Below are 57,671 nucleotides of genomic sequence, written 5' to 3' on the forward strand. Positions count from 1 at the left end.
CCTAATCAGGAACGTATGTTCTTACTTTAGGATATCACGGAAGGGAGAATATTCAAAGGCATTCGCCTTACGGCGACGGCATTCATCTCCCCCTTACCACCGGTCTTCGACACGGCGCTTGAAGAGGGAGTCTTCTGCCGATGAATGATAAAGGTAGGGAAATTAGCATCCCCCATAAGCAGCCCTTAAAAAAATTCGGTTCTTCCATCTATGCCCCTTCCTTTCAATATGTAACTTTTTGAAAATTTCCGCTGCAAAAACACATCTACGATCCAGGAGCAGCTATGTTATGATCGAATTACTAGCTTCCTATAAGAAGCGATACTTCCATCTATTTATCGTCATCGCTTGTTTTTATCCTACTCGATAGAAAGCTAGAAATCTGTTGAAATATCTGCTATATTTATGAAGTTATCCAATATACCAGTCGATTTTAAAGATAAAGGAGTTTTTTAGTTGAGAGTTGCTGTTCTCCTGCCTTGTTATAATGAAGAACAAACGATTGGCGCTGTGATCGAGGACTTTAGAAAAGAGCTTCCACACGCTGATATTTATGTATACGACAACAATTCCAAAGACCGCACCTCAGAGATCGCCCGTGAGCATGGGGCGATTGTTAAGAAAGAGTACCGGCAAGGAAAAGGTCATGTCGTCCGCTCCATGTTTCGCGATATTGATGCGGACTATTATGTCATGGCCGATGGTGACCGGACCTACCCGGCTCGATTTGTCCATCAGCTGCTGGAACCTTTGAAAAATCAGGAAGCTAATATGGTCATTGGTGACCGCTTATCAAACGGTACTTATGTGGAAGAAAACAAACGTAAGTTTCATAACTTCGGAAACAACATGGTTCGTGGATTAATTAATTTCTTATATAAAAGTGACCTGAAAGACATTATGACTGGGTATCGTGCCTTTGATCGTTTATTTGTCAAATCAATGCCAGTTATGAGCCCTGGCTTTGAAATTGAAACCGAAATGACAATTCATACACTGGATAAGCGATTCATTATTAAAGAAATTCCAATCGAATATAAGGATCGGCCGGAGGGTAGTGAATCCAAGCTTAATACCCTAAGTGACGGTTACAAAGTCGTGAACAAAATTTTCACCCTTTTTAAAGAGTATAAACCTATGCTCTTCTTTTCTTTTTGGTCCGTGCTTCTCCTCGTTTTAGGGCTGATTGCCGGTATTCCAGTTATCGTAGAATTTGTTAACACAGGTTTCATTGATAAAATTCCATCCGCAATTTTAGCCGTGGGACTTGTAATTCTTTCGGTCCTTTCCTTTGCATGCGGCTTGATCCTTGATACAGTCGCTGCGAACTTCAAGAAGCAATTTGAGTGGGAATTAAATAAAATTAAACAGGATATGAAGGAACAAAACTATGAATCGTAAGATGGTTGTAGGTTTGATCAGTTTAATAGGCAGTTTGCTAAGTACAATCGCTCTCGTTTCCCTGTACCAGAAATTCGGGGAAACGCATTGGGTAGTCATTGGGTTCACGTTTGTATTTTTCACCGTGGTCCATGCACTGACACTAACTTCCTATTTGAACCATAAAGAATCGTACGTCCGGTTTTTCAAGCGGCCGACCGTCCTGACCTTCTTACTTTTATTTTCCTTTGTCCTTTTGTGGAGTTTAAAAACCTCTTCCGGGTACTTAGCAGATTCCCCATGGCTGTTCGCAGTCTATGTGTTTTTAATTTCCTACGTCACTCTGTTCACAAGTGTTGGATGGCTTCTATATGTGTTAACCCATGTTTCGGTTCCCATTCGATGGCAGGAGCCTTCAAGATGGAAAATTGTTCTCTATGCCATTTTTCCCATTCTTGTTTGGTCTATGTATCTAGTCGCCTACTATCCTGGAACGATGACCCCAGACTCTCTATCTCATTGGGAACAGATTCACACGCTTGATTTCAGCAACTGGCATCCCGTCGTTTATACGTGGTATATCATGGGGTTAACCACTATTTGGAAAACACCGGCGATCGTAGCCTTTTCACAAATTGTCATTCTTGCTCTCTTTGGTGGATATGCGGCATACAGCCTTGAAAAACGCGGAATAGCTGCTAAGTGGGTTTGGATCGGTGTGCTTTTATTCGGTCTCTATCCATTAAACGGAATCTTTCCGATTGCCATCTGGAAAGACATATTCTTTAGCGGCTTTATCTTCTTGTTTACGATTTTTACTTATAACATCGTGTCCAGTAAAGGCGCCTGGCTTGCCTCAAACTGGCACCAGCTGCTGCTTGGGATCAATGCATTAGCGATCAGCTTAATGCGCAGTAACGGCATGCCTATTTTTGTGGTTATGGCCATTCTCCTGCTGATTGCTTATCGGGCCTATTTTAAGCGTTTACTAGCGACACTTGTTATCGTTGGTCTTGCATACTTCCTTATCTCCGGACCCTTTTTCAACTATATGGATGTCCGAGCAACGAGTCCGAATGAAGCGTTAAGTATTCCTACGCAGCAGTTTGCCCACATCATTAAAGAAAACGGGGAATTAACGGAGGAGCAGAAAAGCTACCTTGATTCTATTCTCCCTCTGGAAACCTGGAAAGCGAATTACAACCCTTATCTGACTGATAAGATCAAATTTGCCGGCGAGTATAATCAGAAGGTCATTTTTGACGACTTTGGCTATTATTTAAGTACATGGGCTTCCGTGGTTTCTAATAATTTTGGTCTCGCTGTTGAAGCTTATTTAGATCAGACATCAATCATCTGGCAGATCAACCAGCCGGAAGATGGCTACACGAGCACCTATGCAAGAAACGTTTACCTTTACAATGACTACGACTTAAAAACGTCTCCTTTGAGCAGTAACGTTTATCAAGTTATCAATGATAATTTAGTCAGGATTGAAATGTACTTGCTTGAAGTGGTCTTAAGACCGGCTGTATATACGGCTATCATCTTAGTTACTGGAGTGGCGCTTGCTCTTAAAACAGGAGTTCGTTCCCTGCTGGTCCTGCTTCCAGTCCTTTTGAATGCGGGGACGATGCTGCTCGCAACACCAGCCCAGGATTTCCGTTATCAATTTGCTAACGTATTAGTAGCGTTCTTAATGGCTGCTGTTGTTTTCCTTACATTCGATCCTAAACAAAAGAAGGTCCAACATGAGTAATTTTACGAAATCTTTAAAAGAAAACCGGATCGGCATCCTGTTCATGGTGCTCGCTTCCTTGCAAACCGCCCTTGGACAGATGTTTTGGAAAATGTCTGATGGTGGAATAAACTTTTTCTTAATCATAGGGTTTTTGCTTTATTTCCTGGGGGCCGTCATGATGATCGTTTCCTTCCGATTTGGAAGCCTCTCCGTGCTCCATCCACTGCTCAGTATTGGGTACGTTTTTGCTTTATTTTTCGGTAGTATCATTCTTCAGGAAACAATTACCGAAAGTAATTTAATCGGTACCTTTCTCATCATTGTAGGGGCCGCCTTGATTGGGGGTGGGGACAATTAGCTGGCTGCTTGTCGTCCTCCTGTTTACGCTGCTTGGGGCAGTAGGCGGGTACTTTTTCAAAAAAGCTACCAGTCATGGATTTGCTTTAAATATTTATTTCTTTAAACACCTAATCGTTGGCTGCAGCTTTTATGGTGCAGGAGCGATCCTGAACATCATTACGTTAAATTATCTGCCTTACACGATTGTGTTCCCGCTTACTTCAATCACTTATGTGTGGACCCTCGTTATTTCTTACTTTCTTCTTAAAGAAGTTATTACCATAAAGAAAGTGGTCGGCGTCACCCTGATTATCGCAGGCTCATTCTTTCTCATTCTTTAAGATAAATATGTTTTAACAAATAATGGATGACCTGAGGTGAAAACCTCAGGTCATCCATTATTTTCCTTATGATTTAATTTTAAGAACAGTCGGTAAAAGGAGGAGAAGGAGAGAAAAGCAATGATCGCCCCCGTAAAGATTGGAATCATCAGCGGAAAGACATACACGCTGATATACAGCATAACTGCTGAGGTAATCGCAACCGTCACAAAAGATATAGGACTAACGATCGTCACAAGAAACGCCTTTTTAAACGCTGCTCTTGCTTTTAGATCAAAATGAACGGTTACAGAGAAAAAGTTAATCGTGAATACATATAAAATAATCCCCAGGATAAAGAAGAGATTCATAATCAGTTCATTGACTGTAGAAAAATAATAGATATCCCCAAGTAAAATGCCCCATAAAATCGTAAAGACGATGCCTGCTTGTAAACTCACTTTATAATTTTCCTTATAATAGCTGAGATAAGAGCGATCTGACCTATCGTCCAGATCTTTTCTCACCCATTCCCTAGCTTTAGCAAACAACGCCGTTGTAGCGGGAAAGAACAAAATCGGCATCAATACGATCAATGTAGGGGCCAGGTAAAAGATATCCTCTACCTTTTCCGCATATATCATGCTGATAACAAGTAAAGCAATCGGCAGGTTGAATACTGCCCATTGTAAATTGTTGAGTGAAAACTTGGCTATCCACTCACTTACTGCATATAGTCCGCCTCTAATTCCTGATGTCCGGCTCATCTGTCTCCCCTTCCTATCTGAAGAAAACCCCTTTTGCTGGAAAAGGGGTTTATAACTATTTATTTAAGACTTAAGCCCACCACATCTCACCTGGTGGTTCTTCGATCAATACAGATCTCAGGTTTTTCACTGCCTGACTGAAACCTTCGTTAATCGACATGATCGGGTCTTCATGCTCGATGCTGATTACATGATCATAGCCGTAGGTTCGTAAAGCACTTACAATATTCGACCATTCCTGTGTCCCGTGACCATACCCAACAGAACGGAAGGTCCAGGCACGAGTTCTCACATTTCCATAAGGTTGCATATCCGTTAGACCGTACATATTTACATTTTCCTGATCAATATACGTATCCTTCGCATGGAAATGGTGAATGGCATCTGCATTTCCAAGAATCTTAATCGCAGCTACTGGATCAATACCCTGCCACCAGAGGTGACTGGGATCAAGGTTCGCACCGATCGCTTCATTGGTAGCTTCGCGTAGTTTAAGCATAGTATAAGGCGTATGAACGAGAAAGCCTGCGTGAAGCTCAAGTCCGACTTTAACTCCGTGCTCTTGCGCGAAATCTCCTTGCTCTTTCCAATAAGGGATCAGTTTTTCGTTCCACTGCCATTCTAACACATCTGAGTACTCTGCAGGCCAAGGAGTAACCGGCCAGTTTGGCGCCGTATCATTTTCATGTCCGCCTGGCGTACCAGAAAAAGTATTCACAACTGGAACATCCATTAAGCTTGCCAGTTTAACCGATTTCACAAAAGCTTCGTGAGATTCTTCGGCAAATGCCTGATCAGGGGAAATTGGATTTCCATGGCAGCTAAAGGCACTAATCGTCAATCCGCGGGAATGTACTTTTTCTAAGTATTCATTACGCTTTTCTTCACTTTCAAGCAGCTCATCTACATTACAGTGAGCGCTTCCCGGGTAGCCGCCCGTGCCAATCTCAACTGCTTTAAGTCCAGAAGCTTTTACGTGATCAAGCATGTCTTCAAAAGATTTATCGGAAAATAATACTGTAAATACACCTAGTTTCATGTCATGACTCCTCCATTCATTCGTTTAGTCGAGCTTTACACTTGTTCCGGTTTCACTGCTTAAATAAATAGCTTCCATTAACTTCGTCACCTGGAGAGCCTGCTCAGGCTTGACGATTAATTCATCCTCACCAAGACAGCTGTCGACAAAGTTTTTTGCCTGATACAGACCTGGTTTCGGCTCTCCTTCACGTATCTTCGCTGAACTGTCCCAGAGAGCTCCATATTTAGCCTTGTACAATTCAAAAGGATATACGCTTAATCCACCATCTACTCCAGAGATGCTTAATTTCGTATCATCATCTTTAATATTTGCGGCCCAGGAACACTCAAATTGTAAGGAAAGTCCGTTATCAAACGTAATATAACTGGTTACATGATCATCTACGTCAAACGTCTCGTGATCGAAAGCTCCCCAATCGTTCACCTGGCCCGGGGTCTTACTCAAACGATCATATGTTTTGCCCATAACCTCCACAGGCTTGGGATCATCAAGGAGCCACAGGGCAAGATCAAGAAGATGGCAGCCAAAGTCAATCAGGCTTCCCCCTCCCTGCAAATCTTTATTGGTAAACACACCCCAGCCAGGAACTTTACGTCTTCTCATCGCCTGCACACGCGTGACTAACGGATCGCCAATCTCCTGGTTATCCATTGCTTTTTTCGCAAGCTGAGCTTCCGGAGTAAAGCGGTAATGATAGCCAATGGATAGAAGACGGTCATTCTTTTTGGCTGCAGCTATCATACGGGTACACTCTTCTGTTGTAATTGCCATTGGCTTTTCACAAAGTACATGAACGCCTGCGTTCAAAGCGGCAATCGCAATTTCCGCATGGAACTTATTTGGTGTGCAGATCGTAACTGCATCTACCTTCTGAAAAAGGTCTTCATAATTTTGAAATACATGAGGGATATCGAACAGGCTGGCAGCTTCTTCAGCCCGGTCCTTATTTAGATCCTGTACAGCCGTCAGTACTACGGAATCCTCTAATTGTTGAAAAGAGGGGATATGCCTCCCCTGGGCAATCCCCCCTGCTCCGATGATCCCCATCTTCAATCGAGTCACTTCTTGACCCTTTCTAAACTGCTGATTTGTCTGGTTTCGCCAGAGCGAAGGGCTCCCAAAATGACGTCCAAGGATTTCATTCCTTCTTCTCCAGTGATCAACGGCTCTGTATCATTTTGAATGCTTTCCACAAAATGATCGACCACATGAGAGTTACTCTGCCCGTCTTCGTCATTGGACTGGATCTTGCCGAGCTGATAGTTTACGATATCTCCATTGGTGTACTGGGCAACTAAGGAGTAAATTGGATCATCCTCCAGACGCAAGGTTCCTTTTTCACCATAAATAACGGTTGAATTATCTTCTCCCGGCTGGTAAGCCCAGCTTGCCGTCATGGTACCTACCACTCCTTGTTCACTGCGCAGAATGCAAACGGCATTATCATCCACTGTAATATTTTCTTTAGCATTGTTCTCGATAAACCCGGCTACATCGATAAACTCTTGTCCAAGGATGTAACGAAGTAAATCTGCCTTATGTACTCCGAGGTCCCCCATCGCACCTATAAAGGCTTGATCTTTCTTGAAGAACCAACTGTCCTTTCCTTCTGCACTCCAGCCTTCTGGGCCGCCGTGTCCAAAGGTCGTACGGAAACTGTACACTTTTCCAAGATCTCCAGACGCGATCAGTTCTTTCGCTTTTACGTGAGAAGGAACAAAGCGCTGATTGTGAGCAATCATAAGTTTTTTGTTAGTTTGCTCGGCAGTTTGAATCATTTCTTCCGCTTCTTCTCTAGAGGTCGCCATCGGTTTTTCACATAACACGTGACAGCCTGCTTTGAGGGCCGCTATCGATACAGGGGCATGAAGGTAGTTGGGAAGACAGACGCTTACCGCATCGACAGTTTCGTTCGCTAGTAAGTCTTCATAGCTTGTATAGGCTTTAGCTTCATACTTCTCAGCTACTTCCTTTACTCGCTCTTCCACGATATCGCAGACAGCCGTGATCTCTACATTTTCATTCGCTTCATATTCTAGTAAGTGCCGGTTTTGAGCAATGCTTCCACACCCAAGCACAGCAATCTTCAGTTTAGACATTGTGAAAACCTCCTATTATTTATTAGAAATTTCTTCTAAAGGCTGGGCGTTCCCATATACATGTTTCGGGGTATTCGTGTTATTTACCCATTTGACGCCGTTTCTGATAACATTTTGTATTTCTTTATTATGATAGGTTGGATAGGTTTCATGGCCGGGACGGAAATAGAAAACTTTTCCTCTGCCGCGTCGGAAAGTAGCTCCGCTTCGAAACACTTCTCCACCCTCAAACCAGCTCAGGAATATTAATTCTTCCGGTGCCGGAATATCAAAATGTTCACCGTACATTTCCTCTTTTTCAAGTTCAATATACTCTCCTACACCTTCTGTAATCGGGTGAGTTGGATCCACCACCCATAAACGCTCTTTCTCGTCAGCTTCTCTCCATTTCAAATCGCAGGTCGTACCCATGAGTTTCTTAAATACTTTAGAAAAGTGGGCGGAATGCAGAACTACAAGTCCCATACCTTCAAGAACGCGCTGCTTCACTTTTTCAGCAATTTCATCTTTTACATCTTCGTGTGCTTTATGTCCCCACCAGACAAGTACGTCAGTTTCCGCTAAAACTTCATCCGTCAGGCCGTGTTCTTCCTCATCCAGAGTGGCCGTTTTTACATTTTCATGGTCTTCTCCAAGAAAACCAGCAATAGCTCCGTGAATTCCTTCAGGATAAATACCACTCACTACCTTATTTTCTTTTTCATGGCGATTTTCGTTCCATACTAATACGTTCATCGTTTACTCTCCCTTTCTTATCTCTTTTTTTAATGAGCAGCCCGATCTTCTTCTGGGTCTGTATTTTCCAGCTTAAGTGGCAGGCAGGAATCTCTTTCAACAATAACAGTCGGAATAATGATGCTTTTTTTGATCATCTCCGGATGGTTCAGTAATTCAATTAAGCTTCTCGCTGACTCGTGACCCAGTTGAAATGACTGTGTATCCACGGTTGTGAGAGGAGGCTTGGATAGCCTGGCGATCATCGTATTGTTAAACCCGACGATGCTCATTTCCTCCGGTAAACGAATTCCCTTGTCCTCAAGCGCTCTCATAACCTTCATAGAGTTGTAATCATCCGTAATCACAAGACCTGTCGGCGGTTCGGTCAACTGCAATATCTCTTCCACCACGGTCTCAGCATCCGCTTTTCCGGATTGAATATTTTTCAAATAGTGCATTGGTAGATCTAGTCCATGCTCGCTTAGGGATAATTTAAACCCGGCCAGCCGGTCACGTGCTACTTCATAATGGGAGTCTCCGCCGATAAAACCGATTTTTTTATGCCCCAGACCGACGAGGTAATCGGTAACCTCTTTACTCGCCTGGACATTATCATTATCCACAAACATTGTTTCACTCGTGTGGGTGACAGGTTTTCCAATCATAACGAATGGAAAATTACACTCCCTTAAGTAAGGAACTACGTTGTCATCTTCTCTTGAGTATAGAACGATCACTCCATCCACCCGTTTACCCTGGACCATTTTGACCACTTCCCGGTAGATCGATTCTTCCGTATTACCGGTTGTTAAGTAAATGCTGTAATCCTTCTCATGGCAGGCATCGCTGATCCCTCTGAGCAATTCTGAGAAGAACGGGTTATCGAAAGAATGGACAGAGGCCACCTTTGTCACAATTCCAATCGTTTGTGTAGACTGGCTGACAAGGACCCGGCCATTGTAATTCAGGTGATAGCCGAGCTCATCCATAACTTTACGAACCCGGCGTTTCGTTTTTTCACTGATCCTTGGGCTGTCAGAGATGACGCGGGACACAGTGGACGGGGCAACATTCGCTTTTTTTGCTACATCTTTAATAGTGACAGACACGTTCATCTACTCCTCTGACTCTATTTCACAGCACCCTCAGAAACTCCATTAATGATTTGTTTCTGTGCGAAGAAATATCCGATAATAACCGGAAGAATTGCAATCGTCAGCCCTGCAAGAGCTAAGTGCCATTGTTTCGTGTACTGTCCGAAGAAATAGAACATTTTTAATGGAATGGTGGCATTCGCTTCACTTAATACTAAAGAAGGCAGCAAGTAGTCATTCCAGATCCAGATGGTGTTCAAAATCCCTACAGTCACGGATATAGGTTTTAACAGTGGGAAAATAATATACCAGAACAACTGGAAGCGGCTCGCCCCATCAATGATCGCTGCCTCATCCATTGACTTAGAAACACCTGTCATTGCCCCGTGATAAAGGAAGATAGACAAGCTGCAGCCGAAACCAAGATACATGAAGATTAATCCGCCTGCATTCAGCATGTCCGCTTGTCCAAATATGGACACAAGCGGGATCATAACAGACTGGAATGGAATAAGCATCGCAGCAACAAAAATGAAGAAAATAAACCCGCTTAATTTACTTTTATTACGAGCAAGAGCATAGCCGGCCATGGATGAAAACAAAATGATGATGGCTATACTGCATCCGGTAACAAGAACCGAATTAAACAAGGACTTAAGAAAAGCTAAGTCGACAAAGGCCTGGGCAAAGTTATCAAAAGCCAGTTCAGAAGGGAAGCCTAACACGCCTCCGAAAATGTCACGTTTTGTTTTAAAAGCATTTACAACCATTAAGTAGAAAGGTGCAATCCACAGTAATCCAAGCAGAAGGCCGAGAATTTCAATGGAAAATAAATTCCGTTTTTCCTGATTTTTTTTCATTACATCTCAACCTCCCGTTTCTTGTTGTAATACACTTGGGTCAGTGCGACTACGGCTACAATTAAGAAGAAAATAACCGCTTTCGCCTGCGCATAGGCCATTTGGTTGTCAGAAAATGCGGTACGTACGATCTCCATGGACACCATTTGTGTGGAGTTAAATGGTCCACCATTGGTAAGCGATAAGTTCTGGTCATAAATCTTAAAGGACATAGAAAGTGTCAAGAACATACTGATCGTGAAAGCTGGAGCAACCAGTGGAAACGTAATGTTTTTGAAGCGCTGGAAACTGCTCGCGCCATCAATTTTAGCCGCTTCTATTAAATCTTTAGGAATGTTCTCAAGATAAGCAATGTAGATAATCATAATGTATCCGGCCATCTGCCAGGCTGTTAAAATGACCAGACCCCAGAAACCGGTGTTCGTCGTAGATAACCAGCCATTCAAGCCTTCAATACCGGTTAAGTTAGCTATATCACCAAACACACTGATGAAGATAAACTGCCAGATAAATCCGAGAATCAATCCGCCAATCAGGTTAGGCATAAAGAATACGGTACGTAATAAGTTATTGGACTTAATGTTACGTGTCACAATCAAAGCCAGTCCCATTCCAAACACATTAAGAAGCAGAACAGTGACAACAGCGAATTTGATCGTAAACCAAATCGATTGCATAAACTCATCTTCCTGGAAAAGGTTAATGTAGTTTTGGAATCCTAAGAATTCCGTAGCTGTAAGTCCATTCCAGTTTGTGAATGAATAAATAAAACCATAGATGAACGGAATAACGACAACAATTCCCAACCCGAGGATCACGGGAGTTAAGAATAACCAAAAGGCAAGACTGCGGTTTTTCATGTAAACCTCCTCCAATACTTTACACGTGCACTTTTTAAATAAAAGTCCGTGGTTTATCGATGTGATATCGATTTCATATTCTGATTAAAATAAACATCTCTCCTATTAGACTACCTATACGTCTAAATATCCTAATAGAGGAGATATTTATATGTACCAGCAGGACCGTTTATAAGCGACCCTGCCGGCTGTTTAGTTAAGAACTACTGACGAGCATCTTCCCAGGCTTTCGTTGCCTGCTGTTCAACTTCTTCCCAGGTAATGTCACCTGCGATATATTCCTGCATAGCTACACCTAGAGCATCCTCTGTCCAAGCTGTTGGAGCCCCAAGGAAGACCCAGCCCAGTGTATTTCCTTCTTTTGCATAGTTATAGATTTCCTGAGAAATTGGATCAGCAATTTCTTGATCTTCATAACCTTCATATGCAGGGATAAACTTGAATTCTTCTGTTACGAACTTCTTACCTGTTTCAGAAGTGTACATCCAGTCTAAGAAATCTTTACTTGCCTGCACGACTTCCTCTTCAGACTCTTTATTTACTACCCAGTAGTTAGGAACGCCAACTGGAATGCTTCCTTCATATCCTTCTACAGGAATCGGAAGAAGTCCAACGTTATTTTGCGCGAACTCTTCATCCATAGAGGCAATAGTGTTATACACCCAGTTCCCCTGTTGAATCATTGCTACATTCCCAAGAGAGAAATGCTCCTCAACCTGTTGGGAATAGTCAAGGCTCAATGTTGGTTGAATTGAGTTATCATTTTGCAGGTCTGTGAATCGCTTCATTTGGTCACCCATAGCAAATTCAACTGTGTCAGCTTCATAAGCTTCCATCACATCATGGTTAAACTCATCCGCAAGATAGGCATTAGCCAAGTGGTTACCCATTACCCATTGCTCTTTGGCAGGGAATGCAAATGGCGCTTCAATACCCAACTCGTCCTTTTTACTATCAAGTGTTTGAACAGCTGATTCTAAATCATCCATAGTTTTAATTTCATCTGGATTGATTCCTGCTTCTTCAAAAACTTTCTTGTTATAGAGAAGTCCATAACCTTCCTGGTTAAATGGAAGTCCTAGCACCTGGTCATCCCGCTTAACGCTGGACAAGGTACCTTCCAGAGCAGCACCTGCAGCATCCGTATCGGATAAATCCGCTAAGTATCTCTCATATTCATCTACATCTGTCGGACCGCCAATGTTAAAGATATCTGGTTCTTCTCCTGAAGAGAAGGAAGTTTTCAGTGAAGCACCATAATCATTTCCTCCGCCAACAGTTTTAACATTAATATTCACCTCAGGATTTTCTTCTTCATACATGGAAACCAGTTCTTCAAACTGATCTTTAAATTCGACTTTAAATTGGAAAACATCTACCGTTACCGCGTCTCCAGATGCTTCCTCTCCTCCTGAATCTCCACCGCTGTCGCCTGAAGAGAAGGAGCAGCCTGTTAATGCGATACTAGAAGCTAGAAGTGCAGTAGCAATACCCGAGTAAAACTTTTTACCTTTCATTTTTCCACCCCTATTTTTTCCGAATTATTGAATCCGCTTTCAATACGCGGCAAAAAAATAATCATCCTTGCCACAACTTATAATAGAGAGCGTGCATACGTTTGCACGATTGTTATGTAAAAAAACTCACTAACTAGATGAAAATCTCCTAATCAAATGAGTCTCCCTACCAACGAGCAACTTTGTGAATACGTTTGCACAAAATTCAATAATTCTTTAAGTTAAGTAAATAGTAACACGCGCTTATTAGAAAAACAACATAGAATATTAAAAAAATTCTCGAATTTGGGAACGATACCAATCATGATTCAGCAATTGCTTGTACCATTTAATAGAAAAAAAGTCGGGGAACTTCGCATTCTGCCGGCAATAATTCGACCATTAAAGAAGGTTAAGGACGCCCTGGAGATTGACTTCGAATTATAATACTCAGCCAGAATTTAGTCGAATATATTCTCTTTTTAAAAGCCCATTCACCAGACTGTTTCTTAGAGTACGAAACGTAAACGAATCAAGCATCATGAATTGAGTTTGGTGTTCATAAACTGGAACAGTGGGGTGAACTTATGAATAATAAGAACGGTAAACTAAACTGGAATGCTTTTTCTGAGAATGTTGAGAAAGTGCTGGGTGAAGACTTTTGGAATGATATGCATCATGTTATTCCAAAAAGAGGGCCTGCTTATGATTATTATGAGACAGAGGAAGAAGGCGTTTTAATTGTAGACCTTCCCGGTTATCATTCAAATGATCCACTTCACTTATCCCAGCAGGGAACTCAATTAATTATTAAAGGACAAATCTCCTATCCCTATCCTGTTCCTGAAGAGAAATTGATGCACAGTGAAAGATTGAAAGGCGAATTTAAGCGTATCATTCCCGTCCCTTTTCATTTCACTTATGAAGATGTGCAAACATCCTACAAAGACGGAATGCTGTTGATCAAAATTGCTAAGCGCTCTTCTGCAAATGAAATAGAAATCCAATTTTAATAAAAAACATGGATTTCTTTTTCATAATCCTCTCTTTTTTTGTGAAGCCGTACTTCAATCATCCCATCACTGTACTGAGCGGAAATGTTTCGCCGGCTGGGCTGCCCGGGTAAAGGGATTATCTTCTTCCCTTCTTCTATGCCTTCCACATATAACTTACAGTTACCAAGAGTAAGACGCAGTGCATCCAAGTCCGCTTCTTTAGGAAGTCGAATTTGAACAATATAATAAAGCATTAATTCAACCACTTCATAATCAAAGCCTGTGTTTTCCTTCTGTTCAGGTCCGGAATGGGGCGAATTAAACATATGCTGGGTTGGTTTGAGGGCATCTTCAATCGATTGTTGCACATATTTATTTATGCCTGCCATATCAAACATTGAACTTGAAAAAGGAAGTCCAGGCTGGCCGTCTTTTTGGTCACGGTTCGATTGATTGAACCACTTCATAAACTCTTTCATGCTTACAAAATCCTTTCATACCTTAGTGACAGGAGGTGGATACTATGACTCGTATATCTTTTCATAACCTCACCGTTGATCAAGTCTCCAACTCTTCAGGGATTTACTCGGGCACGAATGTGCAGTCCAAGTTCTCCGCTTATCATCAAAAAAATGAAGGCAGTGGAATGATTATAGGAAACAAAAATGTGCTGCAGCAGAACAGACACCTAATCATTAAAAAGCCAAATCCTCAGGGAGAGTAGCCGTCATGTTTTTTGGCAGACGGAACAAACCATCTCATGATACCGAACAGCTTTACAGAGAGATCTTAAAACTCCAGAAAGCTATAATGGAAAACCAGGGTAAAACCGTGGAGTATCACTTTCATTTTGACCAAGTTGATATCCACGACCCTAAACTTGAACAATTAAGTTTTCAACTGGATCATTTAGATATTGAAGACTTAAGCGGAGCTCTCAATCTAGGAAACAATTTTGGCGTTCAAGTCAAACCATCTTCTAAAGAAAAACCTAAATTGGAAAAAACAAAAGATGGTTTGAAATTTACATTTAAAGAAAAGGAGGAGTAATGTGAACTTTCTTTCTCCTAATTTTTTCATAAGAAATATTCATATTGGAACCGTAGAGGACGCCTCGTGTGTCAATCTCGGAAATAATGCACCCAGCGGGTTCGAAAGTCACAAAAAACATAACCAGGGATTTGGAAATGTTTATGGTGACGGAAATTCTCTCAAAGGTCTGCGCTCCATCTTAAGCGATTCAGCGATTCTGGATATGATGGTGAACAGTAAAGATCATGAAGTACCGGAATGGATTCAAGCGATGGTAAAGAATGAAATGGAAAAGGATGTTCAAGCTTCACCTTGACCTTTTCCATTTGAACTTTTTGTGGTTTCCTGCTTAATAGGCATATCTACCATGTCTTCATCATGGATCACATTTATATTCTGGTGAACGACATTACCGTTTCCAACGATGGTGCCTAAAGCCGAATTCTCTTTTTGATGAGCTGACCAGTTGTTTTGACTATTAGGTCCCACGAAAATCCCGGAACTCATCTTAATCTGATTGACGTTAATGCAATCGAATTGTATCTCCATCGAACCAGCCCCTTAGTATTGAACGTTAGGCTGAGGGTTGTTTACGGTCGGGTTGTTAAACGGCAGATCCACAAAATCATTATCGAATAAAGTATTTACATTGTTGGTGGCGATAAAAAATCCTACTGGGATGCCGGCAGCATTATTATTCTTTCCTTGCCACGTCCAGTCGGGTTGATTATTCTGCCCTGTTGAAATGGTGGAGTTATCATTAAGTGCATTGACAGCAATCTGGTTAAACACTACGGAAACAGGCATTTATTTCACCTCACCTCATTGTTGAAATATCCTATTCCAGGCTGCAAAGGAACGTGTCAGTCACCCAGTTGTTTGATTATTGTTGTCAGCTTGTTTCTCTCCTCTCCATCTCTCCTCTTCCATTCGGTCATAGCAATCCATACACAACTGGCTGCGAACGGTCCAATCGTCTCCCAGAGTGACCAGGTCATCCTCGCTTACTTCCCTTTGACAATTCCAGCAAATTTTATTTCTTCGATTTATATCGCGGAGGAACTCGTCGAATGTTGCCATGTGTTTCTCTCCTTTTTGTTTTGGGGATGTGTAAATCGTTATGGGTTTCAATAAATGAATTATAATATACTGCTTACTCCTTCACGAATGAGTAAGTTATTATCTTTTAAAGAAATAAAGAATTGATTATTTACTTTTTTATAAAGAAATATTTAATTTTTAAAGGTGTTCTTCTCTCAAATATCTAATGTTGTATAAAGGTAATTATTATTAGAAATGGGGATTTTCAAATGCAAACAATACCAGTTGCCGCACAAATGTACACATTAAGAGAAGAATCTCAAAAAGACTTTGCAGGTACTGTAAGAAAAGTAGCAGATTTAGGATTTGATGCTGTAGAGTTTGCCGGTTTCGGCGGCTTGTCAGCCCGTGAAATTAAAAGTTTACTTGAGGAAACGGGGTTACAAGCAGCTTCCTGCCACGTCCCTCTGGAGGATTTAAAAAACAATCTAGAACAAGTTATTAACGATCAGAAAACGATTGGAAGCTCTTATATCGTCTGCCCTTACATAGACGACCGTGAGGAAGAAGACTATCAAGAATTGATCTCTCTTTTAGATCATGTGGGCGAGCAATGCCGAAAGGAAGGCATCACGTTGTGTTATCACAACCACGATTTTGAGCTGAAGAAGCTGTCTGATGGACGTACAGCTCTTGAAACAATCTTCGATGATACTCAAGCTGAAAACTTAAAAACAGAATTTGATATTTACTGGCTGAAAAAAGCAGGGGAAGAGCCAGATCAATGGTTGAAACGCTACCAGGGGAGAAGCCCCTTATTACACTTAAAGGACATGACAGTGGATGAGGAGTCTTTTTTTGCTGAACTTGGTACAGGCGGTGTAGATCTGGATGCTGTATTCCAAGCTGGCGAAGAAGCAGGAGTGCAGTGGTGGATTATTGAGCAGGATGAGAGCAGGCGTACTCCACTTGAGAGTCTCGCTATCAGCATGGACTATATTAAACAAAAATTTAAATAAAAATAAGGCGCAGACTTTTTAAATAAGTCTGCGCCTTTTCTCCGTATGTAAAAAAGCCTGGGTTCACTTTTTGAACCAGGCCCAATTATTTACTTTGATGGATCTTCCATTTATTAAATTCCAGATATTCGCGAAATTGGTCTTTAGACACTCCTGAATTCATTGCTTCTTGAACGAGTTCCAACCAGTCATCATCAAGCGTTTCATCTTTTGCGTCTGATTCTCCATGAAGAAGAAAATTAATCGAGACATCCAATTCTTTTGATATTTTTTCCAAAAATTGAATCGATGGATTGGTCTGGATATTACGTTCAATGGAGCTTAGGTATGACTTTGCAACCCCTGCCCTCTCAGCTAATTCAGACAGCGACATATGACGGGTTTTGCGAATTTGTTTGATGCGTTCACCGATCATATTTTCACCTACTTTCTTACATAGTATGAGTATAGCATATTTTATGAGTACGTTCTATTTAAAGCACAAAAATCAGTAAGTAGACCTATTCTTGAACATTATAACTCATTCTTTTGTATCTTATAACACAATAGTGATCCGGAACACCTATGTAATCCATTCCTATTATATTCATCGGCTAAGAACTCATTTATTAAAGTTTTTTATAATGAAAGATCAACGATTTTATGTGTGAGACTTTCTTCAATCAGATATAATAAGGATAAATACAAAATAACAGGTGATTGCTATGAACGATCTCGTTGAACGTTTCGAAGTAGCCTTTAATCAGATCCACCAGCATCTTAAAGAATTTAATGGGTACCCGAAAAATGATAACTTCGTTGAATTATTGCAGCGAAGCAAGCTAAAGCACAGTGTGATCCGCGTCCACTTTGACCTTTTAAAACAGTACGCAAAACTTCGAAATGCGCTTGTCCATGAGAGAATACGTGATGATTATTATATTGCCACTCCTCATTTGGAAGTTGTCGAGAGTTTGGAGCATATTAAACAAACGCTTGATCAACCTCCAGAAGCGCTTGAATTTGCTACTCAGCCGGTCATCTTCTTTAAAGACACCAGCTTATTGACTGAAATTATGACTGCCTTTGACAAACAAGAGGTTTCGCAATTTCCTATCTACAGTGGGGACCATGAATTCCTCGGTTTACTAACGAATGACGGAATTGTTCGGTGGATTTCCCGGTCAGTGGAGCACAGTGTAGTGAATCTTGAGAATGTTACTGCCAAAGATGTACTTGCAGACGGGTTAAATCCAAGTGTAGAGTTTCTATCGTCACACGGAACAGTATACGAATTAGAGGAACGATTTGAAAGAAGCCTGGAAGAAGAACGTAAGTTAAAGGCTGTCATTCTCACCGAGTCCGGTCACGCCAATGACTCCCCTTTAGGTATCGTAACCACATGGGATTTAATAAAGGTGGATCGGAGGAATGAGGATGAGTGACCAAAAAACAACTGTTCGGGAGTTTTTCAAGTTTATTAAGGGTGGGTTTCCTTCCAAATGGATTCTCACCCTGGCTATCGTCCTCAGCCTTTTTGAAACAGCCGCAAGCCTGGTGGTGCCATTATTCACCAGGAATTTAGTAGACGGGCTGTCTACAGGTTCTTTAAGCACCGGACTTATTACCTTTCTTATCATAACCTTTGTGATCCAAACGGTTTCCAGCGGCTTTTCATATTACTTGCTTGCTTATATTGGAGAGCACATCGTTTCATACATAAGAAGGCAGTTGTGGGAAAGGGTTCTTCATCTGCCGGTTGCTTATTTCGATGAACATGAATCCGGTGAGACGATGAGCCGGATCACACAAGATACAAACACCGTCAAAAATTTAATCACCAACCATCTGGTCACTTTTATAACAGGGATTATATCCATTATTGGAGCAATAGTAATTCTGTTAACCATTGACTGGAGAATGACTGTCATCATGCTTGCCGCTGTCCCCCTTTCGTTTCTTATCATACTTCCACTAGGACGCATGATGTACCGTATATCTAAAAAAATGCAGGATGAAATGGCTGACTTCAGTGCAAATTTGGGTCGAGTTCTAAGCGAGATCAGACTCGTAAAGTCCTCCAATGCGGAAGGGGCTGAAAAAGATAAGGGCCGCGGAGGAATTGACCGTCTTTTTACTTATGGATTAAAAGAAGCACGAATTCAGTCCGTCATATCTCCATTTATGACGACGATTATTATGGTCGTGCTCGTTGTACTTATTGGCTATGGAGGGGTACGTGTAGCTTCTGGGGAGCTGAGTGCGGGTTCTCTTGTTGCGATTATCATTTATATGTTTCAAATTATTGTTCCTTTCAGTCAAATGGCTACATTCATGACCGCTTTCCAGAAAGCTATGGGGGCTACAGAGCGCATTCAGAGTCTGTTAAAAACACCGGCAGAACACAATATTCAGCCCGGTATGTTTGAGATGAAACCTCTTCAGTTTCATCAAGTGTCCTTCTCCTATGCGGACAGTCAGATGGTTTTACACGATTTGAATTTTACGGTTCAACCAGGAGAAACGGTCGCTCTTGTTGGTCCAAGCGGCGCTGGAAAAACAACTGTATTTTCTTTAATCGAGCGTTTCTACGCCCCAGTTTCGGGTGAAATTCGGATGGGGGACACGCCCATCGAATCGATTAACCTTTCTGTGTGGCGGCAGTCGATTGGCTACGTTTCGCAGGAAAGTCCCATTATGGCAGGATCGATCCGTGACAATGTGTGTTACGGTCTCGACCGGAACGTGACCTATACAGAAATTGAAAAAGCCTTGCATCAGGCCAATGCCTATGAATTTGTACAAGCTTTGCCGGCACAGTTAGAAACTATGGTCGGCGAACGAGGCATCAAGCTTTCTGGAGGTCAGAGACAGCGAATAGCCATTGCTCGTGCATTGCTGAGGAATCCTGCCATTCTGCTCTTAGATGAAGCGACCTCCAACCTTGATTCAGAATCGGAAGCTGCTGTGCAGACAGCCCTAAGGACCCTTATGCATGGCCGTACTACGTTTATCATTGCCCATCGGCTGTCTACTGTAGTGGAAGCTGATCATATGCTTGTTTTTGAAAAAGGACACGTCACTGGACAAGGGACCCACAAAGAGCTCTATGATCAGAATTTAATGTACCGACAGCTAGTGGATCAACAAATCATTTCTTAAAAAACCCAGATTATTAGCGAATTTTCTGTTCTGGGGAGTATTTTTTGTTGTACCAAGCCTTTAGGAAGTATATCATTAGATTAACTACACTTATGTAAAGGGGCATGGTGATGGCAGATGAACGCAGAATCGAACCATTCCGCTACTCATTTAATGAACCGCTGCCAGGGTTTTATAATAAAAAATTAAGCCCGCATATTTCCGGTCCGCTGCAGGTAAAAGATATCAGCTTGAACGGTCTTCGCTTTTCCTGTGATGAAAATCCAGAACTCTGTATGAAAGATGAGGTTCTTCTTTCGTTTATTTATCATAAAGATACGTATTCAGCAGAAGGACGTATCATCTGGATCAGTTCAGAGAATGGGACTATGACTTGTGGGGTTAACATCTTTAATTTTCCCGAGTCTCTTCGCAATGAAATTTACCGCTTAGGTTATTCCCTTAACAAAAATAAGAACTTTATATAATCAAAAGCTTCCCCCTTGGGAGGCTTTTTTTGAATATAAAAATAGCCACCTCAGGTCATCCAATATTTGGATGACCTGAGGTGGCAGGTTTTGGTTTTTGGGTTTTAGGTGATGGGGAGACCTGTTATTTCGAAGTTGGAACCGTTTTGGAAGGTTCTGATTCATTTCCTTCTAAATCGACCGTCGTTACGTAATACTTATATTGTGAAACTTCCGAGTCTGCATACGATTTTCTTTCATGATTCGAGATACTGGCAACTTTCTCAAATTCCTCTCCATTCTTACTACGATAAACTCTGTAACCCGCTACATAATCTTCACGCACAGCGTACCACGTAACCAGAGTTCCGTTGACTTCAACATTCGCAGGTGCTTTAATATCAGACTTTTTCTTTTCAGGTTCTTTCAGAATCGAATACACGACCAGCCGGTCCTGGTGACCTCCCTGATCACGTATAAACTCTCCCGTGCAGGTAATGAGATTCAGCCTTCTTTCATCAGTAGGACCAAAAATCCGGCTGATCGGGGAATCGTTCTCCGGGTAGCTTTCTAATTTCTGCACGACGTATGTTTTCTTCTCGCCGTTTTTATCGGTGACTATAATTTCATCCCCTTTTTCAAGCTTGTCCAAGTCATAGAAAACCGCTGGACCTGTACGACTGTCCACATGGCCGGCAATTACTGAGTTCCCGACATTCCCAGGTTCCGTACCAGGCTCAAACCAGCCTGCTTTGTCCGGGTCTTCAGGTACTCCCATTTGTCCATTATCCAGGACACCGACCGATTCAATTTCAGAGTTCACATCAATAGCAGGAATTTGAATATTTGCTGGAATTATCCCAGTTTCTTCCTGGTCTTCTTCTTTCACCACTTCAGACGAATTCATGTCTTTATCTTTATTGATGACTGTGAACTCCCCGCCAGCCACCTGTTCCTTAAGTTTCTCTTCAAGAGGTGTAATATCTGAGGCTTTGACCTTAGGATTTTCGATTCTCTCTACTTGAGTGTCCGATTTTGAACTGGTCAGATTCGCCCATACATTCGTTTCATATCCAACCATGAGAAGAGCTGCTATACCTACGATTGTAAAGTAAACCTTCCACTTCATTTCCATAACCCATCACCTTTTTTATTTATTGAATATCCATTCTTTAAAACCACTAAGAAGAGAGGAATTTCCTCTCTTCTTTAGTCTAACGAACCAGCTCTTGGGAAGCGAATTTATTAGTTAGATTTCTTTCTGTAAAGCACTCCACCTGAGGCAAGAGCAAGGATTCCAAATGCAGCCCAGGCCCATACAGAGAGTGAGCCTCCTTCACTCATGCCTCCCATACCTGTATCAGGCATTTCTTCAGGCATTTGATCGTTAGCGGACTGGTCAGGCATTTGTTTAGCAATCGCATCTCCAAGAGTTTCACCGATACCAAACATAAATCCATAGCCCTCACGGAAGCTGGTGTAAGCTGCTTCATAATCTTCCGCTACATAGTGATCAAACGTTTCAAGTACATCTTCTTCATGTTTCCATACAGCTTCAGTTGCTGCTTCTTGTGGAAGATTGTCTTCCGTAGCTGAAGCTAAGAAAGCACCGAAATCTTCAGCAAACATTTTCAAGCTTTCTTCCGCGTCCATACGAGCTTCTTCATTGCTTTCTAAAGCTGCTGTTACAATTTCAGATTGAGCCGTGATATGATCCTGCTGCCACACTTTTTCAAACTGGGCTGCTCCTTCTTCTCCGTAAAGGGACTCGATCGTTGCTGTAAAGTCTTTCGTATGCTCATTTTCAGCCCAGGTTACAAAGTCATAATCAGGCGCCTGGTTGAATCCTTTTTGCATTTCAAGAGTGGCTAAAGCAAAGTGCTCAGATGCCAGTGCGTTCAAGTTAGAACGCAGATCTGCTGCCTTAGCACCTGCTTTTGTATAGTCAAATTTCTCTGGCATTTGAGTCGTAATAGCTGTGGAAAGGGCTTTGCTAATATCAAACATGCGATGGAACCCTTCGCGGAACGACTGGTAAGCCTTCTGGTATTCTTCATTTACATAGTGGTCAAAAACATTAATGACATCCTGTTCATGAGCCTCCAGTACTTTCTTTGCTGCTTCTTCTGACAAATTTCCCTCTGTTGCTTTTGCTAAGAATGCTCCGAATTCATTTACGAATTCTTCTACCTCTTGTTCAGCCGCTTGGCGGGCTTCCGGGTCATCATTCTTTGCGGCTTTCACAAAATCATCGGAGTAATCATTATGTCCTTTGAAAATGTCCTCGAACTGGGCCGCTGCTTTTTCACCGTACACAGAAGCGATTGCCGGTATCATATCCTGCGCATTTTGATCCAGCTTATTCCAAACCTGGTCGGCGTCTTCAGCCTCCTCATAGGATTTCATCATAAACGTGGTAGCCAGCACAAAGTGTTCTGATAACAGCTTGTCCAAATCCGCTCTTAGATCCGCGGCAGGAGTTTTAACCGTGGCCTTCGTCTCCCCGTGGTTATCAGCCAATGCAGCTGATGGCGCTAATAGCAGTACGGCCATCATAACGACAAGAATTTTCTTTAATGTTTTCAATTCCTCATCTCCTTTATCATTTTTTATCATTCATCGGCAGAAGACTCCCTCTTCAAGCGCCGTGTCGAAGACCGGTGGTAAGGGGGAGATGAATGCCGTCGCCGTAAGGCGAATGCCTTTGAATATTCACATAGCTATCGTCTAATAAAATTAATTGGATCACTTTTTAATAAAATTTTTTTAGTGAATTTATTTGGAAATAAAAACCACCTCAGGTCATCCATTATTTGGATGACCTGAGGTGGTAATAAATAGGTGTCTTAATCTGTTGTTTCTTTCGTTTTGTTCTTACGAAACTTGCCGGTGATTTTGTTCGATAAATCATCAAGATATGTGTAAACCACAGGGATTAAAACAAGGGTAAAGAAACTGGACACCGTTAAGCCGAAGATAATTGTAACGGCTAGCGGCTGCTGAGCTTCCGCACCGCGGCCAATCCCTATGGCCAGCGGCACCATACCAAGTACCGTGGTCAGAGTTGTCATAAGAATAGGACGAAGACGGTTCGGTCCAGCTTCAAGGATGGCTTCGTAACGATCATAAGATTTCCTTCGCAGGATATTAATGTAGTCAACAAGGACAATGGCATTGTTGACCACAATACCCGCGAGCATGATAATACCTACGAACGCTGGCAGACTGAACGGTAAATTCGTAATAAACAGCCCGCCGGTTATCCCGATTAAAGTTGCAGGTAATGAGAACATAATGATGAACGGAAACAGGAAGTTTTCAAACTGAATCGCCATTACGGCGTAGACCAGGAAGAGAGAGAAGATTAAAGCTAAGGAGAGATCTCCAAAAGCTTCCTGCATATCCTGTGCTTGTCCTCCAATTTCGAAGGAATACCCATCAGGCATATTCAAGTTCTCCAGCTCCTCGCGAACATCCTCTGTCACGCTTCCGAGGTCTCTGCCTGCTACTTCCGATTCCACATTTACTTGCGGCTGCTGATCTTGGCGAAGCAGCGTAACAGGACCCTGGACTTGTTCTAGTTCAGCAATGGAAGCAAGAGGAACTAGACCTCCATTAGGTGTTTGCACCGTCATTCCTTCCAAGTCAGCAATTGTCTGTCTCTCATCTTCCGGTAAAATCAACCGTACATCAAGTTCGTCACCGCCCTGGCGATATCGGGTAGCGATTTGCCCGTTAAACGCAAGCTGAGTCTGCCCGATTACTTGCTGGTAGGAAAGGCCATACTGCGCAGCTTTTTCACGGTTTACATTAATACGCATTTCCGGACGCCCTTCCTCCGTAGAAGAAGTAGCATTACTCACCCCGTCAACTTGATTCATGACATAAGAAACCTGGTTGGCTAACTGAGAAAGCACTTCAAAATCATCACCGTTCAGCTGGACTTGCAGCGGTGCCCCTGTTCCCAGTCCTGCATTCAATTCGGTTACTTGAACCTCAGCACCAGCCAGACCGCTCAGAGATTCATCCAGCTGTTCCATTACTTGCTGTGTAGTCCTCTCACGTTCTGAAGGGTCCACCAGTTGGATGGTATAAGAAGCCTGATCAGAAGAGCCGTTACCAACGCTCCCCATGCCGCCTCCCCCAACAGACAGATAACTGACATCAATGACGTCTCCGAACTCTTCTATTCGTGAATCAATTTGATTTGTGAATTCTTCGGTATCTTCAATAGATGTACCGGCCGGCATTTCTACACTCACTTCAATTTGACCCTGGTCAGAAGGAGGTATGAATTCGGTCCCAATTAGCGGCACTAAAGCGGCACTTCCGGCTATTAAAGCCACAGTAATGGCAATTGTTGTCTTTCTGAATTTTAAAACCCGGCGCAGTAAAGATCGATATTTATCATTTACTTTATCAAGAAATCGATCGAACCAGTAACGCCGTCCGCTATCTTTCAATGATTTGGTCAGCAGTTTTGAAGAAAGCATAGGGATTAGCGTGACGGATACCGCAAGTGATGCAATTAAGGCAAACATAATGGTCAATGCTAAAGGTGTAAATAACTCAGAAGCAATCCCCTCAACAAAGATGATCGGTAAAAAGACCACCAGGGTCGTAGTAGCTGATGCCACTACAGCCGGAGCCAATTCAGATGCTCCTTCTTTAGCAGCCTCTACCATTGAGTAACCACGCTGCCGGTAGCTGACGATATTTTCTAGTATGACGATGGAACTATCGACCATCATCCCTATCCCTAAAGCAAGTCCACCCATCGTTAACACATTCAATGTTTCCCCTGTAAAATACATAAGGGTAAAAGTTGAAATAATTGCAATCGGTATAGAGATACCAATGACAAGAGTGGCCCTGATACTTTTCAGGAACAATAGTAAAACAAGAATAGAGAAAATGCCGCCGAGAATAATGTTCAGCACGACACTATTAATCGAGATCTTAATGAATTCGGATGTGTCCAGTACAATCTCAGAACTCACATTTTCCGGAAGGTCCGCACTTCCTTCATTCAATGCCTCACGGACATTATCGGCAGCTTCTACGGTATTCGCATCGGTTTTCTTAAGGACCGAGAGTACAACCGAAGAAGAACCATTTACTTTTGCAACTGTATTAGAATTGGTGAGCTTCTCTTCCACCTCGGCTATTTGATCCAAGGTTACCTGCGCACCGGATGGAGATTGCAGAATCGTACTACGAACATCTTCAATCGACTCAAACTCTCCATCGATTCTGATCTGCAGGTCTTTTTGTCCTTTATCTACAGCCCCTGCAGACGCCGCCTGATTGGAAGCATTCAATGTTTGAACAATGGTTTGGGAATCAAGACCGTACTGAGCCATCTGGGCACGATCTACCAGTACTTGAACTTCTCTTACCTTGCCCCCTTCAATACTTACAGACGCCACACCTTCCTGTCTTTCCAGGAAAGGTACCAGCCGGTTCTCAGCCACTTGCTGTAATTCTTCCGGGTCATCTCCTGACAATCCAATCGTCATAATTGGAAGCTGCTGCGGATCAAAACGAAGAACACTAGGTTCTCCCGCTCCATCCGGAAGCGCAGCCTGTGCCTGGTCTACATTTTCCCTTACTTCAAGCAAAGTACTATCGAGGTCTACTCCCGTATTAAATTGCAAAAGAACGAGCGAAGCCCCAGCCTGCGATTGGGACTGGAGCACTTCAAGACCTTCAATCGAACTTACAGAGGACTCGACGGGTCGACTAACCAGTTCTTCTACCTCTTGCGGTGCTGCTCCTTCATAAGAAGTAGAAACCACAGCAATAGGCAGGTCAATTTCCGGATATAGATCAATCGTCAAGCTTCGTAATGAAACAAATCCTAAAGCAAGAATAGCCGCGACAATCATGATAACCCCTACTGGGCGCTTGACAGACAGATTAACTAGCTTCACTCTGTTCGTCCTCCTCCATGATTGTCACTTTCCCACCATCTGTCAGCGTCAACTGACCGGTGGTGATAACTTGAGCATCTTCAGGGAGTTCAGCATTTATCGCTGTGCGATCGGTTTGTGCTTCTACTACCTCAACATTTACACGCACCGCTTCTCCATCTACCACATGGTAAATATAAGATTCATTGCCTTCTTCCATTACTGCGTCAGTAGGTACAACCAGGCTATTTTCAACCACCGTTTCAGGCAGCAAGAAGGTTGCCATCATTCCTGGTTTGATGTTCTCCTCGTCATTATCAACCGTAGCTTCGACAGGATACAATCCAGTGTCGTCCGGCACAGATGAAACGGATTCTACAGTGGAAGTAACTTTCTCATCGAACGTACTAATTTCCACTTCCACTTCATCTCCATTATTGAAAAGAGAAAGCTGTTCAGCTGTAATCGATGCTGTAACCGTCATAGGATTCAACCCCACTATAGTAGCAAAGGGCTGCTGATTCGTTACGAGAGCTCCTTCTGTTGCTTCAAGGGAAGCAATCTCACCAGTAGCCGGTGCTGTAATTATCTGGTTTGAGGTCTGATCCTGAGTTTGATTCAACTGAACATTCGCTTGTTCTACTTGCAGCTCAGCCTGGTCGACAGCAATCCGCGCCTGTTCCAGCTGCTGTCGAGCCTGGTCCACCTGGGCTTCTGCTTGAGCCACACCAGAAGAAGATTGCTGAGCACCTCCCTGCAGCTGCTGAAGCTGAGCCTGAGCCTGGTCCGCACGGCTTTGGGCTTGCTGATGGAGAACCTCAGGGATAATACCTTCTTCGAAAAGAGATTTTGTTTGGTCTGCAAGTCCCTGCGCTTGCTCGTATTGCTGCTGAGCCATCTCTTTCGCCTGCTCATTTTGACTATCTTGTGCATCTTCCGCCTCTTCAGCTAATTCCAGCTGATCTTGCGCATTTTCCAGACCACTTTCCGCCTGCTCTTTAGAAATCTGGGCATTCTCAAGCTGTTTTTCTGCTTGGCGCACGGCTATTTGCTGCAGTTCAACCTGGCTTTCTCCATCCCCAGGATCCACCACGCCTATTTGCTGCCCTTCTTCAATCCGATCTCCTTTGGAAACGTTCAGTGTTACAAGCTCGCCGGGAGTTTCAGAAATAACTGGGGTAGTATCAGAGGTTGTAGTTCGTCCAATTACTTCTCGATTTATGACAAAATCCTCTGTCTGCACTTGTTCAACTTCAACAGGAGTTTCTCTCTCCGTGGTTTCTTCCTCCGTGTCCTCATTAGAACAAGCGGCCAGAAAAATTAATAAAACCATCAGTACGGCTATCCTTTTCATGTAAGACTTCCTCTCCTTATATGTCTCTAGCACTTCCATCGTTAAACTATATGTAAGATAAGTAAAATCCGCATCCTTCACACCGACCCAGCTTTTCGTTCCTTAACCTGAATATTCATTTTGACCAAGTAGTCATAATTATGAATAATGTTACTAAAGTACGAGTGGTAATGCAACTTGTAGAAAACACTCTAAATATGACAATATTGTGTCACAATTTGGAAAATGACCAAGTCAGCCTTCGGAAAAGGAAGCCATAAAAAAACCGGATCCTTCTCCCGGATCCGGTTTTACGTTCACTGTATAATGTTTCCGAGCTGAGCGGTCATTAAGTCCAACTTTTTGACCTTCGGAAGATTATTGCCTCGGAAGCGTTCATCAAAGTGCTTGAACATGGGTTCCATAGCTTCATCATCAATTAATTCAGCATAAGTTCTGTAGGTGTGCTGGTATTGTTTCATGTAACGTTTCATCTTCTTCTCAAAACCGGACAAGTGATAAGTTGAAGAAAAGTCGAATGCTTTCACAATATCACTATCATAGGATGGGAATTGAGGGTTAATTGCATGCAGCATGGAAGCTGCTAATGGGAACTGCATAGTCGGGTTGCCCTTGTGATTTTTAATTTCGTACAAGCTTTTTGTGATTTGTACAATGTTAGGTTTTTCTTCTTTTCGCTGCTCTTCCATCAACTCAAAATAGGACGTTTCGAACTCACTGGTTAAGCTTGGATTGTCTAATCGGAAAAAATGACGGAAGATAAATTGATATAAGGAATCATCCGGTACGTAAGTATTCTGGAACTCCCTGTGAAGATAGAGGTAAACGTCCAGTTTTTCCTGTGGAATTTTGTTGACTACACCTTCAAAGTCTTCTAAAAGTAAGTCCTTTAAATCGCTTGCCGTTCTGTATTTCATTAATAATCACCTCTATTCGCTTATTCCACACCAATAAAACCAAAAAACGTAAAATTGTAAAGTATTTATTAATGTGTATCTTACCTCTATTCTACATAAGCAAAACGGATTTTCCAATCAATTTCAAATAGTCGGACTTAGTTTTAAAAAGTCCGGAAAATTGTTTACTTTTCATTATTCTTACCGATATAACGTTTAAACGGCTGGACAACATATTTCTAACTGCTTAAGTATGGTCATTAGTGATAGATCAGCAGTCCATCAACATAGTCGAAGTAAAGCCTGTGATCTGTATGTATTCCTATTGGAAAGAAGGGGATCTATTGAATCAGAAGGCAAAAACATTGGCGGCCAGCGGATTTATTTCATTCCTTTCAGGAATTGGAGTATTTTTACTCGACTTTCTGTCGGCCTTACATTTTCATTTGCCTCTTTTAACTCTGGGCGGCATATGTTTGATTACTATTGCGGTGTTCTTTTCTTATAGCAGCCATAAGAAAAGCCGCTAATTTTAGCGGCTTTTTCGTTATTGATTCTCATCATTTTCGTTTTCTGTCATGTCATTATCCATGGTATCTTCATTCGTCATATCTTCTTCGGTGGCATCATTTTCTCCATCAGTCTTATCTTCTTGGTTCATATCTTCTTCGTTACCCTCATTCATGCCATCTTCATTCATTTGATCCTCTTCTTTGTTCTCTTCCTCGTTCATGTTTTGTTCTGTGTCATTTTCTTCTTTACCCATTGGATCTTCATCTGTACCGCAGGCACCTAGAAGGGAAACCAGCAGCATAGCAATTAGTAACTTAATTGATAGAGATTTCATTTGTATTCCTCCTTTTTAATGATTACGATCAGTAGTATGTCCCCGCTGGTAAAAATCATCCATTTTTCCCCAAAAAAAATTCCGGCCGAAGCCGGAGTAATTTGATGAAACTTTAATTGTTCTTCTGGTATTCAATGGATCGGATCAAAAAGGCAGCAAACTGCTCTCTTGTCACTGTTTCTGATGGACCGTACTGGTCAGCACTCACACCAGAAGTTATCCCTGCGTGATACAGTCGGTTTACCGAATCATCGTACCAAATACTCTCTTTTACATCCACAAATGGATGGTCTTTCGAAGTCTTCTCGAAATTATAAACATTCTGCAGCAGGACGGCCATTTCACTTCGCTTCAGGTCATCTTCTATATGAAAGCGTCGTTTCTCATCCCCGTTAAAAATTCCTTCATCAGCTACAGCAGCGACAATATCAAAATAACGGTTTTCAGAAGAGACGTCCACAAAACCAGGATCCGGACGACCAGTCAATGCAAGATCCTCAGCACGTACAAAAAGCATAGCAGCATGGATACGAATTAAATTCTCTTTCATCCCAAATTTATCTTCACTATGGCCTCTGAGTATATTCATATCGTATAATTGATCAATACTTTCCTCGGCATAATGACCAGCAGGAACATCTTTAAATTTATTTCTTAAATAATTTGATGCTACATAGCCCTTGGTTCCGTTCTCTTTTGCGACTTTATACCAGACAAAGGGATTTAAACTGTCAGGACTTTTTTCATACGTATAGGAGCCTTCAATCGTCAAATGTTCTCCCTCTTTCACTTTCCCTATTACGTTCAAGTTGGAAGTAGTAGGTTGAGAACGCAAGTTAACTTCTTGAACTGCTCCAACGGTTTGTCCCTTTTTATAAAAGTAGTTGGAAGAAGTAAATGGCTCCAGGAAACGATAATCCATGGTTACAAACCTTATATTATCTTTTTTTGAAGGATCATAGTCAAAATCATCCCTTGAAAAACCTAATTCACCAAGCTCACGATCCATATTTCTTTCAATGATCTCGAATACTTCTTCTTGATAAGCTTCTTTATTTTCATCACCATTCTCCTGAATAACCGGGCTATTCACTGGTTTAATACCATTATAAGCCATAACCGCGAAATACCAGTTCTCAATATAATTTCTATGGTACGCGTTAACAGAGCTTTCACTTTTATTGATGGATGGCAGGTCATTTCGTTCGTACATTTGGTTTAAGATCTCGACACCAGCTTCAATATTATATACAATATCCTGCTTTAAAAGTGAATCATCATAGTTATCCTTCTGTGTCACTTGCATAATCCCAATACCGCCATCTTCGGAAATAAGCGGCTTGTTGTTTTCAAACTGTTTCCAGGCACTTTCCTTTTCGGCTACAGCTTTAACAATTTCAGGAGGTATATCGTATTTCACAGCTGCTTCTGTTAAAAGACAATTGATGATTTGCTGATCAGGGTTCACGACCCCTGATTGTTCGAAGCTGCACTTATCTCTGATTTGTGTGTCTGCATGTACAGTTGGAATTAGAAAAATATTCATAACGACCAGAAAAGCCAGGACTCCAAAGGCTTTAAAATAATTTTTAATGCGAAGCCACTCCTTCTGCTAGATTAATAGATTTATTTTCTCAATGCTCAAATTATACCATTTTATTCCTTTTAACCCCACAAAAAAAATGCCCCGGATTCCAGGATCCGGAGCATTCAAATTATTTCAAAGCGAACATAATCTCAGCCTCACAGGCTACTTCCCCATCTACCGTTGCTTTCGCTTTTCCTTTCCCCATCGGTCCTTTCAGCCTGACAATGTCAACTTCGAGTTTTAACCGGTCGCCTGGTTTTACCTGGCGTTTAAAGCGGCACTTATCTATGCCTGTGAAGAAGGCGAGTTTGCCCTGGTTTTCTTCTTTCTTAAGCATAGCCACCGCTCCCATTTGAGCTAAGGCTTCTGTAATTAATACGCCTGGCATAACCGGATAATCAGGAAAGTGCCCCAGAAAAAAAGGTTCATTCATCGTTACATTTTTGTATCCGACAGCGCGCTCACCTTCTACAATCTCTTCCACTTGATCAATTAGCAAAAACGGATATCTGTGCGGAATAATTTCTTTAATTTCTTGGATATCTAACATACATGCAGCTCCTTTTTTTCAATCTACCCTTATTATATAGATGGATAGCCCTCTCGACAAAATATAATTGAAACAACCCTTCAAAACAGATTCTATAAGTTCATATTTTTGATTATTGTATATAAGCTCCCGATACTGGAAGACTCAGTTTCGGGATAGTCTGGGTCCATTACGTTAAATCGGGAAGGGCTGGTGGGGAAATAACTCGCTTTCCTATGGGGGAAACGGTGAGCTTCCTTGGATCGCACCTAGTTCCTTCTCCCATGGGAGTCTCGCTATTTCCCCACCAACCCAGCATGATTAAGAAAAAGGGACCCTTCCAGAAGAGAAAAATTCTCCTGCTTAACCTTAATTAAATGCTTCTCTGACAGGTTATTGCGAGTAGTTACATTTTGAAAATAGGTTCAAATTCCACTTCACGCAGGTGATGTTAGAAGTGGTTTTGAGCTTCTGATTTGGCAAGGTCCGGAGAGGGACGATGGAGACTCCTCCGGGATGAACATGATCGTTGAGATCCCGGAAGTCGAAGACTGAGGAGGCTCAGCACAGATGAGGTTCGACTAAGAACGCCACGTCGTGTGGCAACGTCGAACGACCCTGCATCGTGCAGGGCCGGAAAGCGAAATCGTCCCCCGAAGGACCTTCCTCATAACCAATATCTCGAAACTGAGTCTTCCACAATCCGGCCCTTTAGTGCAAGAATCCTTATATGACAAACCACCCCTGTTTAGCAGTCTTACACTAAAAAGATATACACGAGTAACACCAGAAAGTAATAAACCGCTGTGACTGAAGTAGTCACAGCGGTTTATTTTAGGACGAACGAGTTAATTCTTTAGTATTTTCCTGCTTGGCGGGAACCGATCGCTCTCCGTCATTCATTTCCTGAGTTTGTGCCCATTCTTCTACTGGAGACGATGGACTCATCCAGAAGGTGTACCAGGACCCTTCCTTAATAATCGGATCTAAGTCATACATGTCAAAATGGGAATAAGCAGTAACTTCTTTTAACTCTTTTTTATCAGGCAGCGCAAAAAGATTCGAATGAGCTACAAAGAAGCTGTTAAAGGCTGAGGAAAATGCTTCCCCATGCTCGGTTTCGTTAATTGGAGTAATAACAGAAACAACTCCTTGAGAACTTACATAACTATACATTTGTTCTAGAAGACCAGGGCGCGCGTCCGGATGGACGTAGTGGAAGATATTATGAAGCAATACCACATCCATTTTCTTTCCATTCTCCGGCTTCCATTCATTTATATCTCCGACTTCAAATCTTATATTAGAAAAATCCTCTGATAATTCGCGTGCACGATCAATAACCTTTTGGTTCAAATCTACCCCAATCATCTGAACTTCAGGGAATTCCTCGGCTAACTTTCGTAAGTAACCGCCGTGGCCACAGCCAAGATCCACTATGGTATCTACATTTCTTGTTCGTATCATCTTCTTAATCTTCTTAATCGCAAAGTGTTCGAGCAGAGCTGAGGTTTCGGCTACAACTTCTCCGTGCAGCTCATGATCAAATAGCGCACGCTCATGAGATTTTAGTATGGAGGGATATTGCAGCATTGTAGGAATATGAAGCTCCATCATTTCTTTCAGCAGCGCTTTTACACCAGACGACTGATCTTGTCCCATTAGAGCGGAGCATCTTCTTCTCGAGGTACGATACCGTTCATTTGGCCGCTTCTTCAAATGCTTGACAGCCACCCCTACTTTTACCCAGGAAGCTAATAAATCATAAGAGTAACCTGTTTTTTCACTTACCGCTTCCACCGTTCTGGCTGTTTTAAATTCATCAAATAGTTCTAACTCAGATCCTACATATGCGTGCCAGCTTGGCAGAAACGATTCATTCTTCTTCATCCACTTTCTAGCCTGCATGGCCATTACCCATTCGTTCATATGATTCATCCTTTCCTATTTCTCAATTTCCCATGGATAGTCCTCTGATTCTGAAAATAAGTATCTCCACTGTGTTTTATCCCTGACCTTTTTGCTCCGTGCTGGGAGAACACTTCCCTGGATAGCACGATCGACTACTGTAAAATTCCATGCTCCAAGCCCGGATATATTGAGCATTTGTTTCACATGAAGCTGATCATCATCGTAAATCCGCTGTACCGCTCTCATGCGGATTTTTCTCCACCATTCGAAACGAAAAGAATAGACAAGGGCTGACAGGTGACTTAAATGAAGAAGGGAAGAAACCCGAGGCTTCCTTACATCTTCGTAGTAATGTAAATACTCGTGATAATTCTTATTATTTTCTTTACACCATGCTAGAAGTTCTCCAAGGACATCTGCATCCTGCACAGCCAGGTTCATCCCTTCACCAGCCATAGGGTGTACCGTGTGGGCAGCATCGCCAATAATGGCAAGGTTTCCAGAATAATACTTGTCCACGTGATAGGTATAGGGAATCATAAGCTGAACTTTTTTCCAATCATCTATGGCACGCACTCCCTCTGACAACTCTGGTTCAAGTTCACTGTACGCCTGATAGAGACTTTCAAGTCCCTGTTCTTTAATGGTTTTGTATTCTCCTGCTTTAATTAGATACACCGTTCTCACTTCATTGTCAGGGAGAGGAAACAATCCTAGAAAACGGTCAGCTGTGGTAATAATTTTTCCTTTGGTGTAAGACGCAGGTCTGGGCATTGTTACAGTTAGAAAATGGTGGTTGTAGTCTTTGCGCTTCACATCAGCATTCATAGCTTTTCGAGTAGGGGAGCTGCGCCCCTCTGCTCCGATATAAACCTCGGCTTCTACATAGAAAGTCTCCTTTTTCTGCTTCACCTTTGCCATCCCTTTTTCAAAACCTAAAAATCGAGCACCGCCTAAATAGTGGAAATGTTCCCCGAATGATTGTCCCCTTTCCCGTATGATAGACTTCGTTCTTTCATGCGGCACCATTAAGGCATGATCGTATTGACTGGCCACTCGGCTATAATTCAGCTCTGTTAAATTTATTTCTTCTGGGGATTTCCCTTCATGGCGGCGAATTTCCTGAAAGCGGAGCTGATCAATCACGTGACCGCAGTCTTCAATTTCATCAATAACGCCAAGTCTTTCCAGTATCGCAATGGTTTTAGGTTGTAATAATTCTCCTTTATATACGGGTGATTCCTTTGTCAGCTGCTCGGCAATCGTGACATGAACGCCGCGACTGGCCAGTTTAGCTGCCAGTGTTAAACCGCCAACACCTCCACCAGCGATAAATACATCGGTTCTCAAAGCATGCGTCCTCCCCATTAAATAAATGATTAGATTTAAGATTTATTCCCTGAATAACGGTTTCGAAAACAATTCAATGTGCCATCTGTGCCCTTCTCCAGCCTTTCCGGGCATAAAAAAACACGAGTCTTTAAGACTCGTGTAGAAAATCCAATCAGGCTATTCTGTTTTTGTAACAATATCCCATATATGCTGCCATGTGTCCCAGTTAAGAGCCTCCATAGGATTTCCGTCTCCGATCACTCCGTATCCGACCATTAATCCAATGAGCAAAGCTAAGATGCTCAAGACCAGCACAATGATAATACGCAGCCAGATAGGAAGAACACGGATACGGCTTTTATGCCCCGTCTTTTCACTCAGGGTCTTTTTCAGCTTCTGCCAATACCCTTGTTTTTTTGTGTCATCTTGTTTAGTCGCTTTATCTAAAGCTTTACGTTTCTGCTCTCTATCCTGCTCACGTTTATGCTTCTTGTCATTTGTATTCGGATCTGTTGCCATGGTCGTCAAACTCCTTACGTTTATGATCTAAGTTGATTGATCAGACCCATCATCTGATCACCCGTTGAAATCGATTTTGCATTAAATTGGTAAGCTCGCTGAGCTGTAAGCATATCCGTCATTTGCCTTGAAACATCAACATTAGATGATTCAAGCGTTTGGTTCTGTATCCGAGACTGATCTTGGGGAACTTCTGTGGTAATTCCTGTGCCTTCCATACCATCAGGAACTTTAAAACGGTTGCCGCCCTCAGTCTCAAGCATTCTCGGTCTTACTGCTTCCACCACCTCAAGCTGACCTTCAACGGATGACTGATCACCGCGTGTTACAACCACTGAACCTTCCTTATTGATCTCTAATTCAGTAAATCCACTTTCAAGAACAATAGGCTCTCCAGATTCTCCAAGCACAGCATAGCCTTCCGAATCAGTAAGCATAACTTCATTGACATTTAAGGGGTTTAAATAAAAATTCCCTGCCCGAGTGTACTGGGTCTCTACGCCAGCCTCAGTAGGAATTTGCAATTGAAATAAATGACTTTTCTCCAACAGGGCAAGGTCTAGTTCTCTACCTGTATTCTGAAGGCTTCCCTGGCTAAGGTCAAGGTTTGTATGACCGAGCCTTGCACCTGATCCTATCCTCACGCCCTCAGGGGTCTGCCGACTTGCAGGAGCTGATTCGGAGGATAAATTATCGATTTGCTGATACAACAAAGAAGAAAAATCGGCCTGACGACTTTTGTAGCCAGGAGTGTTCCCATTAGCTAGATTATTCCCTATTAAATCAAGCTTACTCTGCAGCTGTCCCATTGTAACAGAAGCCTGAATCATTGAACGGTTAATCATAAGTCCCCAACTCCTTAGCGCAGTCTTGCAATCTCAGTGACTGTTTTTTGCATACTTTGATCGTAAGCTTTAAGTACTCTTTGATTCATTTCAAAAGCTCGATATGTATTCATCATTTCCGTCATTGTTCTGGCACTGTTTACGTTGGAACCTTCTAGAAAATTCTGCTTTACTTCAACTTCGACTGCGTTACTCTCCCGGACATCTATGACCTGAGTCCCGCCTTCTCCGAGCCTGTATAAGCCTTCACCATCTTTCACCATATCTTCAGCTGCGGGACTATAAGATAAACCTATAGGAATAACTTGTCCATCTACATTGATACTACCTTCCTCAGAAATATTGAATTCCATCCCGTTTGTTTCAATCGGATTTCCTGATTGGTCCAATACATAGTTCCCCTGATTTGTGGTTAGAAACCCTTCACCATCCACGGTGAAATTCCCATTTCTAGTGTAGCGTGGTTCTCCTGCCTCATTTTGAACATCAAAAAAAACAGAGCCCGACTCGTCGGGCACATTTTTTTGCAGGAGAGCTAAATCCGTACCAACACCCGTTTCCCTCAAATCTCCCTGAGTGAAAGCAGGGACAGATTCTTGCATATAAACACCTGTGTTAAGGGATCCTACAGAATGCTGCACAGGAATATTACCACCCCTAGCAGAGCCAGGAAGATTCCGGCTTCCCATTTGTTCAATCAGCAGTTCCGGAAAAGCTCGCATCGTTCCCTGATCAGCTTTGTATCCTGGTGTGTTCACGTTGGACATATTATTCGATAAAGTTTCCTGCATGCGTTGATTAGCAAGCATTCCTGAGGCGGCTGTGTAGAATCCTCTTAACAAGGTGATCGCTCCTTTATTAAAATTAGCGAAAGCTATAACACTATTTTACTGTCAAACGTTTATCCATGTTATCTAGTATAATTCCCGTTCCGGTAACTACACAATCCATCGGAGAGTCAGCAATCAGCACAGGGACTTTCAATTCTTCGAAAAGAAGCTGATCCACCCCGTGAAGAAGAGCACCTCCACCTGTCAAGGTAACCCCGCGGTCAATGATATCCGCAGAGAGTTCAGGAGGCGTTCGCTCCAATACTTCTCTTGCAGTATGAACGATAACCTTAACAGGTTCCCGAAGTGCCTTTTCTATTTCTTCAGAGTTTACAGAAACTGTACGAGGGAGACCAGTAATCATATCGCGGCCGCGAATCTCAATCACTTCCGTCCTGGCCTCTGGAAATACAGTACCCACATTTATTTTTATATTCTCAGCGGTCCGTTCCCCAATTAATAATTTGTACTCTTTCTTAATATATTGAAGTATTTCCTGATCCAATCTATTTCCAGCCACTTTGATCGACGCAGCTGTGACAATTTCCCCCATTGAAAGGACTGCTACATCAGTGGTACCTCCCCCAATATCAACGATCATGTTCCCACTTGGCTGGTATATATCCATGCCTGCCCCTATCGCAGCGACTTTAGGTTCTTCTTCTAAAAGAACTTTTTTACCACCTGCTTTTTCAGCAGCTTGTTTTATCGCCTGCTGCTCCACTTGTGTTATATTCGTTGGGCAGCAGATCAATATTCGAGGTCTGGATAGAAAGCTGCGGGCATTTGCTTTTTGGAGAAAGTACTTGAGCATAGCTTCTGTTACATCGAAGTCTGCTATTACGCCATCCTTCAATGGACGGATAGCTTCAATAGTTTCAGGTGTGCGTCCCACCATCCGCTGAGCATCTTCTCCTACTTCCAGTACTTCCCCAGTTTTCCGATCCATCGCAACTACGGTTGGTTGATTTAAAACGATCCCCTTACCCTTTAGATGAATGAGCACATTAGCTGTACCAAGGTCTATCCCGATATCTCTTGCAAACATGTCCTGTAGATCCTCCCTATTGAAAACATCCGTGCCCGTAAACATACAAAATTGCCATAACCCTTTCGGTTAAGTAAAGAGGTCAGGAGTGTTCATCCATGTTATGGGCATTCAACCTGAGCTTGAATTTTTACATCCCTTTTTAAAAAATAGCGTTCATTGCCTATATACGGCGGTACACATCTAATTGTATATTCTATCATAAAATTATGACAATCAACGCATTTTGGGAGGAAAAAATCACCTTATACTCAGGGGATTTTCCTGAGGGAGGATGACAAGGGAAGTCAGGCAAGAGGCTGGACAGGTCCTTCTTCTAGCAGCTGGGCTTTATACTTTCTTCGTGTCGCTTCTCCCCCGCGGAGGTGTCGGATCTCCTTATGATAATCTAGTATTTTCTTAACTTCTTTAGCAAGCTCCGGATTCACTTCTGGAAGTCTTTCTGTAAGGTCTTTATGCACCGTACTTTTAGAAACGCCAAATTCCTTGGCGATCACTCTGACCGTTTTTTTAGTTTCAATGAGGTGCTCTCCAATCTTGATGGTCCTTTCTTTGATGTAATCATGCACTCCACTCGCCTCCTGTGATTGTCTATCCAAGGGGGTGGTTTCAAAGGAAAGCGCTTATACTGTTAGTAGTGAGGGGGTTACTCTAGGTGTGAGTCATGGTGTTCCACCCTGGACGTTACCGAGTGCTCGGTTATCCTCATTGTATTATTAAAAAGGGTGAGTTATGCCACAGTGGTAAGGATGGAGCTTGCTTCCCTGAAGTTTTTTATGTATATGCTTTCTCATAATTTATGATTGGCCATAAAAAAAATGAGGGGACAGGCCCCTCATTTAGGTTTGAGTTGTAGAAATGGATGATGCACTATCCTCATCAGGAGTTTCTTCTCCTTCTGTATCAGCTGCAGGATCTTCATCCGTATTTAGTTCCTCATCTTTTGGCTCATCAGATACTTCTGGTTCTTCTGTTGAGTCTTCGACAGGAGCACTGTCATCTTCAGCCGAAGGTACTTCTGATTTTTCTTCAGCTTCTACTTCTTCTTTCACTACTTCACTGATCTTAGTGGAAGGTTGTCCGAAAAAGCTTTCTGGATTTACAGGCTGTCCGTCATTTCTTAATTCGAAATGAACGTGCACGCCACTCGCTTGACCGAAGGAATTCTGTCCAGCAGAACCCAGAACATCACCTTGAGTAACTTCAGAACCAGCTTGGACTTTAATGTCAGCTAGACTAGCATAGACAGTTGATACGTCTTCATCATGTGTAATTTCAATGACATTGCCATAAAGTGGGTCTTCTTTTACCTCTGTGACTGTTCCTGATAGAGCTGCTGTAACTTCAAAAGCTTCTCCATCTTCTCTTGTTATATCGACGCCTTCACTCTGATAGTACTTATTGTTGTATAGGACCAGTGCACTTTCTTGATCTTCCTGAGACGCATTGTAATCATAGAACTTAGTTACGATAGACGCGGCTTCCTCATCAACGACAGGCATTTGTAAGTTTTCATTTTGCTCCATGACGGGAACTGAATCTTCACCGGAATCCTGAGTAGTAAACTCATCCTGAACTTTCGTTTCTGATTGATCAGCTAACTGGTTTTCTACTTCCTTACCACTTTGCTGATACCAGAACACCCCGACTAGAACTAATGCTGCTACTGACAAATACAACGCTGGATACAACCATTTCTTGCGCATTAAGCGTTTAAACTTTAATTTTGTCACGTTTTTCTTTCCTTCCTCTCTCATGTTCATCACCTCAAAAATCATTCTGAACACATCTGAGGTATAATATACATAGAGAGGAAAAATTTTCTTAAAAAATGCATTACTATTTCAACGATCGGCAATGAAAATTATACCAAAAGGAATAGTTCTTTCGAGCTGTACACCGTCCATCAAACAATAAGCTATGTAAAACCTCCAAGCTGCTTATTCCAGATAAACTCCCGTTTGTGGAAGACTCAGTTTAGAGACTTTGGTGAGAATTAGGTCCTGCGGGGGACGATTTCGCTTTCCGCCCCTGCACGACGCAGGGTCGTTCGACGTTGCCACAGGACGTGGCGTTCTTAGTCGAACCTCCTCTTCTGTGGTAAGCTTCCTCGGTCTTAACAGCCCAGCGGGATCTTACCGATCATGTTCATCCCGTTCTTACACATTTTTTAGACTTAATCAAATATCAGAACATAAACGACATGGAGAGCTATCCAGCTCCAGCACCTAGCGTCTAGTGAGACTTCCCTCACTTCTGTACGATAAGGCAACATCGAATCGCTCCGCTCTTCGTGTTTTCTTTATCTCCGCCAGCTCAGTTCAGTCCATACGACGCTGACCAAGGTGCTTCCGCTTTTAACCTAGGAGTCTTCATCGTCCCCCTCCGGACCTGGCCGAATCATAAACTCGAAACTACTTCATACACGGTGTACTTGGTGAGAAAAAAGCATGGGATAAGAGTGTATTTTCATGCTAGAACGATGTAAAAAAAGCTTGTCATAGAAGCATTCAGGACTTTAGAAGGAGAGCATTCTCTCTTTTGGAAGGGTCCGTTATTCTCCCATGGCTGGATTGGTAGGGAAATGGCGAGACTCCCATGGGAGAAGGGACTAGGTGAGATCCCGCAGGGAGTGAAACGAGCGAGGAAGCTCACCGTTCCCCCATAGGAAAGCGAGTCAATTCCCCACCAATCCTATACCTTTTAAGTAAAGGACCACGTTTTATCTCGAATTCGAGTCTTCACCTAACCGGCCCTATAGCGTAATATCTTTTCAGGGAAAATAAAGACAGGACCTTTACCATTAGGTCCTGTCTTTATTACTGTCTTATCAGTTGACTGACTTATCATCTCTGGAAGTTAATAATGCGGTTTGTTTATTGATGGAAGATACTTCTGTATCATGATAATAATGAGTTACTATGTCTTTATAGCTACTGCCGCTCTTAGCCATTCCATTCGCCCCGTATTGACTCATGCCAACGCCATGACCATATCCTTTCGTTGTAAAAATGACATGTTCCCCTTTTTGCTCCATGGAGAAATCACTTGAAGGCAGTTCGAAGGTTTCTCTTATTTGTCTTCCTGAAAAGGTTTGATCCCCAACTTGAACCTTATCTACACGATTTCCTTCTGTCTTTGTCATGGTCATATTCCCATTAAGATCTATTCCGAGAGCTGTTTGTACTTGAGTAACCGGTATAACTTTCTGATCTGCGAATTTCGGTGACTGTTGATCCCATGGGCTTTCTACGCTTTTTAGGTAGGGGATCTCATTTTCCCAGTAGTCTTCTGCATTTTCTGTGTACCCATTGCTCGTTGAAAAGAATGCTGCCGTAATGGGCTGCTGTTTGTAGGTAATTATTTCTCCCGCTGTCTCGTTAACAGCTGATGTGATTTTCTCCATATTTTTCGTATATTGATCGTGCCACTGAGCTCTCAGTTCTTCATCGTTCTTATAGACCTGATGATTCACGGTGTCAGTCACATCGGCCTTCTCCGACACAGCCCCTTCTTCCAGCAAATGTCTAGTGATATAAGTCCGTGCTGCTAACGCTTGCGCTTTTAATGCTTCCAGTTCAAACTCAGCAGGCATCTCAGATGCTACTACCCTTGCGACATAAGTTTCCAGAGGGACTTTTTCCACCTTCCCTGATTGGCTTCGTTCCACTCTGACCGATAGCGGGGAGAGGTCTTTTGATGAATCAGCAGCTTTTTCAATCGGATTTGGAGTCTCCTGGACTTCATGTGAATCATTGGTACCTGTAAAAGGCACCACAATTAGGGTAGGTAGTAGAAGTATAGCCCCGAACAGGCCACCTGTTATGATGAGTGCCATCCAATTTTTTCTTTTCATTCTCACCCTCCTGATTACATTGTAGATCTCTCTACTAAAATGTATCCCTAAAACAAGGATGATAGAACCAAAAAAAAGCTTGGCTGTTTCAAAAAATAATGAAACAGCCAAGCTATAAAGATATATACATTATAAGGTCGATAAAGATTCGTTAGCTTCTTGATCTTCATTGTAAGTTTCTTGTTCGTCAATTCTTTCTATATCTGCGCCGATCCCTGCAAGTTTATTTGCAAAATCAACATATCCACGGTCGAGATGCTTAAGTTCTGTAACCCGTGTATAACCATCGGCAACCAGACCAGCTAGTATAAGAGCTGCTCCAGCTCTTAAGTCAGTCGCTGCTACTTCAGCTCCCTGTAGAGATGAAGGTCCTTCCACAATAACATTGCGGCCTTCAATTTTCAGGTGAGCATTCATCCGGCGGAATTCTTCCACGTGCATGAAACGATTTTCGAAGACTGTTTCCGTAATGACGCTTGTGCCTTTAGCGTTTAACATTAAAGCCATCATCTGAGACTGCATATCAGTAGGAAATCCTGGATGAGGCATAGTTTTGATGTCCGTTGCTTTCAGCTGGTCCGGACCAATAACTCGCAGCCCATCATCTTCCTCTTTAATGATAACGCCCATTTCTTCCATTTTTGAAATAACAGAACGAAGGTGTTCACGCATCGCACCTTTAACTAATACATTACCTCCAGTAATAGCAGCTGCAACCATAAATGTTCCAGCTTCTACACGGTCGGGGATAATGGTATGAGTGGCGCCTATAAGCTTGTCGACTCCTTCGATACGGATGGTCTCGGTCCCAGCTCCAATAACCTTGGCGCCCATTTTATTGAGATAATTGGCTAAATCCACAATTTCGGGTTCTTTCGCACAATTCTCAAGGATAGTTGTTCCTTCAGCTAGAGCTGCAGCCATCATGACGTTTTCTGTTGCTCCTACACTAGGAACATCAAAATAAACCTTTGCACCCTGTAAACGGCCTTTGACTTCTGCCTCAATGTAACCATTTCCTACAGTTACCTCGGCACCCATGGCTTCAAAGCCTTTTAAGTGCTGATCAATAGGGCGTGATCCAATTGCACAACCCCCAGGGAGGGCAACCTTAGCATGGCCATACCGGGCCAAAAGTGGTCCCAATACGAGAACAGAAGCTCTCATTTTCCTTACATATTCAATTGGTGCTTCTGTTTCAAGGTCTCCAGAAGCATCTACGGTAACTGTGTTCCCATTTACTTTAACGTCAGCATTCATATGTCGAATCACTTCATTGATAGTCGTAACATCTGCTAAAGCAGGGACTTCGTGTAGTACACTTTTTCCTTCACTGGCAATTATACTTGCTGCGATGACAGGCAGTACGGCATTCTTGGCGCCTTCTGCTTTTACAGTGCCATTCAGCTGCCTCCCACCACGGACGATGATTTTTTCCAAAGTTCATTCTCCTCCGCGTCCATATTCATTATTATTAATATTCAGCAGTAATAATGGGTGTGCCAATAGTGATGTTTGTCCGCCCGCCCAAAGTTCTTGTGGCGAACTGGATATTCATCTTTCCACCGGCTGTCGGGATCGCTTGTCCCCATTTTTCCGTATATCCGGATCTGCTAGTCCAATCTTTTTCTGTAACTTGATCTAATGGCTTAATGTCGAATGTTTGTTTGAATTTTTTATACACTAAAACATCATCTATAATACCACTAGACTTAGCCTTAAGACAAGAGAAAATTAGGACGTTTTCCGAGAAAAACCTACTTTCAGATTTTTGTATCCGATCTTTTACTTCTGGTGTCAGGGAAAATGTACCCTTACCTGCAATATAGTAAACCAATTCCGCCTTTTCATCTTTATTTTTCGGCAGAATAATACTATAACTTTCGTCAAATTCCCCATTATTAAGACCGTCTTTTAGTATGATTTTATTTGAGTTCTCTTGCTCTTCATAAGAAACTTTTAAAGATAGATAGGATTCGGAAATCTTTTTTTCTAATAATAATGAATCAGACCTCGATATCGTTTCTTTAAGTGTGACCGACCATTCTTTGACGTCCAGCTGCTCATTCTCAGCAAATGCTGCAAAATTTTCAATAGGTGTATCCGCAGTCAGTTCCTGTGAATAAGCACCTGTACATACCATAAACAATACCGTAACCCCTGCTAGTAGACTTTTCACTTTCAGATGCCTCCCCGCGTATAGACTTACTATAAGTCTGACCGGAGAAGACCACAATCATACTGGACATTTTCAGACAAACTACGCATATTCTGATAGTTTCATTGATTTACACCTAAAATAAATAGACTAAACTATTTGACCACGTAATGAAATCAAGGAAAAATCGACTTACCGTTGTACCAATAGCAATGGTAATAAATATAATTAAAACTCTCGCTTCAAAAACACGATGTTTCCTGAAAAACGCATCAAAATTGACTGACTGTAGGACTCTCCACGTTATGATAATGAAGATAATGTGGGACGTCATACTAAGAATGGCTTCTTCAGCAAAATATTGATCCATAATAAGCCCTCTCTTTCGTCACTATTTTTAGGAACATCATCCATTTAGACAAAAATACCTTTTTATTCAATTGGCTAAACCCTAATAAAACAGAAGGTGACAAAAGAAATATTCCTCACTCATTTCCCGGGTAATAATGACAAAATATTTCTGCTAGTTTTGAACAATTACATGAGTCACCAATCTTCTCATTGAATAAAGTCTACTCAGAAAAAAACGTTCGCTTTTTATTTTCGAAGTGCCTTTAATAAAAAAACTGCTCTCAATATGAAAGCAGTTTAGAAGTTATTCTCATAAACATCTAAGCGATTAATGGCTCGCTTAAGGGCCAATTCAGCCCGTTTGAAATCAATGTCGGCTTGTTTGTCTTGGAGACGTCTCTCAGCACGCTCTTTCGCCATTCGGGCACGGTCTATATCAATATCAGTTGGCTTTTCAGCTGATTGAGCCAAGATAGTCACTTTATCAGGTCTCACCTCTAAAAAACCACCGCTGACTGCGATACGATCCGATTTCCCTTCACCTTTCAAGCGTATAGCGCTGATTGTAAGTGGTGCCACCATAGGAATGTGACCGGGTAATATTCCCAACTCTCCACTTTCCGCCTTACAACTAACCATTTCAAATGCTTCTTCCAATACCGGGCCATCAGGAGTGACGACACTCACCGTTAGTGTGCTCATATACATTCCTCCTTGGCTGTTAAGTGAATAAACCGGGCGCTCCCTATGAACGCCCCTTTATCACTTGTGTTGACAGGTTTACTGCATTTGTTTTGATTTTTCAACAACATCCTCAATGCGGCCGACTAATCGGAATGCATCCTCTGGAATGTCATCGTGTTTGCCGTCAAGGATCTCTTTAAAGCCTTTGACTGTTTCTGCAACAGGTACATAAGAACCTGGCTGTCCTGTAAACTGTTCAGCCACGTGGAAATTCTGAGATAAGAAGAACTGCACACGACGCGCTCGGGATACGGTCAGTTTATCTTCATCAGAAAGCTCATCCATACCAAGAATGGCGATGATATCCTGCAGCTCTTTATAGCGCTGCAATGTACGCTGTACTTCACGGGCTATTTGATAATGTTCATCCCCTACAACATCTGGGTCAAGCGCACGGGAGGTAGAAGCAAGTGGATCAACCGCAGGATAAATACCCTGCTCAGAAAGCTTACGCTCAAGGTTAGTCGTTGCATCTAAGTGAGCAAACGTTGTAGCTGGCGCAGGGTCAGTATAGTCATCGGCAGGCACGTAAATGGCCTGAATAGATGTAACAGAACCTTTGTCTGTAGATGTGATTCGTTCCTGCAGCTGTCCCATCTCAGTCGCTAGTGTCGGCTGATAACCAACGGCTGAAGGCATACGCCCAAGAAGGGCAGATACTTCAAGACCGCCCTGGGTGAAACGGAAGATATTATCAATGAAGAACAACACGTCTTGTCCTTGTTCATCACGGAAATATTCTGCCATTGTCAAACCAGAAAGAGCTACACGCATACGAGCACCAGGCGGTTCGTTCATTTGTCCAAATACCATGGCTGTTTTCTTAATAACACCAGAATCGGTCATTTCCCAATATAGGTCATTACCTTCACGTGTACGTTCACCAACACCGGCAAATACGGAGATACCTCCGTGCTCCTGGGCGATGTTGTTAATTAATTCTTGAATAAGTACCGTCTTACCTACACCGGCGCCACCAAACAAGCCAATTTTACCACCTTTTACATATGGAGCTAAAAGGTCAACAACTTTAATTCCCGTTTCCAGAATCTCAGTTTCTGTAGCTAAGTTTTCAAATACTGGTGCTTCGCGGTGGATTGGATCACGACGTACATCATTGCTTAAAGGTTCGTCTAGATCAATATTGTTACCAAGAACGTTAAATACTCGGCCCAAAGTCACTTCTCCAACCGGAACTGAAATTGGACTGCCTTTATCGATAACAGGTGTGCCACGCATTACACCTTCTGTGGAAGACATGGCGACTGTACGAACGATATTGTCACCCAGGTGAAGGGCAACTTCTAACGTAAGGTCGACGTTTTTTTCATCTTCGGATTGCGCATCATAACGTACGTGAAGTGCGTTATTAATATCTGGGAGCTGTCCGTCATCAAATGTAACGTCGACAACCGGTCCCATGATTTGGGTCACGCGTCCTTTACTCATCGATTTCCCTCCTCTTACTGTTCAAAAGTCCAAGAATCCCTATTCGAGGGCAGCTGCACCGCCAACAATTTCAGTAATCTCTTGGGTAATAGCAGCTTGACGTGCACGGTTATAAGATAGTGTCAAATCACCAATAAGGTCATCAGCATTATCGGTTGCACTCTTCATAGCCGTCATGCGCGCAGCATGCTCACTAGCTTTACTATCAAGTAAGGCTCCGTAAATCAAGCTCTCAGCATACTGCGGAAGCAAGACTTCCAAAATCTCTTCTTGGTTCGGCTCATACTCATAAGAACTTGTGGAACCTACGCTTTCACCACCAAAGTCCGTTAACGGCAAAACTTTTTTCTCGGTTACTTCCTGTGTGATGGCACTAACGTAATGGTTGTAATAAATATATAATTGATCGATCTCTTCGTCTGTAAAGAGTTGGATCGTATCCGATGCGATATCTTTAATATCCGCAAAGTCCGGCTGGTCTGCCAAGCCAGTAATATCCATATCTACTGGTATATTACGTTTACGGAAGAAGTCCCGGCCGATACGGCCAATGGTAATCAGCTTGTATTCTTCGGCAGAAGTATGATGCTGACGAATCTGCTGATAGACTCTTCTCAACACACTGCTGTTGAATGCTCCTGCGAGACCGCGGTCAGAAGTGATCACCAAGTAACCTGTACACTTTACTTCCCTCGATTCAAGCATCGGGTGACTTGCATCACCTCCGCCTTGAGAAATACTCGCTACGACTTCTTGAATTTTCTCGCTATAGGGAACAAAATGTCTCGCATTCTGTTCAGCACGATTCAATTTAGAAGCAGATACCATTTCCATGGCTTTCGTAATCTGTTTTGTCTTCTTGGTAGAGGTAATCCGGCCTTTGATATCTCTAAGGGATGCCACGCTGTTTCACCACCCTTTCCAGCTGTGTTTTATTTATTCAGAAATAACAAATGTTTTCTTGAATTCTTTCACAGCTTCTTTCATATCTTCTTCCTCTGCCAGTTTTCCAGTCTTGCGGATTTGTCCAATCAGTTCTTTGCGATTGTTTTCCAGCCAAGTGTGGAATTCTGACTCAAAGCGGGTAATATCTTCTACTGGAATATCATCCAGGAATCCTTTGGTAAGGGCAAAGATAATCATAACTTGTTTCTCTACAGCTAGCGGCTGGTGTAAACCTTGCTTAAGAACTTCAACGGTACGCGCTCCACGGTTCAATTTAGCCTGTGTAGATTTATCCAGATCAGATCCAAACTGTGCGAAAGCTTCCAGTTCACGATAAGAAGCTAAGTCAAGACGTAATGTACCGGCAACTTTCTTCATCGCTTTGATCTGAGCCGATCCTCCAACTCGTGATACGGATAATCCGGCGTTAATCGCTGGACGTACACCAGAGAAGAATAGGTCAGACTGCAGGAAGATCTGTCCATCTGTAATGGAAATAACGTTTGTTGGAATGTAAGCAGAGATATCTCCAGCTTGTGTTTCAACGAAAGGAAGCGCAGTTAGTGAGCCTCCGCCTTTCGCATCACTTAACTTAGCGGCACGCTCTAATAAACGGGAGTGCAGATAGAATACATCACCTGGGAATGCTTCACGGCCTGGCGGACGACGAAGCAGCAAGGATAGTTCACGGTAAGCAGCAGCCTGCTTGGATAGATCATCATATACCACTAGTACGTGCTTGCCATTGTACATAAATTCTTCCCCTAGCGTTACACCTGCATATGGAGCGAGGTATAAGAGCGGAGCCGGCTGAGAAGCACTCGCGGTTACGACAATTGTGTAATCCAATGCACCATGACGGCGTAAAGTTTCCACTGTGCCGCGGACAGTTGATTCTTTCTGCCCAATCGCTACATAGATACAAACCATATCCTGATCATGCTGGTTTAAAATTGCATCGATTGCTACAGAAGTTTTACCTGTCTGACGGTCACCAATAATAAGTTCACGCTGACCACGGCCGATAGGTACCAGTGCATCAATTGCTTTAATACCTGTTTGAAGTGGTTCATCTACAGATTTACGATCCATAACTCCTGGAGCTGGTGCTTCAATCGGGCGTGTTTTAGTTGTTTCAATTGGTCCTCTTCCATCTACCGGCTGACCAAGTGGATTAACGACACGTCCAAGCATTTCTTCCCCTACAGGTACTTGCATGATACGTCCTGTGCGGCGTACTTCATCGCCTTCTTTAATATCTGTGTACGGTCCGAGAATAACAAGACCAACGTTACTTTCTTCTAAGTTTTGTGCCAATCCCATGACACCATTAGAGAATTCAACGAGTTCTCCGGCCATGACGTTGTCAAGACCATGAGCACGGGCAATACCGTCACCAACTTCGATAACTGTACCCACATCATTGACTTCTATATCTGATTCATAGCTTTCAATTTGCTGTTTAATCAGCGCACTGATTTCTTCAGCTTTAATGCTCATGCCATTTCACCCCTATCATCTTTTGTTAGCAGAAACTAGCTTGCGCTCCATGCGGCTAAGCTTTCCACTGACGGAACCATCAAATATCCGATTACCAATTCGCACACGAATTCCTCCGAGAATGCTTGGATCAACGATATTGTTCAGATTCAATGAACGTTTGCCTACTTTTGGTGCAAATGTTTCTGAAATCCGTTTCTTTTCAGACTTCGAAAGCTCACGTACGGAGTAAACATCTGCTTCTGCTACTCCTTTTGCATCGCTCATCATCGTTAAGAAATGAGTGATCATTTCAGAAATAATGTCTTCTCTATGCCTGTCTACCAACAACTTAAGGGTGTTCACAACTTCTGCCGAATACGACAGAAATGATTTATGAATGAGTTGTTTCTTCTGGTCGACGGAAATGCGTGGATGCTTCAGGAATGTATAAAGCTTTTCATTATCACGGAACACTTTTTGCAGTTCTCGTAATTCCGTTTCTAATTGCTCTAATTTTAAATGTTCTTGTCCAAGTTGAAAAAGCGCGTCAGCATAGCGTCTCGCAATGATTGTTTGGCTCATCGCTCTTCTCCTGCCTCGTCAATGTATTGATGAATCAATTTCTCCTGATCCTTCTCCGAAAGTTCTTTTTCAATAACTTTGGATGCAATCATGACAGACATAGAAGCCACTTGATCTTTAAGGACTTGTACGGCTTTTTCTTTCTCTTGTTCAATTTCCTGACGAGCTGATTCTTTCATTCTTTCAGACTCAGCGCGAGCGGACTCAATTATATCGCGTTCCTGCTGACCAGCTGTCTTGCGTGCATCTTCAATTATTTTCTGTGCATCCTGACGGGTTTTCTTAAGTTCTTCAGAAGCCTCACGCTGCATGCGCTGTGCTTCTTCACGACTTTTTTCTGCGGTGTTGATTTCGTTAGCTACGTAATCTTCCCGCTCCTTCATCATATTCATTAATGGTCCCCAAGCAAACTTGCCTAAAAGAGCCAGCAAGATAAGGAAGAACACAAGTTGAATGATCATATCGCCTATGTTAAGTCCTCCAGCTCCGAGGACAAGACTCTCTGTGAATCCTTGCACAGTTTTCACTCCTCTCCACACCATATCGTAACAGGGTTAACCCTCCAGCAAGCATAAGCATTAAGTAAAAGAGCTTAGCTAGACAAGAGAAAAACCCGGCTTTAGCTTAAAAAAGCTTCAGTCGAAGTTTTCTTTCCAATCCATTTGGGTATCAAGTTTTCGTAAAGGTATAAAGGAAAGGCGAAGATCGATTGAGTTGAACTTCGCCATAAGCGTATTCGCTCGTCCTGCTTTACTGACCCATTACGATAAATGCGATAACAACACCGATGATCGGAATCGCCTCTACTAGAGCAACACCGATGAACATAGTTGTTTGAAGAGCACTGCGCAATTCTGGTTGACGCGCAATTCCTTCTACCGTACGACTTACAATCAGACCGTTACCAATACCAGCACCTAGTGCCGCTAAACCTACTGCAATTGCAGCTGCTAAAAGACCCATAATGAAAATCCTCCTCATATTTTTAAGAAAATAATTTTATTCTTTTATTTTAATGGTCGTCGCTCACCTTGTGAGACATATAAACCATCGTTAACATTACAAAGATAAATGCCTGGATAAAACCGATAAATGTACTGAAGCCCATCCAAGCTATCATTGGAAGTGAAGCTCCTAAAAATCCACCAATGCCGCCTGCTGCCATTGAGACAAGCAAGCTCAGTAAAATCTCACCTGCGTAAATGTTCCCGTAAAGACGCAAACCTAATGTAAGCGTATTTGAGAACTCTTCAATAATTTTGAAAGGTAATAAGAACGGCAGCGGTCTAATGAAACCTTTGCTGTATTCTTTACCGCCTTTCAGCTTAACCCCATAATAGTGAGATAAGACGACAACAAGTGTTGCCAGGGTTAAGGTTATGCCGGGATCTGCGGTCGGAGATTTCCACCACAGTTCATGTCCAACAACTCCATTGGTGACGACTCCAAGCATATTAGCTACAAATATGTAGGCAAATAAGGTTAAACCAAGTGGAAGAAAGAGCCTTCCTGTTCGCCAATCCATATTTGAACCGATGATGCCTTTTATGAAATCGATCAGCCATTCCATGAAGTTTTGAAAGCCGGTTGGAAACCGCTTCATGTTACGTGTGGCTGTTACCCCTAGAATGAAAACGATTAATGAAGCCACAAACATCATTAAAACGTTGGAAAGGTTGAAATCAAGCCATGTGATTCCAAACGCATCATTCCACATCGGTGCTTCGTGATTCAATCTGTTCACCTACCTTCCATCGTGCTAAACTGTTGATTTATTGAACAGGTAATCTATAAAAATGACAATGTAGGCTGCCATTAAGCCCAATACTACTGAAATCAAATGAATGTGTTCTTCAAACTGGAGGGCAATGACTACAGCAAGTGCACCTGAAGCCAAACGGGTAAACGTACCGATTCCTCTAACAGACTTATTATCTGCGGAGGCTTCACCAAGCTTGCGGATTTTACGCTGCATAAGCCAGAGGTTATAGAAACTCAAAGCGCTTCCCAGAAGGAGTCCAAGGAAAATCGGCTGCCAAGGGGTAAGACCCCAGCCTAGAATGAGTAACGCCAGAAGGTAGAACATCCATTTTCGTTGACGGGCCATCATCTGTTGGTAGTGCTTCATGCTAATCGTCTCCCGTGTACGTCCGTACTAAATGAATGGTCCCATATGTACCTGCTCCTAACCCTAGAAAAATACCTATGATTAAGAATGTGGGCTCTGTGGAAAACTGACCATCTACCCATTTCCCAAGATAAACTCCGACAAGTGGTCCGCCGGCAAGCTGAGAAACAATAGCACTTGTTAATGCCATGGCCTGAAAAGGGGGTTTGGAGTCTTTCATTTACAAGCCTCTTTTCACGTGAATAAAAAGGTGTCAGAACCTTTGCAATTCGTTATGAAAACCTTATCATCCCACACTATGTAAGAATACATTAGGGGTTATATGATGTCAATGAGTTTGTGATTAAAAATACAAATGTACGACACTTTTCGATCACATTTTCGTCACATTTGTGACAAAACTTATATGTACCATCTTACCAACATTACATTGAAAATATATAGACTTTTCGATCCATTTTTACAAAAAGTTTCCACCTCAGGTCATCCATATTATGGATGACCTGAGGTGGAAGGAACTGGATTTTATTGTGAGGTGAATTTTACTGGGAATGGATAGCTTTCTTTCTGTTTCTCATATTCCAGAGTGAGAACAGCTATATAAGCTCCTTCAAGATCGCTCATATTCATTTTAAATTCCCCTTCCACCATGCCTGGCTGAGGGTCTTCAAGTTCAAATAATCTTCCTTGAGGAAGCATGGTGCCTGCCCTGAACAGATCGACAGTAATTTTATCTACAGGTTCCGTCAGATGGAAGCGGTAAATGGATCGCCTCGCGTCCGCCCAAGTAGATGATAATTCAAATCCTGAGACTTTTTCATAATCGGAAGTTCCAACCATATAAAGGTAAGGGATGTGAAAATCACGGTCATGACTTGTCAATGTGATGAAGCCCTGTTTAATTCCTGAGTTAAGGAAGGATTTCGTTAGATGCAGCCCAATTTCCAGGGTCTTAGTCTCGTTCGGCTCCAAATGAACAACAGAGGGGAGGTCCCACCTGCTTCCGTGTTCATAAGCTGGGGCATTAATATAAACTGTCTGACTTTCATTTGTCGGATTTGTAAGCTTCACCTCTTCTTTTTTATTAAGAAATGATTGATCCACACGTCCAAAAGCAAGCGACCCAGGTTCAATTAGAAGAGTTGGGTTTAATGATTCTTCTACATCAATAAAGCCAGTACCTTGCTCAGTAGGCGCATAAGGAAGTTTATCTTTTTCCAGAATATCTGCTGAACTCATCATCGCACTCTTTATTTGTTGAGGTGACCAATCTGGATGGGCTTCTTTTAATAAAGCCGCAAGTCCTGCCACATGAGGAGCGGCCATACTTGTTCCCTGGAGTGCTGCATACCCGCCTGGAACCGTGCTTAAAATATTTACTCCCGGCGCTACCACGTCCGGTTTTAATCCCCATGTAGTTGTTACGGGCCCACGAGAACTGAAAGGAGCCATTCTATGATCAAGGGAAGTTTCGGTCGTTTCCAGCCATTGGTTTTGTCGAACCCCTTGTTGAAGCAGCCACTCCCCATCTTTTTTGGAGACAGCAGCGACTGGAATAGGAATAGATTGATTAGCTAACGAACCCTGGAATAACCCAGGTTCGTTATTATATATAATCACCGCGGCGGCACCAGCTTGATAAGCTTTAAAAGCTTTCTCCTGAAAAGAGATCTCCCCACGTTCAAACAAAACAATTTTTCCGGAAGCATCAGTCAGCTCTTCTTCCCCTCTTCCACCATCCAATAGAGGATATTTCCTGGAAAGTTCCCATGGATCAGACCCTTGCAGTACTTGAACAGGGATATGTCGATGCTCTCCCGGGATACCGAATACCGGGGCTTTTGAAGGTAGTGCCGAAGCCCCCACGGTTATAGCTTTTGATGATGTGGCAGGCGACCCTACCGTCCAAGTGTCCGGTCCTGAATTTCCTGCAGCGACAACAACAGTTACGCCGAGCTCTACCGCTCTATTAACAGCATGTGAGGTAGGCCAGTCCGGGCCATTCACGTCATTTCCAAGCGACAGGTTGATCACATCCATTCTCTCTTTAACTGCTTCTTCCAGTGCAGCGATCACCTGCACGGAGGAGCCAACTCCTCCAGGACCTAAAGCACGGTATGCGTATAGCTCAGCATCCGGAGCAATCCCCTTCATTTTTCCATCAGCTGCGATTACGCCCGCCACATGAGAGCCATGCATCGTAGCACCCTCTCCCCTGGTTTCCATAGGATCATTATCAAAATCTACGGTATCAAAACCACCCCGGTAATTGTTTTGGAGATCTGGATGGGAGTAGTCCACTCCTGTATCTATGACCCCTACTTTCACCCCTTTACCTGTATAGGGAAGATTATACTGATCACGGATTACTTGAGTAGAAAAGGTATCCACCTGCTTAAGACTTTTATAATTCACGACCGGGTACTGATTGATTACCATATCCATACGGGCAAGCTTTTCGAGCTCTTGTGCCGTCCCTTTTACAGCCAAGCCGTTAAAAATCGTGTCATACTCTGCCACGATCTCCAGTCGCGGAAGTCTTGACTCAATTTGGTCTGCAAGGAGAGAGGAAGACTCTTTCGTCTCAATGATGATGGTTACATCATCTGTTTCCTCAGGGGACTGGAAGCCGGCAAGAAGTAATAGAGGAATGAACAAGTGCAGTAAACGCATAGGCCAGTCTCCTTTTTGGTTAGTTTGTGATGGAACAGTACAGCTATTCATGAACATGATCAGGCAATATTTGTATAAAAAAAAGATTAAGCCCTAATGGACTTAATCTTTTTTTCATTCAATTTCAAACGGCGCTGGTTTATCTTCCCGGTGATTAAAGAAATACCGGATTGCTTCAGCAATCCTGGCAGATGCTCTTCCATCACCGTATGGATTAGACGCATGCGACATTTCTTTATGTTTTTCTTCATCACTCAATAATTCATTGGCTAAATGGAAAATATGATCCTCTTCCGTGCCAGCGAGCTTAAGCGTTCCTGCTTCAATTCCTTCTGGACGTTCAGTAGTGTCACGAAGAACCAATACAGGCACTCCAAGTGAAGGGGCTTCTTCCTGAACGCCTCCTGAGTCTGTAAGAATTAAATGAGCTCTGGAAGCAAAGTTATGGAAATCAATTACATCAAGTGGATCAATTAATTTGATCCTCTCATCATTTCCTAGAATCTCATCAGCTGTTTCTTTAACAGCCGGATTCAAGTGCACAGGATAGATTACTTGAATATCCTCATGCTCTTCCACAAGCCGCTTAATAGCTCGAAACATTTGTTTCATATTATTCCCAAGATTTTCACGTCGATGAGCGGTCATCAGAACTAGCCGTTTATCTCCGATCCCATCAAGCACTTCTGAGGCATAATCGTCTTTCACGGTTGTCTGCAGAGCATCAATAGCTGTATTTCCTGTGACGAAAATCTGGTTAGTCGGCTTGTTCTCTGCAAGTAGATTATCCATAGATTTATTTGTCGGAGCAAAATGTAAATCTGCCATGACCCCAGTCAATTGACGATTCATTTCTTCAGGATAAGGAGAGTATTTATTCCATGTTCGAAGTCCTGCTTCTACGTGACCAACAGGAATCTGGTTATAATAAGCTGCCAGTGAGGCTGCAAAAGTTGTAGTGGTGTCTCCGTGGACAAGAACAACATCAGGTTTCGTTTCTTTCATAACTTCATCCAGGCCTTCGAGGGCGCGGGTTGTTACTTGCGCCAGGGTTTGACGCGATTTCATAATATTCAAATCAAAATCCGGCTCAATATCAAAGATCGACATAACTTGATCGAGCATTTCCCGATGCTGTGCTGTAACCGTCACAATTGGCTCGAACTGATCGGAACGTTTTTTTAACTCAAGTACAAGCGGAGCCATTTTAATCGCTTCCGGTCTTGTCCCAAAAATGGTCATTACTTTTATGCGTTCTGCCATAAATGTACCTCCTTTAATGGAGCATGAATAATTCTATTTATTTTGTACCGTACAATCGGTCGCCGGCATCTCCCAGTCCTGGAACGATGTAGCCTTTTTCATTTAACTTCTCATCCAGAGCAGCGAGATAGATATCGACATCTGGATGCTCTTCCCGGACAGCATCCACACCTTCAGGCGCTGCAACGAGGCACATTAAGCGGATCTGGCGGGCTCCCCTTTTCTTCAATGAATGGATAGCTTCATTAGCTGAACCGCCCGTAGCAAGCATCGGGTCAATGACAATAAGTTCACGTTCTTCAATATCACTAGGAAGTTTGACATAGTACTCTACCGGCTGCAATGTCTCAGGATCGCGATAAAGCCCGACATGTCCTATTTTAGCGGCAGGAATTAATTGAACAATTCCATCTACCATCCCTAGACCGGCACGAAGAATGGGTACAAGTCCAATTTTCTTACCCGTCAGTACTTTAGCTTTTGCGTCGGATGTGACAGGGGTGTCAATTTCAACCTCTTCGAGTGGCAGATCACGAGTAATTTCAAAAGCCATCAATGCGGCGACTTCATCAACCAGCTCACGAAAATCCTTCGTCCCTGTTTCCTTTTTACGTATGTACGTCAGTTTGTGCTGAATTAACGGATGATCCAGTACATATACCTTTCCCATTGCCGATCACTCCTTCTCATAGTTTGCATCCTTTAAATTGTACTGAAAAACAAGATGAACTGCAACCCGGTGTACAGTAATTCCCCCGCGTCTTGAATTCCTTTCATACACCTGAATAATTGCGCACAATTAAAGCCGCCAGCCACAGGCTGACGGCTTTCTTTCTATTAAATGGAAGAATAATTTAATGTTTGATAGAGAGGGAAACGGGAAGTCAATTCACGCACACGCTCTGCCGCTTCTTTCATTTCTTCTTCATTATCATGATGCTCAAGAGTGAAAGCAATTAAGTCTGCTATTTCATCCATTTCGTTTTCTTTAAAACCGCGTGTCGTTACAGCAGCGGTTCCAATTCGAATTCCACTCGTTACAAACGGGCTTTCAGTGTCAAAAGGAATCGTATTTTTATTGGTGGTAATTCCAATATCATCCAACGCCTTTTCTATCACTTTTCCAGTGAGCCCTTTCTTTTGCAGATTCAATAACAGCAGATGATTATCCGTACCGCCGGATACCAGGTCAACCCCTTTATCTACAAGGGATTCGCCAAGACGTTTAGCATTTGCGATAATCTGCTTGGAATAATCCTTAAATTCAGGCTGGAGCGCTTCTTTGAAGGAAACAGCTTTGGCAGCAATAATATGCATCAACGGGCCGCCCTGCATACCAGGGAACACACTTTTATCGATTTTTTTCGCGAATTCTTTTTGACAAAGAATCATACCGCCGCGCGGTCCGCGAAGGGTTTTGTGAGTTGTAGTTGTAACAAAATGAGCATGCGGCACTGGGTTAGAATGAAGTCCACAGGCAATCAGACCAGCAATATGCGCCATATCCACAAGAAGATAAGCTCCTACTTCATCCGCGATTTCACGGAATTTAGCAAAATCAATTTCACGAGGATAAGCACTGGCGCCTGCAACAATCAGCTTAGGCTGTACTTCTTTTGCTTTTTGCAATACGGCTTCATAGTTAATTCTTTCATCATCTTCTTCAACGCCATATTCTTCAAAGTTGTACAGTTTTCCGCTGAAGTTTACGGAACTTCCATGTGTGAGATGTCCTCCGTGATTTAAGTTCATCCCAAGTACGGTATCTCCGTGATCAAGAACGGTAAAATAAACGGCCATGTTAGCTTGGGCACCGGAATGAGGCTGGACATTAGCATGATCCGCACCAAAGAGTTCTTTTGCACGGTCACGAGCCAGGTTTTCCACTACATCGACATGCTCACAGCCTCCGTAGTAACGACGGCCAGGATATCCTTCTGCGTATTTATTAGTCATAACGGAACCCATCGTTTCCATCACAGCCTCAGAAACAAAGTTTTCAGAAGCTATTAATTCAATATTATTCTGTTGACGATCTCT

The 57,671-nt window shown here is 42.6% G+C and carries 61 protein-coding genes (1 of these 61 running past the window's edge); 13 read left to right on the forward strand and 48 right to left on the reverse strand.

What is annotated here, in order from left to right:
- Positions 1–456: 456 nt before the first annotated feature.
- Genes ACTWPM_RS14545 through ACTWPM_RS14560 form a run of 4 tightly spaced genes read left to right on the forward strand, consistent with a single transcriptional unit; the run spans position 457 to position 3,801 of the window.
- A complete protein-coding gene (locus ACTWPM_RS14545) occupies positions 457–1,401 on the forward strand; it encodes a glycosyltransferase family 2 protein (RefSeq protein ID WP_443133755.1) in 945 nt (314 codons plus the stop codon).
- A complete protein-coding gene (locus ACTWPM_RS14550; RefSeq protein ID WP_443133756.1) occupies positions 1,391–3,139 on the forward strand; it encodes a DUF6020 family protein in 1,749 nt (582 codons plus the stop codon). Before ACTWPM_RS14545 ends, ACTWPM_RS14550 begins: the two co-directional genes overlap by 11 nt.
- Positions 3,132–3,479 (forward strand): EamA family transporter, encoded by a 348-nt coding sequence (locus ACTWPM_RS14555; RefSeq protein ID WP_443133757.1) that lies wholly within the window; start codon positions 3,132–3,134, stop codon positions 3,477–3,479. The genes ACTWPM_RS14550 and ACTWPM_RS14555 overlap by 8 nt, the downstream gene beginning before the upstream one ends.
- Entirely contained in the window at positions 3,466–3,801 is a 336-nt protein-coding gene (locus tag ACTWPM_RS14560; RefSeq protein ID WP_443133830.1) for an EamA family transporter, read from the forward strand. The genes ACTWPM_RS14555 and ACTWPM_RS14560 overlap by 14 nt, the downstream gene beginning before the upstream one ends.
- Before the next feature lie 50 nt (positions 3,802–3,851).
- On the opposite strand, the gene ACTWPM_RS14565 is transcribed toward ACTWPM_RS14560, so the two are convergent.
- The 9 genes from ACTWPM_RS14565 to ACTWPM_RS14605 all read right to left on the reverse strand — a co-directional run bounded on the left by ACTWPM_RS14565 (position 3,852) and on the right by ACTWPM_RS14605 (position 12,736).
- Positions 3,852–4,547, reverse strand: coding sequence for a YesL family protein (locus tag ACTWPM_RS14565; RefSeq protein WP_443133758.1), 696 nt, complete (start codon positions 4,545–4,547; stop codon positions 3,852–3,854).
- Between the two features lie 70 nt (positions 4,548–4,617).
- A complete protein-coding gene (locus tag ACTWPM_RS14570; RefSeq protein ID WP_443133759.1) occupies positions 4,618–5,586 on the reverse strand; it encodes a sugar phosphate isomerase/epimerase family protein in 969 nt (322 codons plus the stop codon).
- A 24-nt stretch (positions 5,587–5,610) separates the two neighbouring features.
- A complete protein-coding gene (locus ACTWPM_RS14575; protein ID WP_443133760.1) occupies positions 5,611–6,651 on the reverse strand; it encodes a Gfo/Idh/MocA family protein in 1,041 nt (346 codons plus the stop codon).
- The gene (locus ACTWPM_RS14580) at positions 6,648–7,688 is read right to left on the reverse strand and encodes a Gfo/Idh/MocA family protein (protein WP_443133761.1); all 1,041 of its coding nucleotides are present in this window, start codon (positions 7,686–7,688) and stop codon (positions 6,648–6,650) included. Before ACTWPM_RS14580 ends, ACTWPM_RS14575 begins: the two co-directional genes overlap by 4 nt.
- Positions 7,689–7,703: 15 nt before the next feature.
- Positions 7,704–8,423 carry a ThuA domain-containing protein gene (locus ACTWPM_RS14585; RefSeq protein ID WP_443133762.1) on the reverse strand — a complete coding sequence of 240 codons (720 nt, stop codon included), beginning with the start codon at positions 8,421–8,423 and terminating at the stop codon, positions 7,704–7,706.
- Between the two features lie 29 nt (positions 8,424–8,452).
- Positions 8,453–9,514: a LacI family DNA-binding transcriptional regulator gene (locus ACTWPM_RS14590; RefSeq protein WP_443133763.1), complete on the reverse strand. Its 1,062-nt coding sequence runs from the start codon at positions 9,512–9,514 to the stop codon at positions 8,453–8,455.
- 20 nt (positions 9,515–9,534) lie between these two features.
- Entirely contained in the window at positions 9,535–10,359 is an 825-nt protein-coding gene (locus tag ACTWPM_RS14595) for a carbohydrate ABC transporter permease (protein ID WP_443133764.1), read from the reverse strand.
- On the reverse strand, positions 10,359–11,219 hold the full coding sequence (locus ACTWPM_RS14600; RefSeq protein ID WP_443133765.1) for a carbohydrate ABC transporter permease: 861 nt from the start codon (positions 11,217–11,219) through the stop codon (positions 10,359–10,361). Before ACTWPM_RS14600 ends, ACTWPM_RS14595 begins: the two co-directional genes overlap by 1 nt.
- A gap of 203 nt (positions 11,220–11,422) precedes the next feature.
- Positions 11,423–12,736, reverse strand: a complete 1,314-nt coding sequence (locus ACTWPM_RS14605) for an ABC transporter substrate-binding protein (RefSeq protein ID WP_443133766.1) — start codon at positions 12,734–12,736, stop codon at positions 11,423–11,425.
- A gap of 566 nt (positions 12,737–13,302) precedes the next feature.
- Here ACTWPM_RS14605 and ACTWPM_RS14610 point away from each other — a divergent pair.
- On the forward strand, positions 13,303–13,728 hold the full coding sequence (locus tag ACTWPM_RS14610; protein ID WP_443133767.1) for an Hsp20/alpha crystallin family protein: 426 nt from the start codon (positions 13,303–13,305) through the stop codon (positions 13,726–13,728).
- On the opposite strand, the gene ACTWPM_RS14615 is transcribed toward ACTWPM_RS14610, so the two are convergent.
- Positions 13,725–14,189 (reverse strand): hypothetical protein, encoded by a 465-nt coding sequence (locus ACTWPM_RS14615; RefSeq protein WP_443133768.1) that lies wholly within the window; start codon positions 14,187–14,189, stop codon positions 13,725–13,727. The two genes, ACTWPM_RS14610 and ACTWPM_RS14615, sit on opposite strands and share 4 nt — an antisense overlap.
- A 44-nt stretch (positions 14,190–14,233) precedes the next feature.
- Between ACTWPM_RS14615 and ACTWPM_RS14620 the strand changes: the two genes are divergently transcribed.
- Genes ACTWPM_RS14620 through ACTWPM_RS14630 form a run of 3 tightly spaced genes read left to right on the forward strand, consistent with a single transcriptional unit; the run spans position 14,234 to position 15,058 of the window.
- Entirely contained in the window at positions 14,234–14,434 is a 201-nt protein-coding gene (locus tag ACTWPM_RS14620; protein ID WP_443133769.1) for a hypothetical protein, read from the forward strand.
- Positions 14,435–14,439: 5 nt separating this feature from the next.
- Positions 14,440–14,760, forward strand: a complete 321-nt coding sequence (locus ACTWPM_RS14625; RefSeq protein WP_443133770.1) for a hypothetical protein — start codon at positions 14,440–14,442, stop codon at positions 14,758–14,760.
- A 1-nt stretch (position 14,761) separates the two neighbouring features.
- On the forward strand, positions 14,762–15,058 hold the full coding sequence (locus tag ACTWPM_RS14630) for a hypothetical protein (protein ID WP_443133771.1): 297 nt from the start codon (positions 14,762–14,764) through the stop codon (positions 15,056–15,058).
- Here ACTWPM_RS14630 and ACTWPM_RS14635 read toward each other — a convergent pair.
- Genes ACTWPM_RS14635 through ACTWPM_RS14645 form a run of 3 tightly spaced genes read right to left on the reverse strand, consistent with a single transcriptional unit; the run spans position 15,043 to position 15,822 of the window.
- Complete coding sequence (locus ACTWPM_RS14635; protein WP_443133772.1) at positions 15,043–15,291, reverse strand: hypothetical protein; 249 nt, start codon at positions 15,289–15,291, stop codon at positions 15,043–15,045. The two genes, ACTWPM_RS14630 and ACTWPM_RS14635, sit on opposite strands and share 16 nt — an antisense overlap.
- A gap of 12 nt (positions 15,292–15,303) precedes the next feature.
- Positions 15,304–15,549, reverse strand: coding sequence for a hypothetical protein (locus ACTWPM_RS14640; RefSeq protein WP_443133773.1), 246 nt, complete (start codon positions 15,547–15,549; stop codon positions 15,304–15,306).
- Between the two features lie 60 nt (positions 15,550–15,609).
- A complete protein-coding gene (locus ACTWPM_RS14645) occupies positions 15,610–15,822 on the reverse strand; it encodes a hypothetical protein (protein WP_443133774.1) in 213 nt (70 codons plus the stop codon).
- 230 nt (positions 15,823–16,052) lie between these two features.
- On the opposite strand from ACTWPM_RS14645, the gene ACTWPM_RS14650 reads away from it, so the two are divergent.
- Entirely contained in the window at positions 16,053–16,802 is a 750-nt protein-coding gene (locus tag ACTWPM_RS14650; RefSeq protein ID WP_443133775.1) for a sugar phosphate isomerase/epimerase family protein, read from the forward strand.
- Positions 16,803–16,887: 85 nt separating this feature from the next.
- On the opposite strand, the gene ACTWPM_RS14655 is transcribed toward ACTWPM_RS14650, so the two are convergent.
- Positions 16,888–17,217, reverse strand: a complete 330-nt coding sequence (locus tag ACTWPM_RS14655) for a helix-turn-helix domain-containing protein (RefSeq protein WP_443133776.1) — start codon at positions 17,215–17,217, stop codon at positions 16,888–16,890.
- Positions 17,218–17,506: 289 nt separating this feature from the next.
- Between ACTWPM_RS14655 and ACTWPM_RS14660 the strand changes: the two genes are divergently transcribed.
- The 3 genes from ACTWPM_RS14660 to ACTWPM_RS14670 all read left to right on the forward strand — a co-directional run bounded on the left by ACTWPM_RS14660 (position 17,507) and on the right by ACTWPM_RS14670 (position 20,410).
- Positions 17,507–18,226 carry a CBS domain-containing protein gene (locus ACTWPM_RS14660; RefSeq protein WP_443133777.1) on the forward strand — a complete coding sequence of 240 codons (720 nt, stop codon included), beginning with the start codon at positions 17,507–17,509 and terminating at the stop codon, positions 18,224–18,226.
- On the forward strand, positions 18,219–19,943 hold the full coding sequence (locus tag ACTWPM_RS14665) for an ABC transporter ATP-binding protein (protein ID WP_443133778.1): 1,725 nt from the start codon (positions 18,219–18,221) through the stop codon (positions 19,941–19,943). The genes ACTWPM_RS14660 and ACTWPM_RS14665 overlap by 8 nt, the downstream gene beginning before the upstream one ends.
- A 110-nt stretch (positions 19,944–20,053) precedes the next feature.
- The gene (locus ACTWPM_RS14670) at positions 20,054–20,410 is read left to right on the forward strand and encodes a PilZ domain-containing protein (protein ID WP_443133779.1); all 357 of its coding nucleotides are present in this window, start codon (positions 20,054–20,056) and stop codon (positions 20,408–20,410) included.
- 124 nt (positions 20,411–20,534) lie between these two features.
- Here the strand turns inward: ACTWPM_RS14670 and ACTWPM_RS14675 are convergent, their stop codons facing one another.
- The 5 genes from ACTWPM_RS14675 to ACTWPM_RS14695 form a co-directional block, all read right to left on the reverse strand.
- A complete protein-coding gene (locus ACTWPM_RS14675) occupies positions 20,535–21,524 on the reverse strand; it encodes a sortase domain-containing protein (RefSeq protein ID WP_443133780.1) in 990 nt (329 codons plus the stop codon).
- Positions 21,525–21,634: 110 nt separating this feature from the next.
- The gene (locus tag ACTWPM_RS14680) at positions 21,635–22,975 is read right to left on the reverse strand and encodes a copper amine oxidase (protein WP_443133781.1); all 1,341 of its coding nucleotides are present in this window, start codon (positions 22,973–22,975) and stop codon (positions 21,635–21,637) included.
- A 260-nt stretch (positions 22,976–23,235) separates the two neighbouring features.
- Positions 23,236–26,322, reverse strand: coding sequence for an efflux RND transporter permease subunit (locus tag ACTWPM_RS14685; protein ID WP_443133782.1), 3,087 nt, complete (start codon positions 26,320–26,322; stop codon positions 23,236–23,238).
- Complete coding sequence (locus tag ACTWPM_RS14690; protein WP_443133783.1) at positions 26,309–27,655, reverse strand: efflux RND transporter periplasmic adaptor subunit; 1,347 nt, start codon at positions 27,653–27,655, stop codon at positions 26,309–26,311. Before ACTWPM_RS14690 ends, ACTWPM_RS14685 begins: the two co-directional genes overlap by 14 nt.
- A gap of 296 nt (positions 27,656–27,951) precedes the next feature.
- Positions 27,952–28,572, reverse strand: a complete 621-nt coding sequence (locus ACTWPM_RS14695; RefSeq protein ID WP_443133784.1) for a hypothetical protein — start codon at positions 28,570–28,572, stop codon at positions 27,952–27,954.
- 323 nt (positions 28,573–28,895) lie between these two features.
- Between ACTWPM_RS14695 and ACTWPM_RS14700 the strand changes: the two genes are divergently transcribed.
- On the forward strand, positions 28,896–29,081 hold the full coding sequence (locus ACTWPM_RS14700) for a hypothetical protein (protein ID WP_443133785.1): 186 nt from the start codon (positions 28,896–28,898) through the stop codon (positions 29,079–29,081).
- Positions 29,082–29,098: 17 nt separating this feature from the next.
- Here ACTWPM_RS14700 and ACTWPM_RS14705 read toward each other — a convergent pair whose 3' ends face one another.
- The 29 genes from ACTWPM_RS14705 to glyA all read right to left on the reverse strand — a co-directional run.
- A complete protein-coding gene (locus ACTWPM_RS14705; protein WP_443133786.1) occupies positions 29,099–29,398 on the reverse strand; it encodes a hypothetical protein in 300 nt (99 codons plus the stop codon).
- A gap of 112 nt (positions 29,399–29,510) precedes the next feature.
- On the reverse strand, positions 29,511–30,944 hold the full coding sequence (locus ACTWPM_RS14710) for an S-layer homology domain-containing protein (RefSeq protein ID WP_443133787.1): 1,434 nt from the start codon (positions 30,942–30,944) through the stop codon (positions 29,511–29,513).
- Between the two features lie 169 nt (positions 30,945–31,113).
- Complete coding sequence (gene fabZ, locus ACTWPM_RS14715) at positions 31,114–31,536, reverse strand: 3-hydroxyacyl-ACP dehydratase FabZ (RefSeq protein ID WP_443133788.1); 423 nt, start codon at positions 31,534–31,536, stop codon at positions 31,114–31,116.
- 813 nt (positions 31,537–32,349) lie between these two features.
- Positions 32,350–33,444: a class I SAM-dependent methyltransferase gene (locus ACTWPM_RS14720; protein ID WP_443133789.1), complete on the reverse strand. Its 1,095-nt coding sequence runs from the start codon at positions 33,442–33,444 to the stop codon at positions 32,350–32,352.
- Between the two features lie 15 nt (positions 33,445–33,459).
- A complete protein-coding gene (locus ACTWPM_RS14725) occupies positions 33,460–34,776 on the reverse strand; it encodes an FAD-dependent oxidoreductase (RefSeq protein ID WP_443133790.1) in 1,317 nt (438 codons plus the stop codon).
- Between the two features lie 159 nt (positions 34,777–34,935).
- Positions 34,936–35,277 carry a DNA-directed RNA polymerase subunit beta gene (locus ACTWPM_RS14730; protein WP_443133791.1) on the reverse strand — a complete coding sequence of 114 codons (342 nt, stop codon included), beginning with the start codon at positions 35,275–35,277 and terminating at the stop codon, positions 34,936–34,938.
- A gap of 20 nt (positions 35,278–35,297) precedes the next feature.
- Positions 35,298–36,122, reverse strand: a complete 825-nt coding sequence (locus ACTWPM_RS14735) for a flagellar hook-basal body protein (RefSeq protein ID WP_443133792.1) — start codon at positions 36,120–36,122, stop codon at positions 35,298–35,300.
- Between the two features lie 14 nt (positions 36,123–36,136).
- Positions 36,137–36,964, reverse strand: a complete 828-nt coding sequence (locus tag ACTWPM_RS14740; RefSeq protein WP_443133793.1) for a flagellar hook-basal body protein — start codon at positions 36,962–36,964, stop codon at positions 36,137–36,139.
- A gap of 40 nt (positions 36,965–37,004) precedes the next feature.
- A complete protein-coding gene (gene mreB, locus ACTWPM_RS14745; protein WP_443133794.1) occupies positions 37,005–38,000 on the reverse strand; it encodes a rod shape-determining protein MreB in 996 nt (331 codons plus the stop codon).
- Between the two features lie 287 nt (positions 38,001–38,287).
- Positions 38,288–38,569: a sporulation transcriptional regulator SpoIIID gene (gene spoIIID, locus ACTWPM_RS14750; protein WP_443133795.1), complete on the reverse strand. Its 282-nt coding sequence runs from the start codon at positions 38,567–38,569 to the stop codon at positions 38,288–38,290.
- Positions 38,570–38,839: 270 nt separating this feature from the next.
- Positions 38,840–39,733 carry a peptidoglycan DD-metalloendopeptidase family protein gene (locus tag ACTWPM_RS14755; protein ID WP_443133796.1) on the reverse strand — a complete coding sequence of 298 codons (894 nt, stop codon included), beginning with the start codon at positions 39,731–39,733 and terminating at the stop codon, positions 38,840–38,842.
- A 1,097-nt stretch (positions 39,734–40,830) separates the two neighbouring features.
- Positions 40,831–41,856, reverse strand: coding sequence for a stage II sporulation protein D (spoIID, locus tag ACTWPM_RS14760; RefSeq protein ID WP_443133797.1), 1,026 nt, complete (start codon positions 41,854–41,856; stop codon positions 40,831–40,833).
- Between the two features lie 129 nt (positions 41,857–41,985).
- Positions 41,986–43,296, reverse strand: coding sequence for a UDP-N-acetylglucosamine 1-carboxyvinyltransferase (murA, locus tag ACTWPM_RS14765; RefSeq protein WP_443133798.1), 1,311 nt, complete (start codon positions 43,294–43,296; stop codon positions 41,986–41,988).
- A gap of 34 nt (positions 43,297–43,330) precedes the next feature.
- Positions 43,331–44,035 (reverse strand): YwmB family TATA-box binding protein, encoded by a 705-nt coding sequence (locus tag ACTWPM_RS14770; RefSeq protein ID WP_443133799.1) that lies wholly within the window; start codon positions 44,033–44,035, stop codon positions 43,331–43,333.
- A gap of 115 nt (positions 44,036–44,150) precedes the next feature.
- The gene (locus ACTWPM_RS14775; RefSeq protein WP_443133800.1) at positions 44,151–44,384 is read right to left on the reverse strand and encodes a DUF1146 family protein; all 234 of its coding nucleotides are present in this window, start codon (positions 44,382–44,384) and stop codon (positions 44,151–44,153) included.
- A 278-nt stretch (positions 44,385–44,662) separates the two neighbouring features.
- Positions 44,663–45,067 carry a F0F1 ATP synthase subunit epsilon gene (locus tag ACTWPM_RS14780; RefSeq protein WP_089751325.1) on the reverse strand — a complete coding sequence of 135 codons (405 nt, stop codon included), beginning with the start codon at positions 45,065–45,067 and terminating at the stop codon, positions 44,663–44,665.
- A 78-nt stretch (positions 45,068–45,145) separates the two neighbouring features.
- Positions 45,146–46,558 carry a F0F1 ATP synthase subunit beta gene (gene atpD / locus ACTWPM_RS14785; RefSeq protein ID WP_443133801.1) on the reverse strand — a complete coding sequence of 471 codons (1,413 nt, stop codon included), beginning with the start codon at positions 46,556–46,558 and terminating at the stop codon, positions 45,146–45,148.
- 39 nt (positions 46,559–46,597) lie between these two features.
- On the reverse strand, positions 46,598–47,461 hold the full coding sequence (gene atpG / locus ACTWPM_RS14790; RefSeq protein WP_443133802.1) for an ATP synthase F1 subunit gamma: 864 nt from the start codon (positions 47,459–47,461) through the stop codon (positions 46,598–46,600).
- 33 nt (positions 47,462–47,494) lie between these two features.
- Positions 47,495–49,003, reverse strand: a complete 1,509-nt coding sequence (gene atpA, locus ACTWPM_RS14795; protein ID WP_443133803.1) for a F0F1 ATP synthase subunit alpha — start codon at positions 49,001–49,003, stop codon at positions 47,495–47,497.
- A 15-nt stretch (positions 49,004–49,018) separates the two neighbouring features.
- Positions 49,019–49,567, reverse strand: a complete 549-nt coding sequence (locus tag ACTWPM_RS14800) for a F0F1 ATP synthase subunit delta (protein WP_443133804.1) — start codon at positions 49,565–49,567, stop codon at positions 49,019–49,021.
- A complete protein-coding gene (gene atpF, locus ACTWPM_RS14805; protein WP_014644823.1) occupies positions 49,564–50,085 on the reverse strand; it encodes a F0F1 ATP synthase subunit B in 522 nt (173 codons plus the stop codon). Before atpF ends, ACTWPM_RS14800 begins: the two co-directional genes overlap by 4 nt.
- Before the next feature lie 232 nt (positions 50,086–50,317).
- Positions 50,318–50,530, reverse strand: coding sequence for a F0F1 ATP synthase subunit C (gene atpE, locus ACTWPM_RS14810; RefSeq protein ID WP_014644824.1), 213 nt, complete (start codon positions 50,528–50,530; stop codon positions 50,318–50,320).
- A gap of 49 nt (positions 50,531–50,579) precedes the next feature.
- Positions 50,580–51,302, reverse strand: a complete 723-nt coding sequence (gene atpB / locus ACTWPM_RS14815) for a F0F1 ATP synthase subunit A (protein WP_443133805.1) — start codon at positions 51,300–51,302, stop codon at positions 50,580–50,582.
- A 24-nt stretch (positions 51,303–51,326) separates the two neighbouring features.
- A complete protein-coding gene (locus tag ACTWPM_RS14820) occupies positions 51,327–51,695 on the reverse strand; it encodes an ATP synthase subunit I (RefSeq protein WP_443133806.1) in 369 nt (122 codons plus the stop codon).
- A 1-nt stretch (position 51,696) separates the two neighbouring features.
- Positions 51,697–51,915, reverse strand: a complete 219-nt coding sequence (locus ACTWPM_RS14825) for an AtpZ/AtpI family protein (RefSeq protein WP_443133807.1) — start codon at positions 51,913–51,915, stop codon at positions 51,697–51,699.
- Between the two features lie 305 nt (positions 51,916–52,220).
- Complete coding sequence (locus ACTWPM_RS14830; protein ID WP_443133808.1) at positions 52,221–54,368, reverse strand: S8 family serine peptidase; 2,148 nt, start codon at positions 54,366–54,368, stop codon at positions 52,221–52,223.
- A gap of 114 nt (positions 54,369–54,482) precedes the next feature.
- Entirely contained in the window at positions 54,483–55,631 is a 1,149-nt protein-coding gene (wecB, locus tag ACTWPM_RS14835) for a non-hydrolyzing UDP-N-acetylglucosamine 2-epimerase (protein WP_443133809.1), read from the reverse strand.
- Between the two features lie 37 nt (positions 55,632–55,668).
- Complete coding sequence (upp, locus tag ACTWPM_RS14840; RefSeq protein WP_089751315.1) at positions 55,669–56,301, reverse strand: uracil phosphoribosyltransferase; 633 nt, start codon at positions 56,299–56,301, stop codon at positions 55,669–55,671.
- A 167-nt stretch (positions 56,302–56,468) separates the two neighbouring features.
- Positions 56,469–57,671, reverse strand: the 3' portion of a protein-coding gene (glyA, locus tag ACTWPM_RS14845) for a serine hydroxymethyltransferase (protein WP_443133810.1). Its footprint extends 54 nt past the window's final position; 1,203 of the gene's 1,257 nt are visible here — the last part of the coding sequence; the start codon falls outside the window, past its right edge; it ends in the stop codon at positions 56,469–56,471.

Source organism: Halobacillus sp. K22, from assembly GCF_052246795.1.
In the GTDB taxonomy this organism is placed as follows: domain Bacteria; phylum Bacillota; class Bacilli; order Bacillales; family Halobacillaceae; genus Halobacillus.

What these genes read in the sequence shown, in the direction of transcription:
- wecB (WP_443133809.1), bottom strand. Translation starts at nt 55,631, where the DNA reads ATGGCAGAACGCATAAAAGTAATGACCATTTTTGGGACAAGACCGGAA.
- ACTWPM_RS14830 (WP_443133808.1), bottom strand. Translation starts at nt 54,368, where the DNA reads ATGCGTTTACTGCACTTGTTCATTCCTCTATTACTTCTTGCCGGCTTC.
- ACTWPM_RS14565 (WP_443133758.1), bottom strand. Translation starts at nt 4,547, where the DNA reads ATGAGCCGGACATCAGGAATTAGAGGCGGACTATATGCAGTAAGTGAG.
- ACTWPM_RS14555 (WP_443133757.1), top strand. Translation starts at nt 3,132, where the DNA reads ATGAGTAATTTTACGAAATCTTTAAAAGAAAACCGGATCGGCATCCTG.
- ACTWPM_RS14635 (WP_443133772.1), bottom strand. Translation starts at nt 15,291, where the DNA reads ATGGAGATACAATTCGATTGCATTAACGTCAATCAGATTAAGATGAGT.
- ACTWPM_RS14645 (WP_443133774.1), bottom strand. Translation starts at nt 15,822, where the DNA reads ATGGCAACATTCGACGAGTTCCTCCGCGATATAAATCGAAGAAATAAA.
- ACTWPM_RS14710 (WP_443133787.1), bottom strand. Translation starts at nt 30,944, where the DNA reads ATGAATATTTTTCTAATTCCAACTGTACATGCAGACACACAAATCAGA.
- ACTWPM_RS14670 (WP_443133779.1), top strand. Translation starts at nt 20,054, where the DNA reads ATGGCAGATGAACGCAGAATCGAACCATTCCGCTACTCATTTAATGAA.
- atpE (WP_014644824.1), bottom strand. Translation starts at nt 50,530, where the DNA reads ATGGGTCTTTTAGCAGCTGCAATTGCAGTAGGTTTAGCGGCACTAGGT.
- spoIID (WP_443133797.1), bottom strand. Translation starts at nt 41,856, where the DNA reads ATGAAAAGAAAAAATTGGATGGCACTCATCATAACAGGTGGCCTGTTC.
- ACTWPM_RS14580 (WP_443133761.1), bottom strand. Translation starts at nt 7,688, where the DNA reads ATGTCTAAACTGAAGATTGCTGTGCTTGGGTGTGGAAGCATTGCTCAA.
- atpD (WP_443133801.1), bottom strand. Translation starts at nt 46,558, where the DNA reads ATGAGTAAAGGACGCGTGACCCAAATCATGGGACCGGTTGTCGACGTT.
- ACTWPM_RS14640 (WP_443133773.1), bottom strand. Translation starts at nt 15,549, where the DNA reads ATGCCTGTTTCCGTAGTGTTTAACCAGATTGCTGTCAATGCACTTAAT.
- ACTWPM_RS14820 (WP_443133806.1), bottom strand. Translation starts at nt 51,695, where the DNA reads ATGAAGCACTACCAACAGATGATGGCCCGTCAACGAAAATGGATGTTC.
- ACTWPM_RS14675 (WP_443133780.1), bottom strand. Translation starts at nt 21,524, where the DNA reads ATGGAAATGAAGTGGAAGGTTTACTTTACAATCGTAGGTATAGCAGCT.
- ACTWPM_RS14775 (WP_443133800.1), bottom strand. Translation starts at nt 44,384, where the DNA reads ATGGATCAATATTTTGCTGAAGAAGCCATTCTTAGTATGACGTCCCAC.
- ACTWPM_RS14595 (WP_443133764.1), bottom strand. Translation starts at nt 10,359, where the DNA reads ATGAAAAAAAATCAGGAAAAACGGAATTTATTTTCCATTGAAATTCTC.
- ACTWPM_RS14660 (WP_443133777.1), top strand. Translation starts at nt 17,507, where the DNA reads ATGAACGATCTCGTTGAACGTTTCGAAGTAGCCTTTAATCAGATCCAC.
- ACTWPM_RS14625 (WP_443133770.1), top strand. Translation starts at nt 14,440, where the DNA reads ATGTTTTTTGGCAGACGGAACAAACCATCTCATGATACCGAACAGCTT.
- ACTWPM_RS14600 (WP_443133765.1), bottom strand. Translation starts at nt 11,219, where the DNA reads ATGAAAAACCGCAGTCTTGCCTTTTGGTTATTCTTAACTCCCGTGATC.
- ACTWPM_RS14780 (WP_089751325.1), bottom strand. Translation starts at nt 45,067, where the DNA reads ATGAGCACACTAACGGTGAGTGTCGTCACTCCTGATGGCCCGGTATTG.
- fabZ (WP_443133788.1), bottom strand. Translation starts at nt 31,536, where the DNA reads ATGTTAGATATCCAAGAAATTAAAGAAATTATTCCGCACAGATATCCG.
- ACTWPM_RS14665 (WP_443133778.1), top strand. Translation starts at nt 18,219, where the DNA reads ATGAGTGACCAAAAAACAACTGTTCGGGAGTTTTTCAAGTTTATTAAG.
- ACTWPM_RS14730 (WP_443133791.1), bottom strand. Translation starts at nt 35,277, where the DNA reads ATGGCAACAGATCCGAATACAAATGACAAGAAGCATAAACGTGAGCAG.
- ACTWPM_RS14615 (WP_443133768.1), bottom strand. Translation starts at nt 14,189, where the DNA reads ATGAAAGAGTTTATGAAGTGGTTCAATCAATCGAACCGTGACCAAAAA.
- ACTWPM_RS14655 (WP_443133776.1), bottom strand. Translation starts at nt 17,217, where the DNA reads ATGATCGGTGAACGCATCAAACAAATTCGCAAAACCCGTCATATGTCG.
- atpA (WP_443133803.1), bottom strand. Translation starts at nt 49,003, where the DNA reads ATGAGCATTAAAGCTGAAGAAATCAGTGCGCTGATTAAACAGCAAATT.
- ACTWPM_RS14550 (WP_443133756.1), top strand. Translation starts at nt 1,391, where the DNA reads ATGAATCGTAAGATGGTTGTAGGTTTGATCAGTTTAATAGGCAGTTTG.
- ACTWPM_RS14605 (WP_443133766.1), bottom strand. Translation starts at nt 12,736, where the DNA reads ATGAAAGGTAAAAAGTTTTACTCGGGTATTGCTACTGCACTTCTAGCT.
- ACTWPM_RS14610 (WP_443133767.1), top strand. Translation starts at nt 13,303, where the DNA reads ATGAATAATAAGAACGGTAAACTAAACTGGAATGCTTTTTCTGAGAAT.
- ACTWPM_RS14825 (WP_443133807.1), bottom strand. Translation starts at nt 51,915, where the DNA reads ATGAAAGACTCCAAACCCCCTTTTCAGGCCATGGCATTAACAAGTGCT.
- ACTWPM_RS14735 (WP_443133792.1), bottom strand. Translation starts at nt 36,122, where the DNA reads ATGATTAACCGTTCAATGATTCAGGCTTCTGTTACAATGGGACAGCTG.
- ACTWPM_RS14695 (WP_443133784.1), bottom strand. Translation starts at nt 28,572, where the DNA reads ATGAAATACAGAACGGCAAGCGATTTAAAGGACTTACTTTTAGAAGAC.
- ACTWPM_RS14570 (WP_443133759.1), bottom strand. Translation starts at nt 5,586, where the DNA reads ATGAAACTAGGTGTATTTACAGTATTATTTTCCGATAAATCTTTTGAA.
- ACTWPM_RS14620 (WP_443133769.1), top strand. Translation starts at nt 14,234, where the DNA reads ATGACTCGTATATCTTTTCATAACCTCACCGTTGATCAAGTCTCCAAC.
- ACTWPM_RS14720 (WP_443133789.1), bottom strand. Translation starts at nt 33,444, where the DNA reads ATGAACGAATGGGTAATGGCCATGCAGGCTAGAAAGTGGATGAAGAAG.
- ACTWPM_RS14705 (WP_443133786.1), bottom strand. Translation starts at nt 29,398, where the DNA reads ATGAAATCTCTATCAATTAAGTTACTAATTGCTATGCTGCTGGTTTCC.
- mreB (WP_443133794.1), bottom strand. Translation starts at nt 38,000, where the DNA reads ATGTTTGCAAGAGATATCGGGATAGACCTTGGTACAGCTAATGTGCTC.
- ACTWPM_RS14690 (WP_443133783.1), bottom strand. Translation starts at nt 27,655, where the DNA reads ATGAAAAGGATAGCCGTACTGATGGTTTTATTAATTTTTCTGGCCGCT.
- ACTWPM_RS14800 (WP_443133804.1), bottom strand. Translation starts at nt 49,567, where the DNA reads ATGAGCCAAACAATCATTGCGAGACGCTATGCTGACGCGCTTTTTCAA.
- ACTWPM_RS14585 (WP_443133762.1), bottom strand. Translation starts at nt 8,423, where the DNA reads ATGAACGTATTAGTATGGAACGAAAATCGCCATGAAAAAGAAAATAAG.
- upp (WP_089751315.1), bottom strand. Translation starts at nt 56,301, where the DNA reads ATGGGAAAGGTATATGTACTGGATCATCCGTTAATTCAGCACAAACTG.
- ACTWPM_RS14650 (WP_443133775.1), top strand. Translation starts at nt 16,053, where the DNA reads ATGCAAACAATACCAGTTGCCGCACAAATGTACACATTAAGAGAAGAA.